We start from the raw sequence: 57671 nt of genomic DNA, 5'->3' as shown, positions 1-57671 counted from the left end.
AGACATTTAATGAGGAATAAAAAGATTATCAAGGTGAATTTAACCTGGTCTTTTAACTTTCGAAATATTCAGATACCTTAATATTATATAATAACGCAGTTTAAAAAAAAGTTTAAAGTCAAGATTAAAATACCTGTTATTCATTCTTAATATTTTGCTGGCATGGCTTAACGGAAGATTTAAGGACGAAAGCAATTTTATAAAATGTTTAAAGGTGGCTTTTTCTGAATATATTACTTGCTCACGGGTTAAGTTTTCGTGATTTACAGGAAGCACCTTGTTCCATTTTTCATGAAGCTTAATAGTATCCAGCATCCAGTTTTTATCAAATTTACCTTCAGAAAAATGTTCAATTAAAACTTCATAGGTAACAGCCACTTTATATTTTTGCCCAATAGATAATGACAGGTCAAGGTCATAAACATGAAACCCGGTAAAGTTTATCTCATCAAACATAAACTCGCTTGCTATTTTTTTGGTGGTGCATAGCCAAACCCCATCAACACAGGCTACCTGCGCAAGTTTTTCATTATTAGGATTTCTGAAAATATGCTCAGTTGGCTTGTTTGAGTGTTTATTATGTTGTATCAGATTGCTGTAATAAGTGTTTGGTCCTAAACCTCCCCATCCCGAAGGGGTCATGGGTTTATATGAACTTCCAATAACGCCTAATAAACCCAGGCTGGGATCTTTAAAGATATTTAAGATAACCTTGCCCCAGTTATTAGTTTTAATGAGCACATCTTCATGCATAAAGCATAGGGTATCATACTGGGCTTTTAAGATCCCCTTATTGTAAACAGAACAAATACCCTGCTCGCCTGAACTGTTGTCGGTAGCAATTATTTCGTAAGGTACACCAATTGTTGCCGCGATGTTTTCGCTTACCTGGTTTAGCAGGGTTTTATTCGCAGAACATATAATTACTGAGATCATTTATAGGGGTAAATGTAAAGTATATTAAATAAATTAACAGTTAAAAAGGTAACGTTTAAAAAGCATTTTTGTTACGCTAAACAGCTATATACGCAAAATGCTGTAGGGTTGCTACAGCATTTTGTTAATTTACTTTCGAAATATATTTTTACTGAAACTTAAATCCCAACCCAATTYGCCAAACCTGGTTACGGAAATCGGGCAGATCAGCTTCGTTTGAACTATTTCTGGAAAGGTCAATGTTGTAACGCCCCCTGATCTCTACATTCCGGTTAATATCAAAACTAACACCTACTACACCTGCAACATAGCTTTGATCGCCTTCGTGCCCATCATAACGGGTTTCAGCGTTGGTGCCAAAATCACGGTAAGTGTCTTTTTGCGAAGTTAAAAAGGTAAGTTGAGGGCCAATTAAAAAATTAAACCCAGGCACAATCTTAAATTTTGCCAGCAAGGGAATGTCAATATAATTGGTACGTTCTGTAAAATGGGCATTTTCAAGGTCGGCACTAAAGCCTTTTTGCGAAAATAATACTTCAGGCGCGAACGAAAAAGAATAAGTAACAGGAACATCCAATGTAAGCCCGACATTGAAGGCTGCAATACTGCTTGAGCTAAAACGGGAATCATAAGCATCGAGCGAATTCGCGACGTTCAGGCCGGCGGTAAAACCCACTTTAACTTGATTGTCATTATACGGTCTGCGATGTTCATGTCTTACATAACGGCGTGGCGGCCTCTGACCAGGGCCATCATAATACCTTTGTGCACTTGCTGTACCAACTGTAAATAAGCATATCGCTAAAAAGATAAATTTTTTCATTTTTTTAATTGTTTTTTAATGGTAGCGAAACTATCATGAGCGTTTTGTTTTACAGCCTGCTCATTCGGTTTCCTGATTTAGTTTGTTTTATTATATCCATAGAGTAAAAATTAAAGCAAAGGTTTATTAACAGTTTAATTTTTATAATATTTGAATGTCTGGCCCCTGAGTAAAACATACATTTGTACCATGTCAAAACTGAATAACGGTTTTTACCGCATACTAATTATTGCATTAAATTTTATTGCTGTTAATGCTTTTGCACAAAAGGAAAGCTACATACAAAGCTTAAATACAAAAAATCACTGGGTCGATTCTGTTTATAAAAGCTTAAGCCGCAGGCATAAAGTGGCACAATTGTTTTTTATAAGGGCTCACACCAATAAAGGCAAGATGTATGAAGACTCTGTTGCCAGAGTGATAAAAGACCAGCAAGTTGGTGGCCTGGTATTTTTTCAGGGCGGACCCGGCAGGCAGGCAAACCTGGTTAATAAATATCAAAAACTGGCCGAAGTGCCCTTACTAATATCCATGGATGGCGAGTGGGGCCTGGGTATGCGCCTTGACTCAACTATATCATACCCATATCAGATGACACTGGGCGCCATACAGGATAATAACCTGATATACAAAATGGGGCAACAGGTTGCTTATGATTTTAAAAGGCTGGGCATCCAGATAAACTTTGGGCCCGATATGGATGTAAATAATAACCCCAATAATCCGGTGATCAACTATCGCTCCTTTGGCGATAATATGTATAATGTGGCTAAAAAAGGCATAGCTTATTTTAAGGGAATGCAGGATGCCGGTTTGTTAACCACTGCCAAACATTTTCCGGGTCATGGCGATACCAATGTTGATTCGCATCTCGATCTGCCTCTGTTGCCCTACAGCCGCGCCAGGTTGGATTCGCTCGAAGAGTATCCTTTCCGCGAAGCCATCAATGAGGGCATCAGCGGGGTAATGATAGCACATATGAATATCCCCGCATTGGATAGCACCAAACATTTGCCATCTACGCTGTCGCGTCCTATTGTAACGGGTATTTTAAAAGATTCTCTGAGGTTTAAGGGCCTGGTAGTATCTGATGCTATGGAAATGAAAGGGGTTACAAAATATTTCCCCAATGGCGAAGCCGACCTAAAAGCCTTTTTGGCAGGTAACGATATTATTGAACTGTCAGAAAACTCTGACCGTGCTATCAAGCTTATTCGCAGGGCGCTGCGTAAAAATCTTATCAGCCCCGAAGAATTTCAGACCAAAGTAAAAAAAGTGCTGGCCGCCAAATACTGGGCCGGACTTAACAGCCGTCAAAACATTTCGCCCGTAAATTTAAATGCAGATTTAAACAGGCCGGCAGCAAAAGAACTGGTACAGCAATTAAGCGATGCCTCGGTAACGCTGTTGAAGGGTAATTCGGCAGCGTTAAAACTTAATCCATTTTTAAAAACCGCCATAGTAAGTATTGGCGTAGATGCACCCACGGTTTTTCAGCAGGAACTGGCTAAAAGTTTTCCCAACTGCAGATTATTTCTGATTAATAAGAACACGCCGGCTATTGAAATTAGAAATATATTGACCTGGTTAAAACAGTACAACCAGGTAATTGTGGGCGTGCATGACACGCGCCTTCGCCCGCAAAGCAAACTGGACTACAGCAGCGATGTTCGGTTAATGATAGCCGACCTGGCTTCGCGTAAAAATACCGTAATGAGTGTTTTTGCAAATGCCTACACTATTGCTGGCTTGCCAGGCATCGAAAAAAGCAGTGCTTTATTGGTATGCTACCAAATGAGTCCTGAATTGCAAAAATCAGCGGCAAAAGTGATCACAGGTAGCTTAAAGCCAACCGGCAAATTACCGGTGAGTGTTAACGTGTTTTTCCCTACGGGTACGGGGATGCAGTAGATATGTTTGTCGCAGAGTAAACTCACACTAGGCTTTGCTGCGCTCGCCATCCCTCTCTACGCCTTTGGCGTAAAGAGGGATAAAACAGATTTGTCATGCTGAACGGAGTGAAGCATCTATTATACTGCATCCTTAGTTCAAAAAGATTTTTCGCTGTCGCTCAACATGGCAAAATTATATTGAATAACCCTCTTTCCGGTGCAGCCGAAGAAAGGGTCGACAAGCGGAGCGTCGTCGGGGTGAGTCTTCGCCAATAAGCAGTTGACTTCCCACTGGCTTTTCGTAATTTTACTAAACAATTATGCAATCTAACCTCAATAAATATAACGAGAAATTTCAAGCGGCTTTAGCCGGGTTAAATCCCGAACAACTGGCCGCTGTTAATAAAATGGATGGCCCCGTTTTGGTGGTGGCTGGTCCGGGTACAGGGAAAACACAGATACTGGCTGCCCGTATAGGCAAAATATTGACCGATACCGATGCCCTGCCGAGCGAAATTTTGTGCCTTACCTATACCGATGCCGGGGCGGTGGCCATGCGCAAACGCCTGTTTGAATTTATTGGCCCTGATGCTTACCGCATTAACATTTATACCTTCCACGCTTTTTGTAATGAGATCATCCAGGAAAACCTGGAGTATTTTGGCAAGCTGAATTTGGAATCATTGTCTGACCTGGAATCGGCAATGCTGTTTCGTGAACTGGTTGATGATTTTGACAATGAGCATTTATTGAAGCGCTTTACAGGAGATATTTATTACGATACTAAACGCCTGAAAGACCTCTTTTCGACCATGAAACGGGAGAACTGGGATGCGGATATGATTGAGCGGGCGGTTCAGGAATATCTTGATGATATCCCCAACCGCGAGGAATTTGTGTACAAAAGGGCAAATGCCAAAACGGGTATAAAAATAGGCGATCCCAAACAGAAGGATATAGATGCTGCTCATGAAACCATGAGTAAGTTGTTGGCAGCTGTAGGTGAATACAAAAACTATGATACCAAGATGAAGGCCCGCGGCCGTTATGATTATGACGACATGATCATTTGGGTGCTCCGGGCTTTTAGTAATAATGAAGAGATATTGCGCAAATACCAGGAACGCTACCAATACATTTTGGTGGATGAGTTTCAGGATACCAGCGGTTCGCAAAATGAGCTGCTACGCTTTTTGTTGAATTATTGGGATGTGCCTAACGTGTTTGTGGTGGGCGATGATGACCAGTCTATCTTCAAGTTTCAGGGTGCCAACATGAAAAACATCCTTGATTTTGCTACTGATTATGTTGATACGCTGCATACGGTAGTGTTGAAACATAATTACCGGTCCAATCAGCATATCCTTGATATTTCAAAAGCGCTTATCAATAATAATTTCGAGCGTTTAACCAGTCAGCTTAAGCTGGATAAGGACCTGCGCGCATCACACCCTCGCTTTGCCGAAATGCCGGTTGAACCAGTAATCCGTGAGTATGAAAACCCCGATCAGGAATTGGTTGATGTATCGGCACAAATAAAACAACTGATTGATAATGGCACGCCGCCAGGCGAGATCGCGGTGATATACCGTAACCACAGCCAGGTTGAGGAAATGATAAAATACCTCGATATTCAAAAGATAGCCGTGAACACCAAACGCAAAATTGATATCCTGACCCAACCATTTGGCGAAAAGATCATCAATATTATGCGCTACCTCGCCATGGAGATCGATTCGCCGTATAGTGGTGATGAGCTGCTGTTCGAGATCATGCATTACGATTTCTTTAACATAGCTCCAATTGAAATTGCTAAAGCAAGCATCGCGGTAGCAAAAGAAAATTACGGCACTATCAACAACTATAAACCTAAAACATCTCTGCGCCGTTATATTCATGAAATGCGCTTGCCTACTCAAGCAGATCTGTTTGATCCGGGAAAAAATGCAGAGATGAAATATCTCCTCAACAATATTGATGAACTGCTTAAATCGGCTTTAAGTACTACGCTGCAGGCATTTTTTCAGGATGTGATAGCCAAAATGGGTATCCTGCGCTATATTATGCAGCAAACGGATAAGGGCGGGCACATGCAGATGCTCACCAGTTTTTTTGATTTTTTAAAGGACGAAAGTCGCAAGGATCCCGAAATTAAACTGGCCGACCTGATTGCAACCATCGATTTGATGAAAAAGAACGGCATCAGGCTGGATCTTAACCAGGTAATATTTTCAGACAACGGCGTAAACTTTTTAACCGCGCACGGTTCCAAAGGGCTGGAGTTTGAGCATGTATTTTTTATAGGCTGTGATAAACGCACCTGGGACAGCAAAGGCCGCAACTCTGGTTTTAGCTACCCCGATACTTTAACACAAACCACATCAGATGATATTGCCCAAAAAGAAGAGGCACGCCGTTTGTTTTATGTAGCTATTACCCGCGCTAAGCAGCACCTTTCTATATCATACGCCAATAAGGATAAAAAAGCAAAGGATCAGGAAGCGAGTCAGTTTGTAGGAGAGATATTGGCCAGTACTGATTTGCAGGTGCAATATCCAAAGGTAACGGAAACGGCCATGCTTGGTTTTTATATGACCCAGTTTAGCGAGGCCGATAAACCAAAAGTTGAATTGCTGGATAAAAACTACATTAACCAGCTGCTGCAAAGTTATACCCTGTCGGTAACGCATTTAAGTAATTATCTCGATTGCCCGCTGCGGTTTTATTTTCAATGTTTAATCAGGGTGCCGTCGGGTAAAAGTCCGTCGGCTACGTTTGGACAGGCAGTGCATTGGGCGCTTAACAAAACTTACAGGCTGCTGAAAGACAATGACAATGAGTTTCTTTCAACTGAGCAGTTTATGAATGAGTTTCGCTGGTACATGGCCCGTAACAGGGATTCATTTACGAAGGAAGAATTTAAACTGCGTGTGGCCTACGGCGAAAAGATACTGCCGCTGTACTATGAGCAGAATGTGAACAACTGGAATAAAGTAGCCATTACCGAGCGCACCATAAAAAACATTGAAATAGGTGGTGTACCTATAAAAGGTAACCTCGACAAAATGGAGTTTGACGGTAAGCATGTAACCGTGGTAGACTATAAAACCGGTAAGTTAAGGAATGCCAAAGACAAACTATTGCGCCCAACCAATGAGAATCCTAACGGAGGCGATTACTGGCGCCAGGGGGTATTTTATAAAATACTGGTTGACCATGACCGCACTAACGATTGGGAAGTGGTAAGTACCGTATTTGATTTTGTAGAACCGGTAAGTGAGGGCGAATATCACCGCGAAAAATTTGTGATAACCCCCGGGGACATAGAAACGGTAACCGAGCAGATCACCACTACCTATCAAAAAATAATGGCACACGATTTTAACACCGGATGCGGCAAAAAAGAATGCGACTGGTGCCATTTTGTTAAAAGCAATTTTAAACAAGCCGATGAGATTTTGGGGATTGTTAGTGAAGAGGAAGAGGATGTATAGAATCATTATTAAACAGAAAATGTCATTTCGATACGAGGTATGAGTGAGAAATCTTGTACACCGTGCAAAGTTCGCATGAAAAGTTGTCGAAGATTTTTCGCTATCGCTCAAGAGATAGTTTCTCTCTATCGTTCGAAATGACATTTGTTATTCAACATGCATATAAAAGTCCTCTCCTTTGGAGAGGATTTAGGTGAGGCAAAAATTTATTAGTTTTGTACCATGTATTTCTTCAGAAAAAAAGATCCTAATAGGCCAACAAACATCAATCTGCGGATCATGCATTTCATTAATGCATTAGCTATCCTCATGTTTTTGGCGGGGATCATTTATAAACTGATACAAGTGTTCATATTTAAAAAATGATGACAATAATAAACACCAATAACGCACCAGCCCCTATAGGGCCTTACAGCCAGGCCACCATAGCCGGAAACTTTGTATTCGTATCTGGTCAGATACCGCTTAACCCGGTTACCGGCGAGCTCATAACCACAGGTATAACAGATGAAGCTGTAATGGTGATGGAAAACATCAAAGCCATTTTAACCGAGGCCGGTATCGGTTTTGAGAATATTGTAAAAACCAGTATATTTTTAACCGATCTGGGCAATTTTGGTCAGGTAAACGATGTGTACGGAAAATATTTCACAGCCAATTTTCCTGCACGCGAAACGGTACAGGTATCGGCATTGCCAAAGGGTGTTAATGTGGAAATATCGGTTATCGCGATAAAATAAGAGCCTCACCCAACCCTCTCCTTCAGGAGAGGGCTTTGAATAAAAGTTCTAAAATTTAACAACATGCTTATAAAAGTCTCCCCTTTAGGGGAGATTTAGAGGGGCTTACCTATGGATCCTTTTCAAACGCCACTTGTATATTTAAAAGGTGTAGGCCAATCCCGGGCCGAGGTGTTGAAAAAGGAACTGGCTTTAGCAAATTTCGAAGATCTTTTACGGCATTTCCCTTTCAGGTATATTGACCGCACCCGTTTCTACAAAGTAAAAGATATTCAGGCCGATTTGCCTTATGTGCAGGTGCTGACCCGCATCATCAGTAAACAAATAGTTGGCGAAAAGCATACCAAACGCCTGGTAGTTCAAAGCCGCGATGATACAGGTGTGCTTGAATTGGTGTGGTTTAAAGGCATCAACTGGATCGAAAAAACCATTATTCCCGGCAGTGTTTATATTGTATTTGGCAAGCCCGGCTTTTTTAACGGACAAGCCCAAATGGCACATCCCGAAATGGAGCCATATTCGCCGGCAAACATGCAGCGGCAGGGCAATGCCACGCTACAACCGGTATACAACTCAACCGAAAAACTAAAGCAATTTCAGCTGGACAGTAAGGGTATTCAAAAGCTCACCTCGGGTTTACTTGATCAGCATGCCAAAGATATCCGCGAGAATTTGCCGCTGTATATCATCAATCAGTTTAAACTGATTGGCCGGGCCAGCGCTTACCGCAATATCCATTTTCCTGCTGATGCCAATTTGCTGAATGAGGCCATCCTGAGGCTAAAGTTTGAAGAACTGTTTTTATTGCAGCTCAAATTATTACGCAATAAATTACTGCATACCCAAAAGTTTAAAGGCAATATTTTTAATACCGTTGGGCATTACTTTAATGATTTTTATCACCATAAACTTCCCTTTACCTTAACTACTCCGCAAAAACGGGTTTTAAAAGAGATACGCCAGGATACCCAGCGTGGCATACAAATGAACCGTTTGTTGCAGGGTGATGTGGGCAGCGGTAAAACTGTGGTGGCCCTCATGAGTATGCTCATAGCTGTTGATAATGGTTTCCAGACTTGTATTATGGCGCCTACAGAAATATTGGCCAGTCAGCATTATCAAACCATATCAAGTTTGGTAGGTGATGATTTTATTGAGGTGGCCCTGTTAACAGGTTCTACGCCTCAAAAAGTCAGAAAGGTATTGCACCAAAAGCTGGAAAGTGGCGAACTTAAAATACTGATAGGTACCCATGCTCTTATTGAGGATAAGGTGCAGTTTAAAAACCTGGGCTTTGTGGTGATTGATGAACAACACCGTTTTGGCGTAGAACAAAGGGCAAAGCTGTGGCGTAAAAATGCCATACCACCTCATATCCTGGTTATGACGGCCACGCCCATACCCCGCACACTGGCCATGACGCTGTATGGTGATCTTGATGTTTCTGTAATTGATGAATTACCAGCCGGTCGTAAACCTATCCAAACGCTCCATTTTTATGAAAACCAGCGCCTGCGGGTATTTGGCTTTATGAAAAAGGAAATTGCCCTGGGCAGGCAGATCTATGTGGTATATCCGCTGATAAAGGAAAGCGAAAAGCTCGATTTGAAAAATTTGGAGGATGGCATCGCAGTGATGTCCCGCGAGTTTCCTTTGCCCGACTACAGGATCAGCATTGTGCATGGTAAACTAAAACCCGCCGAAAAAGAATTTGAAATGCAGCGTTTTATCAAAGGCCAAACGCAAATTATGGTGGCCACTACCGTAATTGAGGTAGGTGTAAATGTGCCCAATGCATCAGTAATGATCATTGAAAATGCCGAGCGTTTCGGGCTGTCGCAATTGCACCAGCTGCGTGGTCGGGTAGGGCGCGGTGCCGAGCAATCTTACTGTATTTTGATGAGCAGCCATAAGTTAAGCCATGATGGTAAAATAAGGCTGGATACCATGGTTAAAACCAATAACGGCTTTGAAATATCAGAGATCGACCTGCAACTGCGTGGTCCAGGTAATTTGGAGGGTACGCAGCAAAGCGGTGTACTCGATTTAAAGGTGGCTAATCTGGCAACCGATCAGGAACTGCTGATCAAAGTGCGTAAATGTGTTGAACATATTTTTGAAAAGGACCCGCAACTGGCCCTGCCCGAAAATCAGGTGCTGCACCATGCCTTTGAAACAAAAAATGCTGGTTTAAGCTGGGATAAGATCTCCTGATATATCCTTTTTTCTGCCAAAATATTACATTTGTTAAAACTGATCTTACTTATATACTCATGAAGAAAATTACCTTATTACTGGCTGTGCTCTTTACGGCCACCCTGCTCCATGCGCAGGATTCATTGACCATCCGTAAAATTTATGATGAAGCCCTGGTAAACGGCAAGGCTTATGAAAACCTGCATTACCTGTGCAAAAATATTGGGCAGCGGTTAAGCGGCTCTGCAAATGCGCAAAAGGCGGTGGAATGGAGTAAAAAATTAATGGAAAGTTATGGCTTTGATAAAGTGTACCTGCAGGAGGTAATGGTACCGCATTGGGTTAGGGGTGCAAAGGAAACGGCTTTCATTATTGATGGCAAAACCCGCATCCCGGTTCCTATCGCGGCTTTGGGTATGTCGATAGCTACACCGGCGACAGGCATTACTGCAAATGTAGTGGAAGTACGCAGCCTGAAAGAGCTGGAAACGCTGGGCGAGGCCGTGATAAAAGGGAAAATAGTTTTCTTTAACCGCCCGTTCGATCCGCGTTTTATTGAGACCGGCCATGCCTACGGCGCCGCAGGCGACCAGCGTTTTATGGGACCCGCTGCAGCAGCCAAATATGGTGCTGTTGGCGTTATTGTACGTTCGTTAACCGAAAGTCTTGATGATTATCCGCACACTGGTGCAACACTTGCCGGCGAGGGTGTGAAAATTATACCGGCAGCAGCTATATCAACCAAAGCAGCCAATAAGTTAAGCAATATGCTGCGCTTACGTAAACTGCCACTTGTTAAATTTTACTTTAAACAAAGCTGCCAGTTACTGCCCGATGTATTATCATACAATGTAATTGGCGAGCTGACCGGCACTGAAAATCCGAATAAATTTATCAGCGTAGGTGGTCACCTGGATTCATGGGATTTGGCCGAAGGCGCGCATGACGATGGTACCGGTGTAATGCAATCGGCCGAGGTGCTGCGTATATTTAAAGCAATAGGTTATCGCCCTAAAAACTCCGTACGTGCCGTGTTTTTCATGAACGAGGAGAATGGCCATAAAGGCGGATTAAAATATGCCGAACTGGCTGCACAAAACAAAGAAGAGCACATTGCCGCTATTGAAACTGATGAAGGTGGGTTTACCCCGCGTGGTTTTAGCTTTGATGGCGTATCAAAAGATTTTATTAAAAATGTTAATGATAAGTATAAAGCCCTGTTGGAGCCTTATGAAGTTGACCAATTGGTAGCAGGTGGCAGCGGTACCGATATTGAGCCGTTGAAGGAAAAACTTCCGGGTATTATCCTGATCGGTTTCCGCCCTGATTCGCAGCGTTATTTTGACATTCACCATACCCCAAATGATGTTTTTGAGAACGTAAACAAACGCGAACTGCAATTAGGTGCAGCCGGTATGGCCGCGTTTATATACCTGATAGATCAGCATGGGTTGTAGGTTTGTCTGAACTTTGATTTTCAGGATTAAGGGATTACCACGATTTTTGTAGAGACGCATCACATGCGTCTCTTTTTAATTAAATAGGGGTGAGGTATGTGCGATTCCCCTCTTGAGAGGGGTGGAGGGGTGTGTTTCTTCAGATATAATGCACACACACACCTGCCAGCCCACAAATCCTCGCGCCCCCTCAAGAGGGGATCTCATAGCAGGGGCGGATTTAACCGGCACATCAAAAAAACCTATAAAAACCTTAAATCGTGCTACTAAATCCCAAAACCGTATTGTAAATTTGCAGCACATCTAAATCAACATAGTGACCGAAGAAGGTAGTAGTACTCCCAAAATTGATTCCTTTGCAGCATTGCGATATAAAGATTTCAGGTCTTACGTCGGGATGCGCTTTTGTTTCACCTTTGCATATCAAATGCAGGCTGTTGTTATCGGCTTTTATATTTACCAGATCACTAAAAGTGTTTTCGCGCTTGGCCTGGTGGGTTTGTTCGAGGCTATACCGGCAATAGGCATCGCGCTATACGGCGGCTATATTGCTGATAAGTCTGAAAAACGGAAGATGCTGCTCATCATATTCGCTATGGTTATCATCACCTCGTCGGTGATGTTTACTGTTACGCTTAAAAGCATGAGCGGTATTATTCATACCAGTTGGATAGTGCCCATCATTTACTCCATGATATTTTGTAATGGTGTTGCCCGGGCATTTTATGGCCCTGCTACTTTTACCGTTTACGCACATAGCATCCCTAAAGAAGTTTACCCCAATGGCAGTACCTGGAGCAGTTCGAGTTGGCAGATAGCATCCATTGTTGGGCCGGCAACCGGGGGGCTTATTTATGGTTATGCCGATAAAATTATACCAGGATTAACTGGTATCACCGCAACATTTGCCGTTATCATCCTGTTCATGATCATATCATTGGTGCTGGTTTTTATGCTGCGTAAATATCCGCCGGTATTCATCCCAAAAGAGAGTATCTGGAAAAGCCTGTCAGAAGGGATACACTTTGTGTTCCATAATAAAATGATGATCGGGGCTATGAGTCTTGACCTTTTCTCGGTGTTTTTTGGTGGTGCGGTAGCGCTTTTACCAGTATTTGCCAACGAAATATTAAAAGTAGGCGCCGAAGGTCTGGGTATTATGCGTGCAACATCATCATTGGGAGCTGTTTTAACCATGCTGGCTATGGCGCGTTTCTCGCCTATGGGTAAGCCCTGGCGTAACTTACTTATCGCGGTTACAGGTTTTGGTCTGTCCATCATTTGCTTTGGTTTATCGCGCAGCTTTTACCTTTCGCTGCTGTTTTTATTTACCGAGGGAGCTTTTGATAGCATCAGCGTAATCATTCGAGGTACTATTATGCAGCTTTTAACACCTGATCATATGCGAGGCCGTGTATCAGCTGTAAACCAAATGTTCATCGGCTCATCAAACGAAATTGGCGCTTTTGAGTCAGGAACCGCCGCCCGTTTACTGGGAACGGTACCGGCTGTAATATTTGGCGGCAGCATGACCATGCTCATAGTGGGTGTCACCTACCTTAAAACCAAAAAACTCATCCCCCTCTCGTTAAATCAGATACAACCACCAGCGGTTGAAGTAAAATCTGTTGTATAACAGATATATCAACAGCGTCTTAGTAATATCAATTCATCTTTATATCTTAGGCTTTTAGGTTTTTTACGTCTATTAATTTTAAAAGAATTAGTTTATGAGAATTACAAAATGGACTTTAGCGGTTATTCCTGCTATTATTTGGGTATCATGTAACCAGAAAAATCAGGAATCATCGACAGACGATGTTTCTAAGCGGACCGTGTTTTTTGATAAAACCGGCATGGACACTACCGTAAAACCAGGTGACAACTTTTATTTGTACGCCAGCGGTAATTGGTTAAAGAAAACAGAAATACCGCCATCGCAAAGAGGCTGGGGCTCATTTTATACCTTATATGATGACAATCAGAGAAATCTGCATAAAATACTGGAAGAAGCAATTAAACAGAATAACGCGGCTGGAAGTAAAGAGCAAAAGGTAGCCGATCTTTATATCAGTGGTATGGATACGCTTGGTATTGAGAAGCTTGGCTATGAACCTGTTAAGCCATTGTTAGCAAAAATTAATGCAGTAACCAATTACAAACAATTGGTAAGTGTTGCTGCCGATGGCTACAAAAATGGCGACGGCTTTTTGTTCGGATTTTCTGTATCGCCCGATGACAGGATAAGTACCCATAATATTGCCCATTTTGATCAGGCTGGTTTAGGTTTGCCCAACAGGGATTATTATTTTAATACCGACTCGGCTACAGTTAAAATACGCGCGGCGTACCTTAGATATATAGCTAAGTTGTTTACATTAACAGGCATCGATGGAGCAAGTGCTATTAAAAGGGCCGATGGTATTTTAAAACTCGAAACGGCTATTGCCAAATCGCACCTGACACCAACCGAACTGCGCGATCCGGTTAAAAATTATAACAAATTTGCCGTGGCCGACCTCCAAAAGCAAATTCCTGATATTGATTTGAAAGATGCTTTTAAGCGTATGGAACTAAACGCCGACACCGTTTTGGTTGGTCAGCCTCAATATCTCAAAGCATTGGACGATTTGCTAAAAACGCAGCCAATTGATATTTGGAAAGATAAAGCTGCTTTTACCGCTTTGGATAACGCATCAACCAGCCTGGGTAAAAGTTTTAGGGATGCCAACTTTGAATTTAATGGTAAAACATTGAGCGGACAAAAACAACAGCAGGAACGCTGGAAAACCGTTATTGAATCGATTGATGGTGGTCTTGGCGAACTGCTGGGGCAATTATACGTTGAAAAATATTTTACTCCTGATGCCAAGCAGCGTATGCTGACCCTGGTGAATAACCTGCAGACTGTATATAAATCGCGTATTGAAAAGCTGGATTGGATGAGCCCTGAGACAAAAGAAAAAGCGCTTGCCAAATTAGCAGCCTTTACCAAAAAAATAGGTTATCCTGATAAATGGAAGAACTATGATGATGTAGAGATTAGCAAGGATACCTATTATAAGAATCAGGAATCAATGGCCCGCCACAGATATAACGAGATGATTAAAAAGGTAGGTAAACCGGTTGACAAAACCGAATGGGGAATGACACCGCCAACGGTTAACGCTTACTACAACCCAACCTTTAACGAGATCGTGTTCCCGGCGGGTATATTGCAGTTCCCTTTCTTTGATAAGGATGCGGATGATGCCATTAACTATGGTGCTATTGGTGCTGTAATTGGCCATGAAATGACCCATGGTTTTGATGATCAGGGCCGCCAGTATGATAAAGATGGTAACCTGAAAGATTGGTGGACCAAACAGGATGCCGACAAATTTAAAAGCCGGGTGCAAATAATGATTGAGCAATACAACAAATTTACCGTGTTGAACAACCTGCATGTAAATGGCAGCCTTACCCAGGGCGAAAACCTGGCTGATATTGGTGGGGTGGCCATAGCTTACGAAGCATTTAAAAACACTGCCCAGGGCAAGAGTGATAAAAAGATAGATGGTTTTACACCCGATCAGCGTTTCTTCCTGTCGTTTGGTCAGGTATGGCGTATAAAAACCCGCGACGAAACGATGCGTATGCGGATCAGCGTTGACCCGCACTCACCCGAAATGTACAGGGTAAATGGTCCGCTATCAAACACCCCGGCATTTTACAAAGCGTTTGACATAAAACCAGGCGATAAACTTTACCGTGCAGAAAATGAACAGGTAAAAGTTTGGTAAGCAATTATTGCCTGTGGAGACACCGGCAATGGAAAAAAATAAAAAATGCCACTTGTTTTGCAGGTGGCATTTTTGTTATCAAATATCGTCATGCCGAATTTGTTTCGGCACCCCACATGTAAAGTGTACAACATGCAAGATACTCATTCTATAAGATCCTGAAACAAGTTCAGGATCTCATAGAATGAATGGATGTTTAAAGTCTCCCCTTCAGGGGAGATTTAGAGGGGCTTTTACCCCAGTACGTTATCTACCCAGGCTTTGCCCCAGTTTTCTACTTCCTCATCGGTCCATAAAGATGGGTAAAATATGCGTTTCTGGAAACGCGGTGGCAGGTATTTTTGCCAGTTGGTACCACCTGTGGCTTTGATCTCCTCGGGCTCGCGGTTCAGGTAGCGCACGGCCGATTTATAATGCGATAATGGCCAGTTCACATTTACGTTGACATCCAGTCGTTTTAATTCTGTTTGCAGCTCAGGGTATAATTGCCCGGCTGATTTAAACTGCAGGGCAAGTGCATTAAAATTATGGTTAACATTGGCTTTGCCCAATTCAATAAAAGTCTTTGAATATTTTTTTTCGAACTGTTTAAGGGTGAGTGTTTTTTTACCGGTCGATAGCTCGGTGGCACCAAATTTCCAGTACAGGTATTCAAACTGATCTTCGATGGGGGCATTGCTTAGTTCTTCGCGCTTATCCTTGGCTACCAGGTTTATAAAATCGGTAGCGTATATCTCGATCATGCGGTATTGGCCCGACTGAAATCCACTGGCAGGGAGTAATGACATCCGGAATTTCAAGAACTGTTCCTTCTCCATTCCATCAACCATGATCTCGAACGATTGGGTAAGCGCTTCAAAATACCGGTTAATTCGTTTTAACCTTGCGGTAAAAAACTCGGCGGTTAAGGGTTGGGCCTCTGCAATTTGGCGGCACTCATGTAAGGCCAGCTTAAAATACAGTTCGGTGATCTGGTGGTATATGATAAATATCTCTTCGTCAGGGAACGGCGTTTTAGGGTTTTGCAGGCTAAGCAGGGTATCCAGATGGATATAATCCCAATAGGTTAAAAAATCGGCATGTAGCAAACCGTCAAGGTAGGAGTTCATATCCTGCCCCATAGCTTCATATTTTTCTTGCAAGCGTGCCAGGCGATCTTCAATTTCAGGATGGAAATGCATGATCAAAGGTAATAAAATTGGGTTATCTGTAATGTTGTGGGCGGTGTTTGCTGTAATCTGGTAAGTATCTGCAAAAAATATAAACTTTTTAGAGGAGTAAATGTCTTTATAGCAAATGTGCTCAGAAAATTTTGGTGCAGAAAAATTAAAGCTTAAACCCTATGAAGATCAGTAAAGTAATTATTGGTATTGACGATAGCGCTTATGCGCACAATGCAGCAGCATATGGCTTTGATGTAGCCCGCAGTTATAAGGCGGCGGTAGGTTTGGTTCATATTATTGAACCTACTATTATACCTCCCACTCCCGGAGATAATTTAACCGGGATACCAATGGATAGTACCCTGGGCATACAGGAAGCCGAATTAACAGACATACAAACTACTCAATCTGAAATACTCATTGAACGTATTATAAAGGAGTTTGGAGACGGGTTGGAGATAACAACCTATATGCAATACGGTTCAAGAGCCGACGGAATAATTGATTGCAGCAAAGAGTTTAAAGCTGACCTCATAGTTGTAGGAACCCATAAGCGCTCTGGTTTTGAAAGGCTATTATCAGGCAGTGTAGCCGAAGAGGTGGTACGCCACTCTAAAGTGCCCGTATTGGTAGTGCCGTTTGAGGATTAGTGTAGTTGTGGTTCGGGTTTCGTGTTGCGTGGTTCGAGGGGATTTGTAAAACATGAAAAACATCTTTACCAAGGTTCAAACCCGACCCTGGCAACCCGACCCCCGCAACAGATTATCTAATACAGCAACCTAAACTTTATAGTATGTTCAATGGCTTTTAGCTCGTTAAGTACCTGGGCATCATAGCCGGTATTTACATCGGTAATTACGTAACCTATCTGCGCATTGGTAACCAAAAACTCACCCACAATATTAATGTTGTGGCGGGCAAATACATCGTTTATTTTGGCCAGTATGCCAGGTATGTTTTTGTGGATATGTATTAAACGGTGGGCATTGTTTATACGCGGCGGTTGCAGATCCGGAAAGTTGCAACTGGTATGTGTTTTACCCTCGTTCATGAAAGCCATTACCCGGCGGGGGATAAAATCATTATTGTGCGGGTTATGCTTGGGGTCGTCAAATATAATGATGCCGCAATCGGTGGCAGTATCGGCAAGTTTGCGGTTACTTTTGCCAAAAATACCTATTACTTTAAGCCGGCCGGCATTCTGGATCTGCTCCGGGTTGGGCTGATTGGCTTCATCACAAAATAAAACGCCTGCTTCTTCCAGGTATTTTTCTTCAATGCTTTCGCGGTGGCGTAGGTTATAACCTTCTTTCTTCATCTGGGCCAGGGCGTCTTCGTCTACATCACCTACTATCAGGCATTTGATGCGATTTTTGGGGTATGATATGGCCCGCGGCAGTTTGTTAAGGTACAGAAACTCATCAAAACTGGGTGTAATATGGTCAGCCTTTTCGGCTACTGATTTACGTTCGATATTTTCGGTAAAGGCAAAGAATTTTTTGATCATGCCCGATTCCTTTAGCTGGAAATCAGAATAGCCATCGCCAATGCCATAAATATCACCGGGCAATTGCAGCTCTTTCAGTAATTTTACCTTGCCACCTTCCTGCGAAAGCGGGTTTTCCCTGTCATACCCAATGATGTTGCCATCATCGTCAAATACAAAAGTGTTGGCGTAAATATTTTCTTTTTTTATGTGATATTCGGTAACTACCGGGGTAATAAATTCCTTGAAACCACCCGATACGATCAATACTTCATCCTGGTGATTTTTAAAGAATATGGTATTGCGCGAAAACGAGGTGGATACCTTTTTCTTAAGATGGGTGATGAGTTGCTTTAAATGATCGCGGTTGGCCTGCAACAGTTTTACCCTTGCCTCTAAACTTTGTGTAAAGGATAGTTTACCCTCCATTGAGGCATTGGTCAAATCTTCAATCTGTTTATAAATATCCTCGCGGTCGGGATGATTTTTGAGAGAAATGCGGGCCAGTTCGTCAAGGGCCTCAACCTGTGTAAACGTGCTGTCGAAATCAATAATAAAGTACTGCTCCATCTTGGGTGCAAATGTGCGAAATTTTTTGCTGATGAGCGGGAAGGAGTTTAATATATTGACGTTATGAGGATAATGGAATGTGAGTGATGGATCAAAGCAAATGTCATCCCGAACGAGGAATGAGGAGGGATCTTATACGCAGGGCATTTCAAGTGCATAAGATTTCTCCCTACGGTCGAAATGACATTGGGTGTATATAAAGAACGAAAGATTGTTTATTGAATAGCTATATTTATATGTAGTTTATAATTAACCCGATACCTAAAATGATGGCCCCAATTCCTGTAAAAAACATTTTAATATCGTAGCCTTGATCTTGAAATTCTCCTTTTAAAAATTTTCTCCCATGAGTAAAAACTATATATACCCCTATTCCGAGGCTAACTATTCCACCTACAACATATAAACCTTTCATTTACCTTTATTCCCCAGCGCCTTACAAACCTCCGCTATCGTTTCACTCACCGGTTTAAATTTAAAATTAATAGCTTCCTTAATTTTGGAATTATCAAACTTGCGGATCTGTGAAGCAGCCCGGGCCGATGTTTTATCAATGGCAGGATCTTTACCAGTTAACGCCGCGATAATGGCCGCGCCGCGCCAGGCCAGGCCCATCATCCAGGGTTTGGCTAATTTTGCCGGTGGTTTTATGCTGAAGCCGCTGGCGATTTCGGTGGTCATTGCTTTATAAGTATAGTTTTCGGCACTGATGATGTAGCGTTCGGCAGTGATGTCGCTGTTCATGAGAGCTACCATACACTTGGCTACATCTTCCACATCAACAAAACCTCCGCTGCCGCCGGTGTAAAATTTGAGGCCCTTACGTACGGTCTCGAACAAAGCTCCGGTACCAGTTGTGCCGGCGCTGACGCCTAAAATAAGGGAGGGGTTTACAATTACCGCATCCAAACCTTCGGCAATGCCGCGCCAAATCTCCATTTCGCTTTCCAGTTTTGATATGGCATAACCATCATTATCGGCCGACTGCTCCAGGTGATGGTTCTCCGTGATCAGTTCGCCGGGTTTAGCTACGCCAATTGCCGCTATGGAACTTACATGAACTATGCGTATGCCCCGTTCTGCGCACAAATTAACCAAATTGGCTGTTCCGGTAACGTTGGTGTTGATCATCGGCTTTTTATCAGCCTCTTTTAACGATACCCATGCCGCGCAATGGTAAACCTGGGTAATGCCTTCCAGGGCGTCAGCAAGCGCAAATACATCCATCATGTCGGCATCAACCCATGTTATAAGGTCATGAAAAGGGTTCAGCAAAGCAGGTATTTTGGAACTACTCCTTTTGGTGCAGCGAATCCGTGCCCCTGAACTAACCAGCAGTTTTGCCAGTTCGGCCCCTAAAAAACCCGTAGCGCCAGTAACTAAAATCATATTGCAAATGTGATTATAAATGTTTGAAATTTATATTTGCAAATTTCAAAACTTGCAGACGAGTAAATGACTCTGATAATTCATTAAATTCTTTAATTCAGGTTCAGACAAAAAATCTGCACATTTGCACATCTGGAATCTGCACATTTGAAACATTATGTCCTTAGCTGATTTTTTTACACCTATTGATCTTAAAAAGATCGCTCCTAAAAAGGGGTATTATACCAGCCAGCTTGGCGATAAAATTGTGCATTATTCTGTTGATTTTCCTGATCTGGAGGAGAAAACAGACCTGGCCATTATCGGCGTTATGGACGACCGGAATGCCATAGATAATCCTGGTTGTGCGCTTGGGCCTGATTACATTCGCGAAAAACTTTACCTGCTTCATGAGGGCGGCTACAGCGTAAAAATTGCCGACCTGGGTAATATACGCGCCGGGGCCACGGTTACTGATACCTACTTCGCGCTTAAAACCGTAGTAGGCGAACTGATAAAAAAAGACATTATTCCCATTATACTGGGTGGCGGGCAGGACCTCACCTACGCGCAATACCTGGGTTATGAAGACCTGGAACAAAAGGTTGACCTGGTAGTGATCGATTCGCATTTTGACCTGGACGAGGATGAAACCCAGGACACTATGGAAACTACCTCGCAATCATATCTCAATAAAATATTTTTACACGAGCCCAATTATTTGTTCAATTACAGCAATCTGGGTTATCAAACTTATTTTGCCAGCCAGGAAAGCCTGCGGGTAATGGATAAGCTTTATTTTGATGTACACCGCCTTGGCGAACTGAGCGGAAAGGTGGCCATTACAGAACCCGCCATCCGTAATGCCAGTATGATCAGTTTTGATGTGGGTGCTATCCGCTCCTCAGATGCTATGGGCAATGCAAACGCCACGCCCAATGGGTTTTACGGTGAAGAAGCCTGCCAGCTGTGCCGTTATGCAGGTTTTAATGACAAGCTAAGCTCCATAGGCTTTTATGAGTTTAATCCGGCTTATGACAGCAACGGACAAACCGCGACACTGCTGGCACAAATGATATGGTATTTTGTAGAAGGGGTATATAACCGCAAACGCGATTTTCCGCTTAATCCCAAAAATCAATACCTTATTTATAAAACAAGTTTAAAACATGAAGATCAGGAGGTGGTATTTGTGAAAAGCAAAAAATCAGACCGCTGGTGGATGCAGGTACCATATCCATCAGGAGGTTCACGTAATGAGCGTTTTCACCTGGTTCCCTGCAGTTATGATGATTATAAAATGGCCGCATCAGGTGAACTGCCTGATCTGTGGTGGCGCACTTATCAAAAATTAAACTAATAATATTATATTAATAATTATAATTCACACAGCTTTTTAACGTTAACAAAGCTTATAGTTTTTATACTCTGATGAAGAAATTGTTTTTTTGCATAGCAGCCATGTTGCCAGCAATGGCATTTGCCCAAACCTCCGATACTTTTACTGTTAATGGTAAGCTGGGTACCATCGGTGCTCCGGCTAAAGTGTATTTGATATATCAGTTAGGCGCCAATAACGTGGTGGATTCGGCAAATGTTGCCAATGGTGCTTTTAGCTTTACCGGTAGTTTATTAAATCCGGTGAATGCAACTTTGGCGCTTGATTACAAAGGTATTGGTCTTGCCAAATATGTACAGCTGAATTATGCTGATGGCGGACCATCAAAAACAGCTGATGATCTGAATCTTTTTCTTGAAAAAGGAACAATAACTATCAACAGTAAAGATTCGATATCAAAAGCACAAATTACAGGGTCGCCTTTAAATGACGATAACAGAAAGCTTACCTCACAACTGACCGTTATTAATAAAAAGGCACAGGCATTAATGACCGAAGCAAAAGCAGCCACGCCCGAGCAGCAAAAAGCGCCTGATTTTCAAAGCAGGATGCAAGCCCGGTATAAGAATATCCAGGCCGAGCAAAAAGCCGCGCTTAAAAACTTTATTACCAATAACCCCAATAGCTATTTGAGCCTGCTGGCCATTAACTCGGTAGGTGGCCCTGCGCCTGATCCAAATGAAATTGAGCCGTTGTTTAATGGCCTGTCACAAAGTTTAAAGGATACCGAAGCAGGTAAAAACCTAAAACATGGTATTGATGGTTTAAAAGTAACCGCAATTGGTGCTGTAGCTCCCGATTTTATACAAAACGATGTAAATGGTGCGCCGGTTAAACTATCATCATTCAGAGGTAAGTATGTGCTGCTTGATTTTTGGGCATCATGGTGCGGCCCCTGCAGACAGGAAAACCCTAACGTGGTACGCAACTATAACAAATACAAAGTAAAAAACTTTACTGTAGTTGGTGTATCGCTTGATAAGCCTGAAGGTAAATCGGCATGGCTTGATGCTATTAAGAACGACGGCCTGGCCTGGACACAGGTATCTGACCTTAAATTCTGGAACAACGCGGCCGCCGCGCTTTACCAGGTAAGCTCTATCCCGCAAAATTACCTGATTGATCCTAACGGAAAGATCATTGCTAAAAACCTGCGCGGCGAAGACCTTGACGCCAAACTGCAGGAATTGTTTGGGAAAATATAGTATCCAACTGTATACATACGGGCGAATTTTATTTGCAATATTTTAATTAATAAGTATTTAGATAATTGAAATAATACTAATTTGCGTTATGAACATTAGCGCAATAAAAAAAATAATCTTAATGGCAATAGCAGGCCTGCCTGCTATTGTTTTTGCACAGAATGCCAAATATACCGTACAAGGTAAAATAGGCGAAAATAATGCCCCGGCCAAAGTATATCTCGAATATCGTGTTAAGGGCAAAACGGTGATTGATTCTGCTACCCTAAAAGATGGTAAATTTCAGTTTACAGGTGTAGCCGGCAGTAACCCCAATTATGCTGATATCGCTTTTAATGCTAAAGGCACCGGGGTACACGATGCTGTGGATTATCGCTCCATTTATCTGGAACCGGGTATTATTACCGTAACTACAACCGATTTATTGGCTAATGCAAAGATTGAAGGGACCAAAACCAACCTGGAAAACGAGAAATACCAACTGGTGCAAAAGCCAATAAATGATGCTTACAAAGCACTGGATGATAAACAAAAAGCAGCCACACCCGAGCAGCAAAATTCGCCGGAGTTTATTAAGCAGACGAAAGCCGATGAAAAAGCGATAGACCAGCAGAGTGCCGCTACAGATAAAAAATTCATCCAGGAAAACCCTGATTCATTTATCAGCTTAAATGCACTGGAATCATTTGCCTACAGTGCCGATTATGTGGATATTGAGCCATTGTTCAATGCCTTATCTCCGGCTTTGAAACAAAGCGAAGCCGGTAAAAAGTTTGCCGAGCGAATGCCTAAGTTAAAGGCTGTGGCATTAGGCGCAACCSCACCTGAATTTGCTGAGGCCGATACCAGCGGTAAGGTCATCAAGCTGTCGTCTTTCAGGGGTAAATATGTTTTGATTGACTTTTGGGCCTCATGGTGTGGTCCGTGCCGCAGGGAGAATCCTAATGTAGTACAAGCTTACAATCATTATAAAAATCAGAAATTTACTATTTTGGGTGTATCGCTTGACAGGCCAAACGCTAAAGAAAAATGGTTAGCAGCTATACATAAAGATGGCTTAACCTGGAATCAGGTATCTGACCTTAAGTTTTGGGATAGCAAGGCCGCCGCTTTGTATGCAGTACGCGGTATTCCTCAAAATTTTCTACTCGATCCTAATGGAAAGATCATCGCTAAAAATCTGAGAGGTGATGACCTGGAAGCTAAACTGGCCGAAATATTCGGGAAGATTTAATTGGTTCATTAGTTCACTTTTTCATTAGTAACCACTTCATAAAAAAAGCCAGATCAATTCAATATGATCTGGCTTTTTTATATGTGTATATTAAACTTGTCATTTCGACGAACGGAGGGTGGTTTTGAGCGTTTGCGTACGGAGAAATCTTATACGCTGTGTTTTTTATGTAGCATAAGATTTTTCGCTATCGCTCAAGAGGTAGTTTCTCCTCGTACCTCGTCGAAATGACATTGTTAGAAATTAAAAGTTTAATGAACCAATAAACCAATGAACTACAATAAGTCAAACCCAATATCGCGCCTGAAATACATGCCATCATAATAAATACGGCTGGTATCGGCAGTGGCTTGCTGCAGGGCGGCGAACATATTATCCTGCAGAGTGGTTATAGCTAAAACCCGGCCGCCTGTGGTTATCACATTTTCACCATCGATACTTGTACCGGCATGAAAAACTATCGAATCACGTACATTCTCTGTTCCGGTTATTACTTTGTTCTTCATGTACTCACCGGGATAGCCGCCTGCAACCATCACTACGGTGGCCGCGGTTTTATCGCTTATAATTAATTCTTTTTCATTCAGATTACCTTCGGCAACGCCCAACAGCAGATCAACAAAGTCCGACTCAATGCGCGGCATAACACTTTCTGTTTCAGGATCGCCCATGCGGCAGTTATATTCAATTACCCATGGCTCACCATCGCTGTTCATAAGGCCAATGAAGATAAAGCCCTTGTAAGGAATATTTTCCTTTTTTAAACCCTCAACAGTTGGAATGATCACCCTTTCCTCTACCTTTTGCATAAAGGCGGCATCAGCAAACGGCACCGGCGAAACGGAACCCATGCCACCTGTATTCAGGCCGGTATCGCCCTCGCCAATACGTTTGTAATCTTTGGCTTCGGGGAGTATTTTATAATGTGTACCATCGGTCATTACAAAAACCGAAAGCTCAATGCCTTGTAAAAATTGTTCAACCACAACCCTTGAACTGGCTTCGCCAAACTTAGCTTCGGCAAGCATTTCGGTTAGTTCAAGCCGGGCTTCTTCCAGCGTGGTGCATATCAAAACACCCTTACCAGCTGCCAGGCCGTCGGCTTTTAATACAACCGGTAAACCAGCCGTAGCCAGGTAAGTAAGACCTTCCTGCAGGGTATCTTTGGTGAAAGTTTTGTAGGCCGCGGTTGGTATGTTATGCTTTTGCATAAACTGTTTTGAAAAATCCTTACTGCCTTCCAACTGAGCGGCCTCTTGCTGTGGTCCAATAACCGGGATGCTTTTCAGCTGATCATCTGCCAGAAAAAAATCGTGAACACCTTTTACCAGCGGCTCCTCGGGGCCAACCAATACCAGGTTAATGCCATTGCTTAAAACAAAAGCTTTAATACCCGCAAAGTCGGTAACCTTAAGGTTAACATTTGTGCCATATTGTTGTGTACCGGCATTACCGGGTGCAATAAACAGTTTTTGGCATTTAGGGCTTTGCGATATTTTCCAGGCGAAGGCACTTTCTCTTCCGCCTGAACCGAGGATCAGGATATTCATGGCGGCAAAGATAGTTATTTGCCTGTAAGTTTCGACCGATGGCCTTATACGTAAAATTCTCTTGGTGATTAAACCAAGAGAATTTTTACGGGGGAAATTGAAATTGATTTAAACTTCCAGTACAGGGGCATCCTTTATTTTTTCAAGCACCGATGCAGGCAGATATGGTCTGCCGCCGGTTGCAGGTACGCAGGTGCCGGTAAATACGGCTTTGGTCATTACCTTGTTGTTTAAGATAATAGACTGTTTAAAATGTAATTTAGGCGCACCCGCCTTGTCGGCGAATAGGTCACAGGTAACCTTAAACTCATCGCCCTTTTTTAATGACCTTAAAAAGCTGATGCTATAGTTCGATAAAACCATATATACGCCATTTTTTGCTTCGGTGTCAAAATCAAAGCCCAGCACCTCGCGGACGTAATCGTGCCTGCAATACTCCATATAAAACGGATAATAGAGGCCGTCCATAATTTCCTGAACATCTATGTGCTCATCCTTTGCCACGTAGTTTTTTGAATATTCCATTTGTGTATATTTTATAGGTAGGCGGCAAATATATTAAAACAAAAAATCCCGGCTATAAGCAGCCGGGATTTTTATTAGCTGTGTTTGCCTGGGTTTATTTGGCAAGCGCGTTTTTAATTTCAGTACCAGCCTGAACCACAACAGCCTGAGTGCCGGGAACATGAGCTATAGGGTTAAGCAATCCCCAGTCGTGGATCATGCCATTGTAGCGCATTGATTTTACTTTAACACCAGCTTCGTCCAACTTGCGGGCGTAAGCTTCACCTTCATCGCGCAGCACATCGTTTTCGGCTACTGCTACTACTGCAGGAGGCAAGCCTTTTAATTGTTCAAGGGTTGCTTGTAATGGCGATGCATATATTTCTTTACGTTTTTCAGGATCGGTAGTGTAATTATCCCAGAACCATTTCATAACACTTTTAGTCAGGAAACGATCTGTAGCATATTTGTTGTATGACTCTGTTTCAAAATCGGCATTGGTTACGGGCCATAAGAGTACCTGCAATTTAATTTCGGGTCCCTTTTTTTCTTTTGCCATGAGGGCAACCACGGCGGCCATGTTACCACCAACACTGTTACCTGCTACTGCTAAGTTTTTACCGTCAACGTTGATCTCGCTGCCGTTTTCAGCAACCCATTTTGTAGCGGCATAGGCCTGATTAATAGCTGTAGGATATTGAGCTTCGGGCGATGGGGTGTAATTTACAAACACTGCTGCCGCGCCTGATGCTACCACAATATCGCGAACGAGGCGCTGATGGGTAGGGAAATCGCCAAGCACCCAGCCACCACCATGGAAAAACATGAACACCGGCAACACACCTGTTGCATTAGCGGGCTTAACAATATGTAATTTGATGGGCTCGCCGCCATCGGCGGTAATTGTTTTTTCGGTAATGGTGATATCGGAGTAATCAAACTTTACTGATTCCTGAGCACCTGTCAGCACGGCACGTGCATCTTTTGGCGAAAGCTCTTCAAGTGGTTTGCCGTTACCTGAATTAAGCACTTTCAAAAATGCCTTAATATTACTTTCAATGTTTGGATCTTGCTGCGGATCAATAGGTTGAACATTTGTTTGGCCTGTGCTAAGTGTTAAAATAACTGAAGCAGGTTTGTTGGGGGTGTTTTGAGTTTTCATGCTGTATATGTTTTTAATAGTTGATTATTCGTTTGAACATAACAAAGATACATTGCCAATTAAAGCAACTCAATGCACAATTTTAGACATATATAGCACATTTTTCCCCTGGAGGCCCTCTACCCCCTGAAGGGGGAACTTTTTGATTTGCTTGCAAACTACTCACCCTGGCTTTGCTTCGCTCGCCATCCCTCTCTTCGCCTTCGGCGCAAAGAGGGGGCTTTGAAAATTGATGAAGGATAGTTAGACAAAAGATCAAAGAAAAAAATCTCCTCAACCCTCCTCCGGCGAAGGCGAAGAGTCGACAAGCGCAGCGATGTCGGGGTGAGTCTACTCAAAACCAGGCAAAACTGCCTTTTCTCGGTTTATTATTCAAAAAGCTCCCCCTTCAGGGGGTTGGGGAGCCTGGTATTTTATTCTGAAACTCTGCGGTGAAGCATCTGCCTGTTTGCTAAACAGGCGGATAAAATAGGAGGGATCATCATAACCTAATTTATAACCTATCTCCTTTACGCTTAAAGTAGTGTGCACCAGCAATCTTTTGGCCTCCATGATGATGCGGTTTTTGATAATGTCATTTGGGGAAGTATTGCTGTAACGGGTTATACGTTTATTCAGCGCCTTCGGACTTATGTTGAGCAGATCGGCATAGTCGGCTACGGTATGGTGTTTGGTATAATGCCACTCCACCAGTTGGCTAAAGGTTCTTGAAAACTCAGCTTCTGCATGGGCATCTTCAGTAATTACCTGGTGTTTCCGTTTCCATAACCGGGTAGCTTTAATAATAAGCTGTTTTAGTAAAATACGCAGCATTTCTTCCATGGAGCTATCATTACGCTCAATTTCTACTTTCATTTCTCCAATGATCTGCTGCATATTAAGCGATTCCTGGGCACTCATTAACACAACGGGGATCTCGTATACATTATGAAAGAGGATACCATCGCAGGCCACTTCTTTATCATGTATTTCTACACAATAAAAATCGCGGTTGTAATAGATCATCGTACCTGAACAGTGTTCGCCAAATTGATAGTATTGCCCCACGTTGATAAAAAATAGAGCATCCTCCTCCAGCTGATAGTCGGTAAAGTCAATAATTACCTGGCCACCGGCTTTTACAAAAACTATTTTAATAAAACCGCTATAATCGCCTGATTTCAACTGGTTGAGGATATCTTGTTGGAAATCAAAAAAGCCAAATTTTTTAAAAGTAAATTCTCTGAAACGGGCCATGAAAATATATAAAGTGTGAGTCTGTTTTTAAGCGGGTAAAAATTTTTCTGTTTGATCGGCTGTCCTGATATTCTTTTTGAACTGGGCAGGCGATTCCCCCCTGTATTTCTTAAATGTTTTGGTCAGGTGGCTTTCATCGGTAAAGCCAAGTTCAGAGGCAATTTCATTCAGCCGCATATTGCTGTGGCGCAACCTGGTTTCGGCTAATGACAATTTATAATTGATGATAAACTGCTGCAGATTTTCGCCGGTTTGCTTTTTAAAGTATTCGCTGATGTAGTTGGTGGAGATATTAAAAAGATCGGCAATGTTTTCGGCCTTCAGTTTTTCGGGGTCATAAATATTCAGGTGTATATAGTTAATGATCTGCAGGGCAACAGTATCGCCACCTGTTTTCGCATCACACTTAATGGTAATATTCCTGGCTACAATAGTAATTAACGTATTGATGAGTTGCTGTACCACATCTTTCATCATGTCTTGCCCCAGTTCATATTCAGCAACAATAGCATCTATAATGGCAGCTGTTAACGGTTTATCTCTTTCGTTTTTAATAATAGCGCCCTGATCCTGTTTGCTCTGAAAAATATATTCCAGCTTTTGCAGCCAGTTTCCGGAGTTATGCTGTTCATCCTTAGTAAATACTCCTTTTATATAGATGTTATTAAAGCATACAAACACAAAGGACGTAAGCTGCTCCACGGTAAAATGATGAACCATCATCGGACTAAGCAAATACAGGCTGCCCGGCCCGTATTTTAAAGCGTTACCATTGATGTTATGTATGCCCTCGCCCTCAATAATATAAACCAGCTCAAAAAAAGTATGCTGATGTACCTTCATCGGGCATTCGTTCGATCTCAGCAAGTGGATATCAAAAGGCTGAAAGAGATGTCGGGTTTGCATATCCTTTAAAACTACGTTTTTATCCCAAAATTGTACCGGAATTGGCCCGTGGCTTTGTCCGACATTTGGGTATACAAAATAAAGATAACATGAAAGCTATAATATTAACAGAAAACGGTGGTACCGATAAGCTAATTTTAAAGGAAATTGACAAACCGGTTATTAAGGCCGATGAAGTTTTGATAAAAACCCGGTCTATAGGCATTAATCCGGTTGATGGTTTTGTAAGGAAAAACGAGGCGTACGTGAAAAGAAAATTGCTAATAGAGCCCGGCGAACAAATGATACTGGGATGGGATGTTTCTGGTACGGTTGTGGAAGTTGGTGACGAAGTAACCGATCTGAAAATTGGCGACGATGTATTTGGAATGGTAAAATTCCCCGGCCATGCCAAAGCTTACGCCGAGTATGTAGCAGCCCCTGTAAGCCACCTGGCTATAAAACCAGCCAGCATATCACATAACGAAGCCGCGGCTGCCTCACTTGCCGCATTAACCGCGTGGCAGGCACTGGTTACCTATGCCAAAGTAAAACCGGGCGACAAAGTGCTGATCCATTCGGCCGCAGGTGGCGTGGGGCATTATGCCGTCCAGATAGCCAAACATTTTGGCGCCTATGTAATAGGTACAGGATCGGCAACGAGCAAAGATTTTATATTAGCACTGGGTGCTGACGAATTTATTGATTACAGTAAGGAAAAATTTGAGGAAACGGTACAGGACGCTGATGCGGTACTTGATGGCATTCCTGGTGATCATATATTGAGGTCATTAGATGCTGTTAAACATGGGGGCCGTGTAGTAAGTCTGCTTGCCTTTTTTGAAGGCGAAAATGCGGAAAAAGCCAAATCAAAAGAAGTACAGGCCTACAGGCTGGCAGTGGAATCAAACGGTGAAGACATGAAGCAAATAGCCAAACTATTGGAAAATGGCAGCCTGAGATCGCACATATCCGATATATTTAGTTTTGAAGATATCCCTGCCGCGCATGAAAAGGTAGAGGGCGGTAAAACCAGGGGCAAGATAGTGGTAGAATTATAATGGCTTTAACAATCAAGGTATTTAAAACAAAAGCCGGCTTAACGCCGGCTTTTTGCAAGTATTATTTAATTAATTTAAGGAGAGCAGTTGCGGGCCAAACTCTTCAAAATAGATGTGTTGTTTATTTACCCCGGCCCCAACCAGGTCATGATATTGCTTTTGAATAAACGCGGAAGGGCCGCAAATAAAATAATGCGCATTGGGCTGGAGGTTTAGCGAGGGTACTTTGCTAATATCCAGGTAACCTTCTAAAACGCCTGCTGCCCTGTTTTCGTCAGTTACCTGGTTATAAAAAACGTGTTGCTTTACGTTGTTCTTTGTTTTCACAATATCATTGAGCTGGTTCCTGAAAGCATGTACCGACTGATCACGGCAGCCATGAAGCCAGGTGATGGGATGGGCGTAGTCATTTTCAACCAGGCTATGTAGCATGCTCAATAATGGCGTAATACCAACGCCACCGCTAATGAGGGTAACCGGTGCATCAATATTAGCGGCCAGTGTAAAATTACCTGCCGGTGCGGTAAGGTCAACAATATCGTTTTTATTAATAAAGTCATGAAGCTGATTGCTGATCATGCCGTTGGTATCCAGGTTGACTCCTTTTTCCCGCTTTACAGAGATGCGATAGTATTCATGGCCTGGGGTGCTTGATACGCTGTATTGCCTGGCTTGTTTCAGGTTAAGCTGTGGCAAAAACAAGCGTATACTGATAAACTGCCCCGGTTGGTGTGGCGCTACCTTGCCTCCATCGGCAGGATAAAGGTAAAACGAGGTGATCTCGGCAGATTCTGTTACTTTTTTACCTACTTTAAAAGGGCGCCAGCCTGTCCAGCCATTAGTCCGGTTGGTTTGCTGTTCATATAAATTAGCCTCATGGCCCGACATAAGCTTAGCCAGCTGATTATAAGCGGCTGTCCAGGCATCTACAATTTCGGGGGTAGCGGCATCGCCCAAAACTTCCTGTATAGAGGCTATCAGGTGMCTGCCCACTATAATATAATGTTCGGGACGAATATCCAGACTAATGTGTTTTTGGCCAATACGGTCGACTACAGGGAGCAGTATCGTTGGATCGGCTATATGTTCGGCATAGGCCAGTACGGCCATGGCTAAAGCAGTTTGCTGTTTTCCGCTCTGCTGGTTCCCCATATTAAACATATTCTTGAGTTCGGGGTGATGGGTGAACATCCGGTTGTAGAAATATTTGGTTAGCAGTACGCCGTTTTCCTTCAGTATTGGTACGGTTGCGGTAATGAGTGTTTTTTGTTCGGTTGTCATAATGAATATATTAATACCTTTTTGTCTTTTATTATTGTGCAATGATCCGCGCGTTTTGATGATTGACAGGACAAAACTATGCATAAAAAAAATAAAAGACAAAAATATCTTTTATTAATTTTTTTGTTAATTTTGTACTATCAAATTATGGCGATTTTTTCAAAAACATGTGAGTATGCTATCCGGGCTGTTTTTTTTATAGCCCATAAAACTGCATCAGGTAGTAGGGTAGGCATAAAGGATATTGCCGCCGGTATTGACTCGCCTGAGCATTTTTTGGCCAAAATACTGCAGGACCTGAGCCGCAAGGGGCTTATCAGTTCTTTTAAAGGACCGCATGGCGGCTTTTATATGGATGCCCCGGCACTCACCCGCCCGCTGAGTGAAATTGTGGAGGCTGTTGATGGCGACAGCTTGTTTCACGGATGCGGACTGGGATTAAAACAATGTTCTGAGGTTAATCCATGCCCTTTACATAATGAGTTTAAAGATATCCGGAACCGGATATACCTGATGCTTAATACTACCACTATCGGCAACTTTAATGAGGAACTGATGAACGGATTACTCTCTCTCAAAAAATAAGGATATTATTTTCTTAGTTTTTAATGCCTTATCTCCGGGTGTAAATTAACGGTTACATTAATTTCGTTAAACAATAATAAATAATAAAATGCGATATTTGGCTAAGCATCTGTCAGAGCATGAATACATATATTGCTCAAAAACGGATAAAATAATAACTTATATTAAAGTATTTTGTAAAAAATACTGATAGCCATAAACTAAGATAAGTTTGTTATTGCGGGGTAAGGATGAATGGCAGAGAAGCTTTTTTGATCACTAAACATTTTACCTCTTATGAAAAAAATCACACTACTGTTAGTATTATCATGTGTTGGCCTGTTGGGCTATGCGCAGGATGCACCGAAAGCCGACACCACAAAAAGATGGACCATTCACGGCGAAAACACTTTCCTGATCAATCAAAGTTCTTATTCAAACTGGTCGGCAGGTGGCGTAAATGCCTTTGCCGGTAACTTACTTTTTAATTACGATTTTAATTACAAAAAGGATAAATGGAGCTGGGACAATAAAGTGATCCTGGGCTATGGTTTGAGTAAACAGCAGGATGCTGGCTGGCGCAAAAACGATGACAAGATAGTTTTGAACAGCTTGCTCGGTAGGCAGGCATCAAAATACTGGCTGTACACCTTTTATATGAACTTCCAATCCCAGTTTACTAAAGGTTACGATTATACTACAGAACCCAAAACATTTATCTCCAATTTCCTGGCTCCGGCATACCTTACCTTTGGACCTGGTTTTGCTTATAAGCGCTCTGATAATTTTAGGATCAATATTTCGCCGGCTGCAGCACGTATCATTATGGTGAATGATGACACGCTTTCGCACAGGGGCGCCTTTGGTGTTACTCCCGACCATAAAAGCCTGTTCCAGTTTGGTGCTTCGTTAGATGCTTATTACAAGATCAATCTGGTAGAGAACATCAGCCTGGAAAATATTTTGAAACTATACTCAGATTACCTGCACAAACCCGGCGATATTTATACAGACTATACCGCCAACCTTTTTATGAAAGTAAACAAGTTTGTAACGGTTAATGCGGGCTTGCAATTGATTTATGATGGTAAAACCCGAATACCAAATGAAGATGGCAGTACGAAAATTGCCTTACAGGTAAAGCAAATTTTTGGCGCAGGTTTAACGTATAAATTTTAATTTTCCAACGGAATCTTAAAAGTGCTCCGGTGTTCGCTTTTTTGTGTGCATGAAAAACCCGAACACGACAAACTAAAAGCTCTTAGTGATAAACTAAGGGCTTTTAGTTTATGGCCTGAAATTTTATTTAAGGTGGGTTTTGAGGTAAATATTACCACCTGTTTAAACCGAAAAGATTAATAAACAAAACTTTACTGATAATAATGAGTTAACCTTTATTGATATACATTTAATTTAAATAAAAAGTAAAATATATGAAGATCCCCAAGTTAATATTACCGCTGCTTATTATAGCAATGGTAGCTCCAAGCTGCGTCAGCACCAAAAAATATAAAGAGCTGAACGCCAACTACACGCAGTTGCAAAACAGCACCCGCGACCTGAGCGTAAAATACCAAACCAGTGAGCAGCAACTTGCTGTGGCAAACGGCAGGGTAAAAAGCCTGGAAGATCAGTTAGCATCTGAAAGAGCAAATGTAAAGGTTTTGCAGGATGCCCTTAATAAATGTTTAAACTCCACCAACCAGGGAAGTGTGAACATTTCAAAACTGGTTGATGAGATCAACAGCTCTAACAAATACATTCAGCAATTGGTGAATGCCAAATCCAAAAGTGATTCTCTTAACATGGTGTTAACCAATAACCTTACCCGCTCATTAAGTCAGCAGGAACTGAGCGATGTTGATGTAAAGGTATTAAAAGGCGTAGTTTATATATCGCTTGCCGATAATATGCTGTACAAATCAGGTAGTTATGAAATATCAGACAAAGCCGGTGCAACGCTGAGCAAAATTGCCAAGATCATTAAAGATTATAACACTTATGATGTGCTGATTGAAGGTAACACTGATAATGTGCCCATCACACAGAAAAACATCCGTAACAACTGGGATTTGAGTGCTTTAAGGGCATCATCAGTAGTGCAATCCCTGCAAACCACTTACGGTGTTGAACCCAAACGTTTAACAGCCGGTGGTCGTGGCGAATACAACCCGATTGCCGACAATAACACGCCAGACGGTAAATCAAAAAACAGGCGTACGCAAATTATCATTACCCCAAAACTTGATCAGTTTATGGACCTGATAGGCAAAGCACCTGATGCACAGTCAACAACACCTCCTCCGGTAACACCGCCAAAACAATAAGGCTGTAATTTATTTTATGTTGAAAGGCTGCCCCGAAGGGGCGGCCTTTTTTGGTTTAAGGAAATACCGATGATTGGACTCACCCGGTCGTTGCTTCGCCCGACCACCCTCTCTTCGCTACGCGGAAAGAGGGCTGGGAAACCTATTATTTATCCTGCCCCTCTTTCCACCGCAGGTGAAGAGAGGGGAGCCCAGCGTAGCGTAGGCTGGGTGAGTCGATTGGCAAACTGTACAACCGCCGTCATCGCCTATTCAAGCGTCTGCGCTTGAATAATTGTTGAGGTAAGCGTCCACGCTTACCTTTTTTAATAATTATTTGTGTAAGCGTGGACGCTTACATTGGTATAAGTTCAAGCGAAGGACGCTTGAACTTGCGGGGGACTAGAAGCGACACGCGTGCGCCAGCAATCTAGTTTTTTTCTTCTTTGAGTACTTAAGATAATCAAAAAATATCTAACTTACATTTAATGAATTTGTTAAGCCCCAAAAAAATTTTTACTAAAAGAGGTGGCCCTTTTCAGGCAGCATTTGAAATATCTAAAACAGAAAACTATACATTTGTCGAACAGGGAATAGAAATATCAAAATCTATTGTAACTTTTTACAAATCTATACCAGTAACCAAATTTGAGGCACGCATTCCAGAGGTAATTCCACTAACCTCTAAAATAATAGAGGAGTATCATAATTTCCAAGGGCTTATAAATCACTGTATCAACAATGCTGAAAAAATAAACAGCCAGCTAAGAGATTTATTACTTAACATCCCGGAAATAAAGACTACCAAAGAAGAGTTGCTAGCAATGGAATTTATGAGTTTAAGGGATGTGTTTAGTAATTTTCTAAATAGTAATAAATTAGTCAAGCAAGAAATTAATTTTGACTCTAGGGATAGGAGGAAAAATATAACATCCACTTTTTACGAATATATCTCCGATAGAAACGTATACACACATGGAGTTTTAAAACTTAGACGACCTGACGAGATATTTGTAATCGAATATATTGCAAATAGAAAACTGAAAGTTTATGCAGAGTTGAGCGTTGACATGCTTAAATCCAATCTTGAAGTTTCTGATCAATTAAGGAGAATTTTATCAGAAATAGCTGTATTATTCAACAAAAACAAACCAGTTTAATCAATCTTAAGTTGTCCTAACGGCCCTCGCTACTGCATACGCCCCGCTTGTGAGTTTGACGATAGTTAATGCCTACATCCCCGCCCTTCGTAGTAGCTTTTTTGGATAAAGGCTGACTTGCATTTTTTCCAAAGCTGGCGTACGCGTGTCGCATGCGAATCCCCAGCAAGTATGTCGGGCTGGTAAACGAGTAAAAGCTACTTGTGCCCTAATAAATTGAAAGTGGTGACAGAGATTTGTCAGTACGGGTTAAATATTAAATGATTTATTATCAGTTGTTTATTACTGTTCATGAGCGTTCACAGGTGTACATATGAACACTTACAGGTAGCATAAAACAAAGAAGCTCTCACTGTCTAAAGAGTTCAGCGCTATTCCACAACTGACGGGGTTAGAAACCCCTTCGGGGTACCGTGTTTATAGAATAATAACATCATGTTTTGAGCTCCATGGGAGCTTCCTGTTGGAGCGATAACATTTTTAGGAAGCTCCCATGGAGCTCAAAATTTATACAATAATTGCTATAAACACGGTGCCCCGATGGGGCTTGGCTTCATTACCGAAGTTCCAACCTCGAACCTTATGCTCGTGTCAAAAACACAATTAAGAAACATTATTGTTACAAAGACACTTAAAAAACAATGTCGCTTTTTATCTAATTTCTTCGATATTTGATTAAGTCGGTTGCAAAAACCGGCGTTTAACCAATTACCTATTCTTCATGGAAAAATCTCGCCGTACTTTTATCAGGCAGGCCGCTTTGGCGGGTGCCGGTGTAATGCTTACCAAAACCAGTTGGAGCGCCCAAAGTTATAAACGCATCATTGGCGCTAACGACCGCGTGCGGGTTGGCGTTGTAGGCTTTTCAGACAGGCACAAAAGCTCACACATCCCCAGTTTTATGAACCACTACAAGGAACTCAATTTTGATGTGGTTGGTGTATCAGATATCTGGAGCAGACGCCGGGAAGAAGGCGCTGCCATTTGGAAAGGGAAGATGCAGCACGATGTAAAAGCGTATCGCAATAACGAGGAACTATATGACAGCAAATCGGTAGATGCCGTTTTCATTAGCACCGCCGATTTTCAACATGCCCGCCATGCCATTGAAGCGGTAAAAGCCGGTTGCGACGCCTATGTAGAAAAACCCTTTGCCGAAACCATGGAAGATAACCGCGCCGCCCTGAAAGCGGTGAAGGAATCGGGAAAAATTGTACAGATAGGTTCGCAACGCAGAAGCGGGGCTAATTACCATGCTGCTAATGATTTTATCCGTTCGGGCAAGTTTGGCCCTATTACCATGGTAGAGCTTACCTGGAACGTGAACCAGCCGGGCCGCTGGCGCCGGCCGGAGCTACTGAATGTATTGAAAGAAGAAGATACCGATTGGAAACGCTTCATCATGAACCGCCCTTATGAAGCTTTCGATCCGCGCAAATATTTGGAATACCGCTTGTTCTGGCCATATTCATCAGGTTTGGCCGGTCAGTGGATGAGTCACCAGATTGATACCGTACATTGGTTTTCTGGTCTTAAACATCCGCGCAGTGTAGTGGCCAATGGTGGTATTTATAAGTGGAAAGATGGCCGCCGCAACTGGGATACCATTTTAGCCGCCTTTGATTATGGTCCGCTTGATGATCCGTCTACAGGTTTCCAGGTTACCTTTGGTTCACGTATGCATAATGGCGATGAACACCCGGCCGAGATCTATTACTCCAACGGCGGCGAACTAAACCTGAACACCAATAAGGTTTCGCCCGAGGGCGGCCTGACACAAAAAATGGCTGATGCCATGAAGATGCAGGCTAACCTGTTGCCCGAGCTCAGCCTGGAAAATACCGAACAAGTGGTGGCTTCGGCCAATACCGGTGGCGATAAACTGACATCAAACCACGTGCGTAACTGGATGGAATGTGTACGCAGTCGCAAACAGCCTAATGCACCGGTTGAGGCAGGGTACAGCCACTCTATTGCCAATATCATGACCAATGCCGCCGTACACACAGGCTTCAAAGCCACGTTTGACGAAAGCACCCAGGAGGTAATGGCGAATGGTAAAGTGTTTAAATATTAGATGAAAAAGTGAAAAGAAAGCAAGGATAGTGCGATTCCTTCCCTGGGGAAGGGGAGGTAGGGGTTAGTAAACAGGGTAAGCTTGTACTGCATGTATAAACCCCTCCCTGCCATTGCACCATCCGGCGCACCCCTCCCGTGGAGAGGGAATAAAAACACCCATTCATCAACCTTATCGATAAAAAAAATATGATCAGATTTAAAACTTTAGGTTTTGCTATAGCGATGACTACTTTATCTTCTGTAACACTGGCTCAAAAAAACGAGCCGGTAAAAGTGGTAAAGTCCGCAAAGGAAAACAAGGTGGATATTTTTATTGGCGGCAAGCCGTTCACCAGCTTTCTGTACCCTGATACGCTGGAGAAGCCGGTATTATACCCCCTGCACGCTGCCAACGGTACATTGATAACCCGTGGTTTTCCGATTGCCCCAAGAGCCGGCGACCCAACCGATCATCCGCACCATATTGGTATTTGGTTTAATTTTGAAAACCTGAACGGGCTCGATTTCTGGAACAATTCCTACGCTATCCCGGCCAGCAAAAAAAGCTCCTATGGGTGGATCCGTACCGACCGTATCCTGGAAGCAAAAGGCGGAGCAACAGGTGTTTTAGCTTATCATGCCAACTGGACCAACCAGCAAAAAGAGGTGATCCTGGAAGAAACCACCCGCTTTGAATTTAGTGGTGATGGTAACCAGCGTATTATTGACCGTGTTACTACCTTAAAGGCCGATATGACCGCTGTTTTTAAAGATGCTAAAGACGGCATGCTGGGTCTGCGTCTGGCTCATGAATTGCAAATTCCCGATGCGGCAGATCAAAAGTTTACGGATGATAAAGGCAACGTAACCGTGGTAAAAGGCGGTACAGATAAGTTAGCCAACGGAACTTACCTCACCAGCGCCGGTAAAACCGGGAACGACGCCTGGAGTACCCGCGGTGTATGGTGCAAGGTTTACGCCAAAATGGGAGCCGATTCAGTAAGTATAGCCATTATTGATCATCCTAAAAACGTTAACTATCCTACGTTTTGGCATGCCCGCGGCTATGGTCTGTTTGCAGCCAACCCACTTGGAGAGAAAATTTTCACCAACGGTAAATCAGAAAAGAACCTGACCCTTCAAAAAGGAGAGTCGGTAACTTTCCGGTATCGTGTAGTGATCACCAACGGCAGTGAAACCATTAGCGCGGCTAAACTTAATGAGCTGGCTGAGGTTTTTGGAAAGAAATAGATTTTACGCTTTAATGCTCATGATTTTACCCGCAGGTTTATATCTGCGGGTATTTTTTTTGAATTTAAATTCAGTATTAAAAGAAGTTTCTGGTGATTTCATAAGTCAAAATCCCTTTGAAATAATTATTTAATTTTGTTTTTATTTGATAATTCGAAATTTAATTTTGTATTTTCGAATAAAGAAAAATATAAAATTGAAATTATGAAAACCTTAAGCCTGTCACTGACTTTTACATTTCTGCTATTTATACAGTTAACTGCCTGCGCTCAAAGCGATAAAGACAAGATTCAGCAAGTTGAAAAAGGGCTGATTGGTGCCGTACAGATTAACGGCGAAACACCCTGGACCATACAGGAGCGCATGGCCTACTTTAAGATACCCGGACTAAGCATAGCAGTGATAAAAAATTATCATATTGTTTGGGCTAAGGGTTATGGCTTTGCTAACGACAGTTTAAAAACGCCTGTAACTGCACAAACACTTTTTCAGGCTGCATCCATCAGTAAATCACTGAACGCGGTTGGTGTGCTTAAACTGGTACAGGATAAAAAGCTCGATCTGTATACTGATATCAACAACTATCTTACCAGCTGGAAATTTCCTTATGACAGTTTGAGTAAAGGTAAAAAGATCACGATGGCTAACTTATTAAGCCATACGGCAGGTTTAAATATGCCAGGCTTTCCGGGTTATCAGCAAGGTAAATCCCTGCCTACTATAGTGCAGATACTTGACGGTCAGAAACCAGCAAACACCCCGGCCATCCGTTCAAAGTATGCACCTGGCATAAGATCAGAATATTCAGGCGGGGGGATCATCATTTCGCAATTGATCGTGATGGATGTAACCCATCAGGCTTATGCAGATTATATGAAAAAAGCAGTGCTTGACCCGCTGGGAATGAAAAGTAGCACTTTTATACAGCCGCCCACAGACATCAAACCAGATCTGCTGGCTACTGGTTATGGCTTAAATAACAAACCAATACCCGGTAAATACCGTATTTTTTCCGAACTGGCAGCCGCTGGCTTGTGGACCAATCCTACTGATCTTGCCAAATACATCGTCGAAACACAACTGGCTTATGAAGGCCGGTCGGCTAAAATATTAAACCAGGCAACAACCAAACTCCGGTTAACGCCTTATCTGGATAAGCGCACGGCTTTAGGTATTTATATTGATGACATGGAGGGTACCAAATATTTTGAGCATGCCGGGGCAACTTTGGGTTTTCGCAGCTGGTATTATGGTAGTATGGAGGGCGGCAATGGTGTGGTGGTGATGATCAATTCAGATCATGATGAAATAATTAAAGAGGTAGTTAACAGCGTGGCTAAGGTTTATGGATTTAAGGGACTTTATCATTCTATCAAAACCATCGCGGTAGCTGATACGGTTTTGCAAGCCTATACTGGTGTATATCAAGTTACGCCCCAATTCAGTTTAACAGTATCAAAAGAAGACAAGCAGCTATATGTCCAACCACCCGGCCGTGTAAAAAGCGCCATTTTTCCTAAAACACCAACAAGTTTTGTATTAAAAGAAGCACAGGTTGAATTGGAATTTGTAAAGGATGCCGCGGGTAAGGTATATGCCGTAATGTTAAAAGAAGGCGGGCAAAATACAGAAGCTAAAAAGATAAAATAATGGTTAATTTACATCCGCTTCGGTTCTGCAGGTAAACCCACTTGGTTTCTTAAACGCGCCATGGCCCAACACCACCAGGCGCATTGCTCGCCATTACCGGCATCCTTGGTTTTCCATACGACGTTGGTCATGGCGGCCAGATCCTGGTCGCTGAGTTTGTCAGACTGGTGATGCCCGCTGTCTTCCAGCCAGCCGCCTTCCATGTAAACTGGTTTGGGCGCGTTAACTATTTTAATAAGATCGAGGATCTGTTTGATGCGGTTGTAATCTTTTTCTGATCGGGCAAAATCCATTTCCCATGCCTGCCCTTTGCCAATGATCTCGTTGGATACTGTGCCATCGGGGTAACTGTCTGTAGGCATCCAGGCTAAGCCGTCGGTTGTTTTGAGCATGGTACGGCGCATGGCTTTTACGGTATTGCGCATCACCTCATGGTTTGGCCCTTCCCAGCCGGCGGCGATGGGTGAGAGCGTAACCCAGCCCATACCCAGGAATGGTACGCCACCGTTAGAGTCGGGCAGTCGCATTTCAAGGTAAGTAGTATCGGCATCCCTTACGGTGGTCAGATTTTTACGGATGCCTTCGGTAAGGATACCCAGATCTTTATGCCAGCTGTCGGCCAGTTTGGTTTCGCCCCTTCTTGCTGCTACGGTTGCCATATCATTTAATGCCGCACCAACAAAGCTTTGGGTGAGCAGGTCCCAAGTATCCCAACGGCGGCCCTCGCGCGAATGTTCAAAGGATATATTGCGTACCAACCCAGTTTCAACCGACCAGCGTCCACGCTGAAAAAAAGTGCGGTCGCAGGTGCGTTTCATGATGGCCCTTACCAGTGGCCAGGTATCATCTTCAAATTTGGTGTGTCCGCGTTTAAGTGCCAGCCTTGCCCAGGCCATCAGTACATGTGCCTGTCCGTCTATCTGGTGCTCATCGCTGATGATGGTATACTTGTTATCTTTTATGCCTACCACATGCGGTATGCGCTCCATATCATATTGTGTAGTTGCATTTAAAACGCATTGAATGTTAAGCTCCGCTTCTTCTAAACGGCCGGTTTCTAAAAACAGCGACACCAGCGCGCCCGTAGTGCGGCAATACATGCCTTCATAAGCTCCGGTTAAGGATTCGGGTAAAAAGCCATCTTTCCCCATCCTGTCCAGCAAGCTATAATAGGTATTGGCATACAGTTTTTCAAAGTAAGGTGATTGAAGGATAGTCTTGATGCTGTTTGCATTGGTTTGGGCGCGTATTGATGAACACAACAAAAGGCAGGCAGTAAGAAAGGGCAGGGCAAATTTTTTCATCAGCATAAGTAGTAGGGGTTTTAACAAATATATAAATGTAATCCAGACCGGCATCAATCATAAATAAATGCGAAATTTTTTTGCATTTTGATGATGCCAATAGTTTGGAACTTCAGTCTAAATAAAAATACAACATACTTAAAGGTTAAGTATATTGTAACACTTTAACCATATCTGGCGATCTATGAAACTGACCTCATGCTTACTCACTTCCGTTTTATTGCTTGGCACCTATTCGCTGTCGGCACAAAACAACCTTCAAAAAATAACCAATTTCCGCAAAGCCAATGAACAGGAGATCATCGGAGAATACCTTAAATTGGTTGCCATACCCGATGAAACTAATGATTCTGTAAACATTCGCGTAAACGCGTCGTACATAAAGGATATGCTGATTAAGCGAGGTGTTAAAGCCGAATTATGGAGCACTGCCGAAAGCAACCCGGTTGTTTTTGGTGAGGTTAATGTTCCGGGAGCCACTAAAACAATTATTTTTTATGCCCATTATGACGGGCAACCCGTAAATCCACAGCAATGGGCACCTGGTTTAAAGCCTTTTGAGCCGGTTTTTATTACGGCTCCTGTTGAACAGGGCGGGCATATTATTAATTATAAGCCTGGTGATCATATAGACCCCGATTGGCGGTTAAGCGGACGTGCCAGCGCGGACGATAAAGCGGGCGTAATGTGCATCATTAACGCTTATGACGCGCTTATTAAAAGCAAACTAAAGCCGGGCTGTAACATTAAGTTCTTTTTTGAGGGAGAGGAAGAAAAAGGATCGCCCAGGCTGGCCGAAATATTCAGAAAGTACAAAAGCAGACTAAATTCTGACCTGTGGATTATTTGCGATGGGCCGCGGCATGCATCCGGTAAAAAATCAATCATGTTTGGTGTAAGGGGCGATGTGAATTTATGGCTTACCGTTTATGGCCCTAAACGCCCTTTGCATAGTGGTAACTACGGTAATTGGGCCCCTAACCCTGGCCTGATGCTGGCACAACTGCTTGCCGGTATGAAAGATGATAAAGGACATGTAAATGTTAAAGGTTTTTATGATGATGTATTGCCCCTTAGCAATAGTGAAAAAGAGGCTCTTAGCAAAGTGCCGTCCATTGAACCAGAACTAAAAAAAGAATTGGGCATAGCCGAACCCGAAGGCGGGTCGCGCCCATTGGTTGAGGCTTTTATGTTGCCAACCCTAAATATAAATGGTATGGCCAGCGGTAATGTTGGCGCCCACGCTGCTAATGTGATACCCACAAAGGCCGAAGCCGTGCTTGACCTGCGCCTGGTACTGGGTAATGATATGGACCGCCAGATTGAGAAAGTAACAGCGCATATAAAAGCGCAGGGGTACTTTGTTACCAACAAAGAACCGACTGACGAAGAAAGGGCGAGATATGATAAGATAATAAAAATTACACATGATGCCGGTTACAATGCACAGCGTACACCTATGGACCTGCCCATAGCACAATCGGCAATAAAAGCGATACAATCAACGGTTAACTATCCTGTAGTGCTTGTACCCAGCGGCGGCGGCAGCTTGCCCTTATTTATTTTTGAAAAAGAACTGGGTGCCAAAGTAATTACTGTACCATTGGTAAACTATGATAATAACCAACATGCCGAAAATGAAAATGTAAAGATCAGTTTTTTGTGGGAAGGGATTGAAACAATAGCTGCCGTAATGCAGATGAAATGAGAGTATTAAAGCTAACAGTATGCTGCTGCAACAAAAAGCCCTTAGCTTTACGCTAAAGGCTTTTGCTTAAAAAAAACATAATAAAAGTTTACTGCCCAACAGTAAAAGATTCCCAGCCCGAAGCAGTGGTGCGGGTACAGGTCATGGCCTGTGTGCCATTCTCGCTGCTGATGAATTTGCCGTTATTACCACGCAGGGTTACTTTGCCATCGGGGGTGGTTATCCAGTCAAATTTTTCCCAGTCGCCGGCTGTTGCGCGGTTGCAGGTAATAGCCATAGTACCGTTTTCGGACGAAACGAATTTGGCCTTACTGCGTAATGATATTTTGCCCCCGCCGGCATCAATTACGGTAAAATGTTCTGTATCGCCTGCCGTAGTGCGGGTACAGGTCATGGCCTGGGTACCGTTTTCGCCGCTTACGAACGCGTTATTAAAGCCTTTAAGGGATATTACTGTACCTATTGGAGGATTGCTGCCACCCGGAGGAGGGGTAGTGCTGCCGCCAACATTAAAGTGTGTATAGCTGGTAAAGCCTAAAAATGTGTTGTCATTAGGTACGCCAAGCGGATCCTGCATATTTCTTAAAGATAACATGTTGGCGGTTCCGTAATGTTTGTATGCCACCTCAACACCCGGAAATATAGGGCTTGATGTGGAGCAGTAATTACAACCCGTGCTTTGATTATAAGCGCTGCGCTCAAAATCATACCCGGCGCTTATGCGGCTTGAAAGTGCTGTATAAAGCGAACCATCACCCTGCATGTCGGCAATTTCGGCGGCATAAGTTAAGCCGGTTAGTGAATATTGATAGTGTACACAATCCTGACGGTCGCAAAGTTCGGGCATGGTGCCATTGCTTTGTATCACCTGCGGCATTACGGCATTAATCATATCCTCGCCGCTTTGAAATACACTGGCGCTGTTCAGGAAAACGCCGATAGCCATTTTAGCATAACCTGCAGATACATTCCAGTTATTGTTATAGGCAGGTACGTTGTTAATGTAGTTGTTTTTTACGTTGTTCAGATAATCATTAAACTTGTTGATATCAGTGGTCGACCAGTTGGCTGATACACCGTTGGGATGATAATACCTGATGATCTCGGCAGCTGCAACAAAGCTTGGGGTGGTCCATGATGCTTCTAAAGCAGGCTGGTTAGGGTTATCAGTAGCATCTATAGGAGCATAATTCTGGAAGGTGTATGACCAGCCGTTTAAAATGGCTATACATTGATTTGCATAAGTAATATCCGCGGTTTTTGCAAAGCGCAGGGCAAGCGCGTACGCCAATTCGGCATCCTTCCTGATCTGGCTTTTAGATGGACTGGTGTGTCCGTTTGACCCTACGAAAACAGTAGTGTAGAATTGGGTTGGTAAAGCATTGTTGCTGATAAAATCAAGCACTTTTTGGTAGGCGGCTGTGCGGGTGGCATCCCCGCTGTTTACCTGCGAAGTGATGAGGTCAAGGTTAGCCGTTGTATTTAATACGCCCGGATGCACAAAAGTAGTTACCGCCCGCGGTACAGTTTGCCCGGTAGCATCGGTTGTTTTGCCAGCTACATTAGATTTTTTGCATTGGCATAAAAATGCGCTCAGGGTAAACAGGCAGGCAAAGGCCAGCCAGTAAGAGATTTTCTTTCTCATAATTAAAAGTTTAGGTTTATGTAATAAAAATTGGTTTGCATAAGGCATAAAAAATACCCAACAAAACTGTTGTACAGCCGTTGTGATAAGTTCAGGTTTATGGTATTGGTTAATTATTGGTTAATCCAAATCTATTTATAACGTTTATATAATTAGCTTATCATCAGGTATTTATTTACGAAAACGTTTTCGTTTTAATATCCGTAACATTGACATATTATCCTTAAAGTTACAAGTGGTGTTTGGTTAACACGTTCTAAAAAATCAGCGGGGTTAAAGGTTGTGAACTAATAAGGGGGCCTGTTTTGGGCAGATGTTTATTTACCATAAATTATAAACTATAGTGGTATTATATTGTTGTAAATACTCACGATATTCACCAAACTAACCTCAAATATCATGGGTAATACCTGGCCAGAATTAAAATTTCCAGATTTAAAGGAAACGCTTACCACCGTTCAATTATGGGCACAAATAATTGGGAAGATCAGGCTGGTAAAAACGCCATGGTTAAACCACTCCTGGCATGTTACCTTATATGTATCGCCAAGAGGGTTAACAACCGGGAGCATACCGTATGAACAAGGTATATTTCAAATAGATTTTGATTTTATTTCCCATCAGTTAGTGATCATATCAAGTACAGGTAAGCAGCAGCATATGGATCTTTTTCCGCGCACTGTGGCCAGTTTTTATAAAGAACTTTTTGAAAAGCTGGCATTTATGGAGATCGATGCTGAAATTTATGCAAAACCTAACGAAATGGAAGCTGCCATCCCATTTGAAAAAGATGACGTACACTTTCAATATGATAAGGAACAGATAAATTTATATTGGCAGGCGCTGGTCAAAATTGAAGCTGTTTTTACAAGGTTCCGGGCAAAATTTAGGGGCAAATGCAGCCCTGTCCATTTATTTTGGGGCGCATTTGATTTGGCGGTTTCCCGTTTTTCGGGCAGGGAAGCACCAAAGCATCAAGGCGGCGTTCCAAATATTCCGTTGGATGTAATGCAGGAAGCTTATTCGCACGAAGTAAGCAGTAGTGGTTTTTGGGGAGGTAATGATAGTTTTCCCGATCCGATTTTTTATGCTTATTGTTATCCAACCCCCGAAACTTATAAAGCGCAAAAAGTTAAACCTGAACAAGCATTTTATAGCAATGATTTGGGCGAGTTTATGCTCCGTTACGAGGACGTTAGGAATGCTGCTGATCCTGAAAACGCTCTTTTGGAGTTTTTACAGTCTACTTACGTGGCTGCCGCAAATACCGGCAACTGGGACAGGAAATCGCTTGAATGTGATCTGACTAATTTTGAAGCGTAGAGAAGGGTGTTATTAAAAACCACTTATTCACGGCATAATTTATTAAACAGGTGAGTATAGGAAGGATACTGTTTTGATAATTCATCTTTTTTAGCCATTTCAAATTCATTAAAATCAAACCCCGGAGCAACGGCACAGCTTACTAAAGTAAAGCCGCTTTTGGCTGGTATTTCTGCAGCAAACCATAAACCTGCAGGGATAACCACAGATAAATTACCGTTTCCGGTACTGGAAAGTTCGTGTTGGGTATACCCACCTTGACTGTCAATGGCGTGTATGTATAATGGTTCGCCCTGGTGAAAATACCATATTTCATCAGAAGCCAGCCGGTGAAAACCTGAATAATCATTTGCTTCCAACAAGTAATATATGGATGTGCAAGCTTGTTTAAAACCGGCCCCTGACTTTCTTACTACTTCCTGATTTGAGCGGAAAACCTCTTTATAATAACCACCTTCGGGATGAGGTAGTAAGTTTAAGCGTTTTATCCAATAAGCTGCATCCTGTATTTCCATTTGGCCAAATTAAACAATGATGAGTATACATCCCAAGTACTCATCAGTCACTTCAGGTTTTGAGCAACACATTTTGGTAAAATTTTATCATTGTAATTAAAAAATTTAACAAAATTAATGTTAAACATTTGGTTATTAGGCTTTAATGTTTTACATTTAACATGGGGAATAAGCCGAAAAAACCGGTTAAAAGAAGTAGGCATTAACTAATCACTAACTCACTATGGCTGCGTTTGATAAAAATACCTCAATGGGCAAAAGAACCAATCTGCAGGATGATTCCAATGTTCTTGCATCATTACAACAAATTATCCACCCTTCGGCAGTTGACAATGAAAATTCACCAACTGATGAGCAGGATTCAAGTGAAGAAACGGGTGAGGAATAAGCCAGTGTTTTTCGCCGTATAACTACTACCCTGTTATGGGGTGTTTATAATAATATATGCGCCTAAGCTCAATAAATGGGTTAATTGCTATATGCTTTTTAGTGTGTATAGTTACAGTTGTGCGCGCCCGGCAACAAAGTTCATCTTTCCTAAAACAACATGACACGGCCGCAAGTGACACCGCTGCTGTTGAATTATTGAGGCAGAAGAGCTTAAAGGTACAGTCGTACAAACCAGATAGTGCTTTAATATACGCACAACAAGGGCTTGACTTGGCGAGGAAGACCAATTACAAAAAAGGAGAGGGTAATTGCCTGAACAGGGTAGGTGTTGTATTGTGGAAGAACGGGAAATATGATCGTGCATTATTTTATATACTCAGTTCATTAAAAATAAGAGAAGAAATAAATGACCAGCTGGGGGTATTAAAAAGTTTGAATGATATTGGGATCATTTATTCAGATCAGGGAGATAATAAAAAAGCATTAACCTACCATTTTAAAGCTAAAGCCGCTGCCGAATCGCTTCACGATAAAAAGCGGATAAGTATTGTGTTGTCGAACATTGGCAATTGCTATTTAAAACTAAATAAAATTGATTCGGCGTTATATTTTGAACTGCAGGCTTATGGCATACAACATGCCATAAATGATAAAGGGACGATGCCCAATACGCTGTCAATTTTAGGTGATATCAATTATAAAATGGGTAATATTCCTATGGCGCTTGAGTATTACCGGTTAAGTATACCTTACGCGGTTGAAAATAATGATCAGAGCGCAATTGCCGATACCTATAATAGCATAGCCCGGTTATATGTCAAATCCGGACGTTCAGATTCAAGCCTTTTTTATGCGTCAAAAGCACTCGAAGCAGCAAAAGTTGCTTTGTATCCCGAAGGTATTTACAATGCAAGCAGTTTGCTTGCTCAAATTTACCAGGGTAAAAATGAACATCTTGAATTAATGTATTATAAAACATCAGTTGCCGCTAAAGACAGTATGTTTAATGCCGAGAAAGTGAGGGAGATTCAAAACCTCAGTTTTAATGAAGCTGCCCGCCAGCAAGAAATAGCCGATGATAAACGCCGGGAAGCCGATGAGAGAATAATTAATCTTCAGCTTATTGCAATAGCAATATTTATTCCTTTTTTCTTTTTGGTGCTGTTGCTATTAAGCAAAAGTCGTACCCACCGCAAGGTGATCGAGTTTATGAGCGTGCTTTCTCTATTGTTGGTTTTTGAATTCATTACATTGCTTATCCATCCCTTCGTAGCGCGTATAAGTAATCATTTACCCGTAATTGAACTATTAATACTTGTTATTCTTGCTGCTATATTAGTTCCGTTGCACCATACCCTTACCCATTGGCTGCGCGAAAAACTGGCACATGTGGCGCATGATCCAACGGTGCATAATCCAACAAAAACACCAGGTACGGTTGGTTTAAAGAAGAGAGAAATAAAAAAGGTTTCTTCATAAGCGCTTTCCTTTTTCAGGGAGCTTTTGCAATGCAGCCCTTACCGGGCAATTTTCGAATAACGTGTAATTTTTAATTTAAACATATGAAACGTAACTCATTTCTCAGAATTTTCATAACAGCAAGTACATTTCTAACCGTTCCACTTTACAGTAGTGCTAAACGTTTATTTAAAACCAGAGATAATAAGGGCTTTAAAGTTGATTCAGGAAATGACCGTTTCGGCAAATCAATTTCTTTATTTGAAGGGGATACCTTTTTTACCAAAGTATCTACAAAAGATTCAGATGGCGATATGTACGCTTTTGAGTCGACGCGGGTAAAAAAGGGTGGCCCGACACTACATTATCATTATGATCAGGATGAATGGTGGTATATTCTGGAAGGTGAATTTTTATTTAAGGTTGGAGACAAAATGTTCAATACAAAGGCCGGCGACAGTGTATTTGGTCCAAGAGGGGTACCTCATACTTTTGCCAAAACAAATGATGGCGACGCAAAAATGCTGATCATCTTTCAGCCGGCAGGTAAGATGGAGGCATGTTTTCAAGCAATTAGTGAGGGCAAACTATCAAAAATGACCCAGGAACAGCAAGATGATTTCCGCAAAATGCATGGCTTTGAGCGGGTAGGCGGCCCACTTACCTATTTTAAGAATTTTTAATAATTAGCTAATTTTAATGGTGCGGTGATAACACCGAAAATAGGCTTAATAATTAGCTTCCCAACGTATTTAGGCTTAACAGAAAAGCTTATACTGTTCATATGTGCACCTATGAACACCGTGAACACTAATGAATGCTTGATAATCAAGTGTTTGCATTTACATCATTAATTAACGACTGATAATCAGGTATTTACATTTGTGATATTGATGAACGATTGATAGTCAAGTATTTAAAATATTAAAACAAACACTTTACACGGGGTGGTCATTACAGATCGTATAAGATTTTTCGCAAGGATAGATCACACGATAGGTTTGGCTAAAGCCCTAAAATTTCACTTGCAATCCGTCGGCTAAAGCCAACGGCAATGATAAATATAACGAATTTATTGAACGATATTTAATTCATTTGCCGTCCCATTTATGGGACGGATGGAGCAACCAGATATGGGCTTTAGCCAAACCTATATTCTTCCAGACGCTTCTGGTGATAGCACTGACTATGGGCTAAATGTCAAATACTCCTATTGCCAACTCCTACTAATTTCATCAATTAAACGACTGCCTAAACGCCAAAGGCGAAACTTTAGTTTTTGTCTTGAATAACTTGCTGAACGACTGCGGATGTTCGAAACCTAATTCGTAGGCAATTTCACTTATCGATAAACCGGTGGTGGATAATTTTTCTTTTGCCTTTTCTATCAGCTTATCGTGGATGTGCTGCTGGGTGCTTTGCCCTGTGAGCACTTTTAATAAACCACTTAAATAATTGGGCGAAACGTTTAACGCATCGGCGATGTATTGAACGGTTGGTAATCCTTTTTGGGTTAAAGCATCACTATTAAAATATGCTGCAAGGATCTCTTCCAACCGGTCCAGGATCTGGTGATTCGCAATTTTACGGGTGATGAACTGGCGTTGGTAAAACCTTTCAGAGTACGTGAGCAATAACTCAATCTGGGCAATAATGATGTTCTGGCTAAACTTGTCGATATTTGAATGATATTCCTGCTGAATGTTTTGCATAATACCTCCAATTATTGATTCTTCCTTCTCCGACAAAAACAGGGCTTCCTTTACCGAATAATCAAAATACTCGTATTGCCTGATGGTTTTGGCTAAAGGTGTATTCCATAAAAAATCGGGATGAAACAGTAACATCAATCCCGATTGCTTTAATGTTGTATCCTGCTCAACCTCAATCCTGAAAACCTGGCCAGGCGCCATAAAGAACATGATCCCGTCATCAAAATCATAATCATGCTGCCCGTATTTCATCCTTACATTGAAATTCCTTTTCAAGGCAATGGAATAAAAATCCTTTACTAAGCTTATTTCATGACCGGGCACCTGCGCAATTGTTTCTAAATTTATCACGCTTATTAACGGGTGCTCAGGCTTAGGCAATCCCCTAAACTTGTGAAATTCGCTTATCGTTTTAAACCGGTGAGGTTGGATGGTTGCCATATTTCAATGTACTTATTTTTATTTAAAGGCGGCAGCAAATTCTTTGGCAAAATCAGCCAGTTTTACTTTACCCATAACAGGTTTATGCAGATCATAATCCTGGCGCAATGCACCGTTGTGTGTGGCAGCGCCCAATTCTACCAGGGTGGCGGCAATTGGTGCCGATACGCCGTTCTTTTCCATAGTGGCTTGTGTTTGCTTGTCGGTAAAGGTTAACCATTTTAAATCGGGCTTACCAATAGCTTTTCCTAAAACGCAGGCTATCTCATTACAGGTATGCTCGTCACTGGCCACATATCTTATCTTGTTTTCAGTTGTTTGTAACACTATCTCTTCCGCGACGACGGCGGCAATATCTGTTGGTGATACCAATACCAGCTTGTCATCACCTCCAAAGTTGGTGCCCATAATACCAGCCCCTTTTATCATATCTGTAAAGTGGTACAAATTGTAATAAAAGTAACCCGGTCGCAAGTGCGTGATAGCTACGTTTACCAGTTTATTCAAAATGTTTTCTACCCGGTGCGAACCGACAATGAACCCCGTGCCTTTATCTAAATGTGCACCGTAGCTGCTCAGATGAACCACGCGTTTTATACCCGATTGCCCGATGGCTTGCGCATAGTTGCTACCGACCTGGCTATAATACGCTATCTGGTCGGGTTCGGCAAAATTTGGTGGAACCATACAGAACACCGCGTCAGCATTTATAAATGTTGATGCTAAAAAATCAACATCATCTACCGAGCCAATGGCAGCGGTGGCATCCAATGCTTCAATGGCTGCCTGTTTTTCCGGGTTGCTGCTGATTACTGTAACCGCATGTCCTTTTTGTACTAACTCTTGTGTCAGTGGTTTGCTGATGTGTCCTAACGAACCTGTTACTATAATTTTCACCTTTCTGTTTTTTGTTGGTTCAAAGTTCCGCAGAAGCAAGGACGCAGGTGTAGCCGAATCTACTGTTGTTGTAGTCAAAAAAATGAGGATTGCTTTGGTTGGCAGGATAGGAAACCCGGAATAAATCAGCTCAGGAATCCTGTTCCTAACCAAACAATTCAGGAAGAAAATTTATTCACCAATAATAAACTTCAATAAGTTAAAATTGTAAAAGGTTTTAAAAAAGAATCAACATGGATATTAAACGCAGCGGCTCACAACCTTCGGGCAAAGGACCCGCAGAATATTTTACCGGATCAGTACGAATTGATCCGCTTATTAACCCACCAGAACCGGCCCGTGTCTCGATGGCATTGGTAACCTTTGAACCCGGGGCCCGTACGGCCTGGCATACACATCCGTTGGGCCAAACTTTAATTATCACAGCAGGCTCGGGCTGGGTACAACGCGAAGGGGATGCACGGGAAGAAATTCATCAGGGAGATGTAGTATATTTCGCACCAGGTGAAAAGCATTGGCACGGGGCTACTGCTACCACAGCCGTGAGCCATATAGCCATTCAGGAAAAGCTAAACGGTTCGCCGGTTGACTGGATGGAACAGGTAACAGACGAACAATATAGTAAGTAATTAAACAGAAACTTGTGCCGCATATACAAGTAAAGCCGGTTCTTATGCAAGAACCGGCTTTAACTTTTTTATAAGATTAACTATCAGGCGCCAGGTATTCCGGCATCTAATTTTGTTTCTAAAGCCGTCCTGACATTGGCAGGAAGGCTTGATAACAAGGTATAACCGGTAGCCGTTTCAATATCCTTTACGGTTACAATATATTTTGTCCAGTCGCTGTCAGTGGTATTAATATTAGGTGTATTAACTGCAATAACCCGTGTACTGGCTGTTACCCTATTAATATCGCCATTGCCGGCGGGTATAATAACCACAACTTTCCAAACATTGCTCGGAACATTAATATGACCATTATTGATGGTATTGGCTGCCCCTTTTGAACCGGTACCGCCTGTGCCATAACTACCCATAATAATGTATACTTCATTCCCCTCTACCACCTGCTCTCTCAAATAATTTTCCAGATTTGCCCAGGTATGTTCATTATTGTAAGGAGCCTGTGGTATTATATTGGTCATTAAAAATGTAGCCGCGTTGGCACCTGCAGAACTTGTACGATCGGCCGAAGGACAATTATGCCCCCTGTCGAACCCACTGTTTGTATAATTCGAGGTAACAACCATATACCAGTTTGCAGGCAAGGCAGACCAGCCTGCAAAATCATCCAGGCGTGGTGATGCATTAGTGGTATTAGTAGCATCCAAATGCCAGCTCACCCAGTTGGGCTCGCCTTTGGTGGCGTTGTATGATTCGGTATAATATTTTTGATCAACCAAATAATTATCCATGGATGTTGTGGTACTTTGCGCGTTTGATGGATTGCCAAACAATAAATTACTGTTATCGCCGCTGGCAGGTGGAGCATCCGCACCGGCAGTTACATCTCTTGGTGCCGAATCGGATCCGGTAGAACCGCCATTGTCACCATCGCCGCCGCCGTCATCAGGCGTACCTACAACAATGCCGGGATCGCCTTTCCCTTTAAAGGTAATATCATCAATATTTATACGATCGGTAGTGGTACCTACTTTTTTAATCTCAAAACGAACCTTGCCCGTAGTACTTACTTTAAAAGAGTCGGTAACAAGGGTGGTGTTGGTTTCGTTAATATCGCTGCCTACCTGGGTATAGGTTTTACCTCCATCTGCAGATATTAATAACTGCCAGGCCGATGGCTTATCGGCACCAACATACTTACCATGTTTAATATACAAGGTGGTAAGGCCGTTAATATCAAAGTTCATGGCAATATCGCCGGCACGTAAACGTACCGACTTAAGGCCATCTTTTAAATCGGCAGCAAGGTTCCCTATTACCGCGTCATTAAAATTCCAGCTGCCAGTGCTTAAGATTACATCGGCTGCCGCGTAAGCCGTTTTTGTTCCCTGCTCAAAATCTTCAGTAATGCTATAAGGAGTAGGCGCAGGAGGTTTAGCTACCGTATCGGCAGGAGGGGTAACCGGAGGCACATTAGCATCCTTTTTTGAACAGCCGGCAATGGTTAAAATTAAGCCAATACCAAGCAATAGGTTTTGAATTTTCATGGTAATTTTTTTAAAATAAAGTGAATAACAAAGCATAGCAACAGCATATACACTGTGCAAAAAGCTTAATCAGGATAGATTTAGGGTAGAATAATACAAGGGCATGTTTAAACCATACCCTTGTATTAACTGTAAGTTTTTATTATTTAGGAACTACGAAAGCAGTACCATCATAAACAAATGTTTTGGAAGTATTAGAAGTAACTCCAAAGCTATAAACGGTATAAGTAACTATATACTTTTGATTTAAGGTAGCTGTGCCTTTAAACTTATTCACCAACACTGCAATTAAAGCGGCATTAAGATCGGCATCACTCCAAAAGGTAGCATCAGTAGCTGCACTGATATTAAAATCAGGGTATTGTGCAACATTTGCTCTTGCAGCATCACTACCGGCCGTAGTTTTTGTACCGATATAAGTATAATCTTCCTTAATAAGCGTATAGCTTATATCGCTGTTAACCACCCATTTACCATCAGTCCTGGAGAATGATAATGATTCAGGTGTTGATTTGGTGATCCAGTTTGTTCCATCAAATGCAAGTGCTATAACTCTTTGATTGGTACCTTTACTGCTATTATAATAGTTAAAGCTCACATACCTAATATCCCCTATTTTAGCGGTAGCGGTAACCGTCAGATCGGCCTTCAATATGGCATTTAAATACGCAGTTAAACTGGCATCATCAGCCGAAGTGAACTGATTATAGCTTGAACGGGCAACTGCCGCGTATTGGGCAGGGGTAAGCATATATATTTGTTGCCAGGCGCCATTTAAATACAAGTAAGAAAACGTTTGTACTGTTGTTGTACCAGCGTAGTAATTAAAAGTCAATACTGCCAGTTGGTTGGCTACTGGAGCGCTGGTTTTAGGCCCGTAAGGTAACCATGAAAGTATTTGCGTCGCGCTAAAATCGGTATATTTATTACCGGGTAACAGCAAATAATCGGCATTGGTAAGCGTATAAGCTACATCTTTATAAACGCTATCAGGCAGTTTAATGGTAGGTGTTCCTACCGCAAAAGTTACTGCTGCTGCTGATTTATCATCCAATCGCGGATATTTGGCAGCTAAAATTAGCGGAATGTTCAATTTTGCATCAGCATCTGACAGGAAGGCGCTTGATTTATACGCGTAAGTTGATGTATCCAGCATTTGATAATCTGCCTGAGCTAATGTAAGCGTTAATGACGGAGTATGTGCTAAATTAGGGTTTGGTACTATGGGCTGCTTTTGGCAGGCCGTAAAAGCCAGTGCAAAAAAGGCTAATAAATAATATATCTTTTTCATTTTAATTAATAAAATATTTGATTAAAATTTAATTTTTATGCTCGTCGTAAAGGTTCTGCCTAAGCCATAATAAACCAAAGCTTTAGAAGCATCTCCGGACAGGTTGCCGTCATAAGAATCTGCTATGTATTTGGTATTCAGTAAATTATTAACATTGCCAATAAGTGACGCGTCAAGACCAGCGATCTTAAATCTGAACACACCATTAACGTTCCAAACAGAATAATTTGGCAATTTATATGGGCTTAAGCCGGCACTGCCTGCATTGGCGAAATTAAAATCAGAATAGTAATTGCCGTAATAGTAATAGTTGGTGCCCAGTTTTAAATCAGGCAAAACATTTACATCAAGACCAAACGCGGCGGTAGTTTGCGCGGCATCACCAATTTTAATGTCTTTCAGGTATACTTTACTAACTGTTTTAACCAGTTGTTGCTGCGCATTATATACCGATGAAGGGCCTGCGTCTGAACTGTAGTACCAGTCGCCGTAGGAGAACATGCCACTTAAAGTTACGTCCTTAATAGGTCTTAATTTTAATTCAAGTTCTGCTCCCTGGTGCATTTCATTTACCCCGGCAACATTCACCGTATAAAGCTGGTTAGAAGCCTGGTCAAGGTACGAAGTAGCAAAAGACTCATCCATGTATGATGATCTGTAAAGGTTTAATTTAGCGCTGAAGTTTGACACCTTAAAACCGTAGCCTAACTCATAGCTTAATAATTTTTCAGATACTGAACTGGGGTTGATATTATTGGTGAATTTCTGAAATACGTTATCAAAATAAGGCGGCTTAGTGATGTAACCTATATTAGCAAATACGTTCATCTCATCATTAATATTATAATTTGCACCACCCTTAGCCTGGTAGTTAAAGAAGTAAACGTACCTGCTTGATTGATTTGGATCGCTGTTCAGGTAATTATAATAGTCGTTTCTTTGATCGCCAGTACCTGATCCGTTGACAGTTACAAATGCCGAAAAGTTATTCTTTACATATTCTGCCTGGGCAAATGCTCCGCCCGATTGAACATAATCCTTATTATAATAGTCTATCTTATCACCAACTACCGCACGATGTTCAGGATTATTGATATCACCTGATCTGCTTCCTACTACCTCGGTAGCTGTATATGGGTCATAAACATAGTCGGCACCTAACAAATCAGTAACCGTTTCATAGTGGGTACCTTTATAGTACCTAACGTCAAGGCCTGCAGAAAGATTGATATATTTCCCTAATTCGGTTCTGTATGTACTTCTGGCGCCATACCATGCATGGTCATTATGTGACGAATAAAAGTAGGTGCTTGCAGAACCATCAGGATTGGTGGCATTCATTTTTTCGGCCGCTGTATAATCAAACGGTGAGTAATAATTACTAACCCGTGGAGCAACAACGTCTCCGCCTATGCCGCCGCCACCGCCTGTACCATAAGTGGCGTATAAAACTGTTGAAAGGCTTGATTTATCATTAATTGTCCAATCGTGGTTTAATGAAAATACCGGCTTACTGAAAGTGTTGTTATACGGGTTTATCTGCTTGCCATCCTTAACCCCCAGTTCATAATTCCAACGGGTGCCCTGTGGGGCGTTTTGCCAGTCTGAAATAAGTTCATCAGGTCTTTGTCCGTGGGTTTGTGTTGCGCCCATTACAGAAAATGACAATGTTTGGCTTGGAGATATTACTTTTGAAAGATTAAAGAAGTAATTGTATCCTAAAAAATTAAGTCCGTCGGCAAAGCCATTACCTTTAGTTCTGCTGCCTTGAAAGGTTGCAGCCCAGCCATTTTCGTTTAGGCCGGTTGATACCAGCACGGCTGTTTTTTCATAACCATCGCTACCAATGGCTTGTGAGATATAACCGCCTTTTTGGGTATCGGTACTGCGGGTAGTAATATTAATAGTACCACCAAATGAAGGCACGATAACTTTAGATACGCCCAAGCCGCGTTGTACCTGTATGGAAGTTGTAACATCGGTAAGACCTGACCAGTTTGACCAGAAAATTGACCCGTTTTCCATATCATTAACCGGGATACCATTAATAGTTAATGCCACGTTCCCTTTTTTGGAACCGCTGTAAAAACCGCGGATATTGATACGTGAATCACCATAACCACCGTCGCCCTGGGTTGACATAACACCTGGGGAGCCGCTTAAAAGCTGCGGGATATCCTGGTTTCCAACTTTTTCTTCAATAAATTGCTGGCTGATTGTTGTAACCGCGATAGGTGTTTTTCTGTCTACAGCTACGTCGCCGGTTACCACTACTTCGCTCATGGCATTCGCGCTTGATTTCAGTTCTATTACACCCAGGTCATTCACACCCGAAAGCGGAATCTCTTTGGTTACATAACCTATATAAGAGATCACCAATACTGTAGCATCTGATGAACCA

At 42.3% G+C, this 57671-nt stretch carries 47 protein-coding genes (1 of these 47 running past the window's edge); 27 read left to right on the top strand and 20 right to left on the bottom strand.

What is annotated here, in order from left to right:
• Nucleotides 1-20 carry the final stretch of an ABC transporter ATP-binding protein gene (locus AC1DRQ_RS12700; RefSeq protein WP_429400293.1) on the top strand. 1843 nt of this gene lie to the left of the window's left edge, so 20 of the gene's 1863 nt are visible here — the last part of the coding sequence; its start codon lies beyond the left edge, outside the window; it ends in the stop codon at nt 18-20.
• Between the two features lie 19 nt (nt 21-39).
• Here the strand turns inward: AC1DRQ_RS12700 and AC1DRQ_RS12695 are convergent, their stop codons facing one another.
• Nucleotides 40-936, bottom strand: a complete 897-nt coding sequence (locus tag AC1DRQ_RS12695; protein WP_477424859.1) for a glycosyltransferase — start codon at nt 934-936, stop codon at nt 40-42.
• 148 nt (nt 937-1084) lie between these two features.
• Nucleotides 1085-1759 carry a porin family protein gene (locus AC1DRQ_RS12690; RefSeq protein ID WP_477424857.1) on the bottom strand — a complete coding sequence of 225 codons (675 nt, stop codon included), beginning with the start codon at nt 1757-1759 and terminating at the stop codon, nt 1085-1087.
• Nucleotides 1760-1948: 189 nt separating this feature from the next.
• Between AC1DRQ_RS12690 and AC1DRQ_RS12685 the strand changes: the two genes are divergently transcribed.
• The 8 genes from AC1DRQ_RS12685 (at nt 1949) to AC1DRQ_RS12650 (ending at nt 15320) form a co-directional block, all read left to right on the top strand.
• A complete protein-coding gene (locus AC1DRQ_RS12685) occupies nt 1949-3670 on the top strand; it encodes a glycoside hydrolase family 3 protein (RefSeq protein ID WP_477424855.1) in 1722 nt (573 codons plus the stop codon).
• Between the two features lie 301 nt (nt 3671-3971).
• A complete protein-coding gene (locus AC1DRQ_RS12680; RefSeq protein WP_477424853.1) occupies nt 3972-7145 on the top strand; it encodes an ATP-dependent helicase in 3174 nt (1057 codons plus the stop codon).
• A gap of 222 nt (nt 7146-7367) precedes the next feature.
• Nucleotides 7368-7511, top strand: a complete 144-nt coding sequence (locus AC1DRQ_RS12675) for a DUF6728 family protein (protein ID WP_321562784.1) — start codon at nt 7368-7370, stop codon at nt 7509-7511.
• The gene (locus AC1DRQ_RS12670) at nt 7508-7885 is read left to right on the top strand and encodes a RidA family protein (RefSeq protein WP_477424850.1); all 378 of its coding nucleotides are present in this window, start codon (nt 7508-7510) and stop codon (nt 7883-7885) included. The genes AC1DRQ_RS12675 and AC1DRQ_RS12670 overlap by 4 nt, the downstream gene beginning before the upstream one ends.
• A 111-nt stretch (nt 7886-7996) precedes the next feature.
• Nucleotides 7997-10099: an ATP-dependent DNA helicase RecG gene (recG, locus tag AC1DRQ_RS12665; RefSeq protein WP_477424848.1), complete on the top strand. Its 2103-nt coding sequence runs from the start codon at nt 7997-7999 to the stop codon at nt 10097-10099.
• 59 nt (nt 10100-10158) lie between these two features.
• On the top strand, nt 10159-11538 hold the full coding sequence (locus tag AC1DRQ_RS12660) for a M20/M25/M40 family metallo-hydrolase (protein ID WP_477424846.1): 1380 nt from the start codon (nt 10159-10161) through the stop codon (nt 11536-11538).
• Between the two features lie 316 nt (nt 11539-11854).
• Entirely contained in the window at nt 11855-13174 is a 1320-nt protein-coding gene (locus AC1DRQ_RS12655; RefSeq protein WP_477424844.1) for an MFS transporter, read from the top strand.
• A 94-nt stretch (nt 13175-13268) separates the two neighbouring features.
• Nucleotides 13269-15320: a M13 family metallopeptidase gene (locus AC1DRQ_RS12650; RefSeq protein ID WP_477424842.1), complete on the top strand. Its 2052-nt coding sequence runs from the start codon at nt 13269-13271 to the stop codon at nt 15318-15320.
• Between the two features lie 233 nt (nt 15321-15553).
• Here the strand turns inward: AC1DRQ_RS12650 and AC1DRQ_RS12645 are convergent, their stop codons facing one another.
• Nucleotides 15554-16501 (bottom strand): tryptophan 2,3-dioxygenase family protein, encoded by a 948-nt coding sequence (locus AC1DRQ_RS12645; protein WP_477424840.1) that lies wholly within the window; start codon nt 16499-16501, stop codon nt 15554-15556.
• A gap of 161 nt (nt 16502-16662) precedes the next feature.
• Here AC1DRQ_RS12645 and AC1DRQ_RS12640 point away from each other — a divergent pair, with 161 nt between their 5' ends.
• Complete coding sequence (locus AC1DRQ_RS12640) at nt 16663-17133, top strand: universal stress protein (protein ID WP_429400282.1); 471 nt, start codon at nt 16663-16665, stop codon at nt 17131-17133.
• A 116-nt stretch (nt 17134-17249) separates the two neighbouring features.
• Here the strand turns inward: AC1DRQ_RS12640 and AC1DRQ_RS12635 are convergent, their stop codons facing one another.
• The 3 genes from AC1DRQ_RS12635 to AC1DRQ_RS12625 form a co-directional block, all read right to left on the bottom strand.
• A complete protein-coding gene (locus AC1DRQ_RS12635) occupies nt 17250-18539 on the bottom strand; it encodes an HAD-IB family phosphatase (protein ID WP_429400321.1) in 1290 nt (429 codons plus the stop codon).
• A gap of 232 nt (nt 18540-18771) precedes the next feature.
• Nucleotides 18772-18954, bottom strand: a complete 183-nt coding sequence (locus tag AC1DRQ_RS12630; RefSeq protein ID WP_477424837.1) for a hypothetical protein — start codon at nt 18952-18954, stop codon at nt 18772-18774.
• Nucleotides 18951-19928, bottom strand: coding sequence for an SDR family NAD(P)-dependent oxidoreductase (locus AC1DRQ_RS12625; RefSeq protein ID WP_477424835.1), 978 nt, complete (start codon nt 19926-19928; stop codon nt 18951-18953). Before AC1DRQ_RS12625 ends, AC1DRQ_RS12630 begins: the two co-directional genes overlap by 4 nt.
• A 157-nt stretch (nt 19929-20085) precedes the next feature.
• Between AC1DRQ_RS12625 and AC1DRQ_RS12620 the strand changes: the two genes are divergently transcribed.
• From AC1DRQ_RS12620 to AC1DRQ_RS12610, 3 genes are all read left to right on the top strand, one after another.
• Nucleotides 20086-21267 (top strand): formimidoylglutamase, encoded by a 1182-nt coding sequence (locus tag AC1DRQ_RS12620; protein WP_477424833.1) that lies wholly within the window; start codon nt 20086-20088, stop codon nt 21265-21267.
• A 71-nt stretch (nt 21268-21338) separates the two neighbouring features.
• Entirely contained in the window at nt 21339-22511 is a 1173-nt protein-coding gene (locus tag AC1DRQ_RS12615; protein ID WP_477424831.1) for a redoxin domain-containing protein, read from the top strand.
• Nucleotides 22512-22632: 121 nt separating this feature from the next.
• Nucleotides 22633-23745: a redoxin domain-containing protein gene (locus AC1DRQ_RS12610; RefSeq protein ID WP_477424829.1), complete on the top strand. Its 1113-nt coding sequence runs from the start codon at nt 22633-22635 to the stop codon at nt 23743-23745.
• Between the two features lie 275 nt (nt 23746-24020).
• On the opposite strand, the gene purD is transcribed toward AC1DRQ_RS12610, so the two are convergent.
• From purD to AC1DRQ_RS12585, 5 genes are all read right to left on the bottom strand, one after another.
• A complete protein-coding gene (purD, locus tag AC1DRQ_RS12605; RefSeq protein ID WP_477424826.1) occupies nt 24021-25295 on the bottom strand; it encodes a phosphoribosylamine--glycine ligase in 1275 nt (424 codons plus the stop codon).
• 108 nt (nt 25296-25403) lie between these two features.
• Nucleotides 25404-25820: an acyl-CoA thioesterase gene (locus AC1DRQ_RS12600; RefSeq protein ID WP_477424824.1), complete on the bottom strand. Its 417-nt coding sequence runs from the start codon at nt 25818-25820 to the stop codon at nt 25404-25406.
• Between the two features lie 94 nt (nt 25821-25914).
• Entirely contained in the window at nt 25915-26961 is a 1047-nt protein-coding gene (locus tag AC1DRQ_RS12595) for an alpha/beta hydrolase (RefSeq protein ID WP_477424822.1), read from the bottom strand.
• A gap of 372 nt (nt 26962-27333) precedes the next feature.
• Complete coding sequence (locus AC1DRQ_RS12590; protein ID WP_477424820.1) at nt 27334-28197, bottom strand: helix-turn-helix domain-containing protein; 864 nt, start codon at nt 28195-28197, stop codon at nt 27334-27336.
• A 27-nt stretch (nt 28198-28224) separates the two neighbouring features.
• A complete protein-coding gene (locus AC1DRQ_RS12585) occupies nt 28225-29103 on the bottom strand; it encodes an AraC family transcriptional regulator (protein ID WP_477424818.1) in 879 nt (292 codons plus the stop codon).
• An 89-nt stretch (nt 29104-29192) separates the two neighbouring features.
• On the opposite strand from AC1DRQ_RS12585, the gene AC1DRQ_RS12580 reads away from it, so the two are divergent.
• Nucleotides 29193-30143, top strand: coding sequence for an NADP-dependent oxidoreductase (locus tag AC1DRQ_RS12580; protein WP_477424816.1), 951 nt, complete (start codon nt 29193-29195; stop codon nt 30141-30143).
• Between the two features lie 69 nt (nt 30144-30212).
• Here the strand turns inward: AC1DRQ_RS12580 and hmpA are convergent, their stop codons facing one another.
• The gene (hmpA, locus tag AC1DRQ_RS12575) at nt 30213-31424 is read right to left on the bottom strand and encodes an NO-inducible flavohemoprotein (RefSeq protein ID WP_477424814.1); all 1212 of its coding nucleotides are present in this window, start codon (nt 31422-31424) and stop codon (nt 30213-30215) included.
• A gap of 147 nt (nt 31425-31571) precedes the next feature.
• Between hmpA and AC1DRQ_RS12570 the strand changes: the two genes are divergently transcribed.
• From AC1DRQ_RS12570 to AC1DRQ_RS12540, 7 genes are all read left to right on the top strand, one after another.
• Nucleotides 31572-32009, top strand: a complete 438-nt coding sequence (locus AC1DRQ_RS12570) for an RrF2 family transcriptional regulator (protein WP_477424813.1) — start codon at nt 31572-31574, stop codon at nt 32007-32009.
• Between the two features lie 276 nt (nt 32010-32285).
• On the top strand, nt 32286-33167 hold the full coding sequence (locus AC1DRQ_RS12565) for a DUF3078 domain-containing protein (protein WP_429400269.1): 882 nt from the start codon (nt 32286-32288) through the stop codon (nt 33165-33167).
• A gap of 254 nt (nt 33168-33421) precedes the next feature.
• Complete coding sequence (locus AC1DRQ_RS12560) at nt 33422-34315, top strand: OmpA/MotB family protein (RefSeq protein ID WP_477424812.1); 894 nt, start codon at nt 33422-33424, stop codon at nt 34313-34315.
• Between the two features lie 467 nt (nt 34316-34782).
• Nucleotides 34783-35454, top strand: coding sequence for a hypothetical protein (locus AC1DRQ_RS12555; RefSeq protein WP_477424810.1), 672 nt, complete (start codon nt 34783-34785; stop codon nt 35452-35454).
• A 721-nt stretch (nt 35455-36175) separates the two neighbouring features.
• Nucleotides 36176-37531 carry a Gfo/Idh/MocA family protein gene (locus AC1DRQ_RS12550; RefSeq protein ID WP_477424808.1) on the top strand — a complete coding sequence of 452 codons (1356 nt, stop codon included), beginning with the start codon at nt 36176-36178 and terminating at the stop codon, nt 37529-37531.
• A gap of 188 nt (nt 37532-37719) precedes the next feature.
• A complete protein-coding gene (locus AC1DRQ_RS12545; RefSeq protein WP_477424806.1) occupies nt 37720-38763 on the top strand; it encodes a DUF6807 domain-containing protein in 1044 nt (347 codons plus the stop codon).
• A gap of 204 nt (nt 38764-38967) precedes the next feature.
• Nucleotides 38968-40413 carry a serine hydrolase gene (locus AC1DRQ_RS12540; protein WP_477424804.1) on the top strand — a complete coding sequence of 482 codons (1446 nt, stop codon included), beginning with the start codon at nt 38968-38970 and terminating at the stop codon, nt 40411-40413.
• 8 nt (nt 40414-40421) lie between these two features.
• On the opposite strand, the gene AC1DRQ_RS12535 is transcribed toward AC1DRQ_RS12540, so the two are convergent.
• Nucleotides 40422-41717, bottom strand: coding sequence for a hypothetical protein (locus AC1DRQ_RS12535; protein ID WP_477424802.1), 1296 nt, complete (start codon nt 41715-41717; stop codon nt 40422-40424).
• A gap of 184 nt (nt 41718-41901) precedes the next feature.
• Here AC1DRQ_RS12535 and AC1DRQ_RS12530 point away from each other — a divergent pair, with 184 nt between their 5' ends.
• Complete coding sequence (locus tag AC1DRQ_RS12530) at nt 41902-43425, top strand: M20/M25/M40 family metallo-hydrolase (protein ID WP_477424800.1); 1524 nt, start codon at nt 41902-41904, stop codon at nt 43423-43425.
• Nucleotides 43426-43513: 88 nt separating this feature from the next.
• Here the strand turns inward: AC1DRQ_RS12530 and AC1DRQ_RS12525 are convergent, their stop codons facing one another.
• The gene (locus AC1DRQ_RS12525; RefSeq protein ID WP_477424798.1) at nt 43514-45070 is read right to left on the bottom strand and encodes an alginate lyase family protein; all 1557 of its coding nucleotides are present in this window, start codon (nt 45068-45070) and stop codon (nt 43514-43516) included.
• A 399-nt stretch (nt 45071-45469) separates the two neighbouring features.
• Here AC1DRQ_RS12525 and AC1DRQ_RS12520 point away from each other — a divergent pair, with 399 nt between their 5' ends.
• Complete coding sequence (locus AC1DRQ_RS12520) at nt 45470-46393, top strand: DUF5996 family protein (protein WP_477424796.1); 924 nt, start codon at nt 45470-45472, stop codon at nt 46391-46393.
• A gap of 23 nt (nt 46394-46416) precedes the next feature.
• On the opposite strand, the gene AC1DRQ_RS12515 is transcribed toward AC1DRQ_RS12520, so the two are convergent.
• Entirely contained in the window at nt 46417-46908 is a 492-nt protein-coding gene (locus AC1DRQ_RS12515) for a cupin domain-containing protein (RefSeq protein ID WP_477424794.1), read from the bottom strand.
• A 223-nt stretch (nt 46909-47131) separates the two neighbouring features.
• Between AC1DRQ_RS12515 and AC1DRQ_RS12510 the strand changes: the two genes are divergently transcribed.
• The 3 genes from AC1DRQ_RS12510 to AC1DRQ_RS12500 all read left to right on the top strand — a co-directional run bounded on the left by AC1DRQ_RS12510 (nt 47132) and on the right by AC1DRQ_RS12500 (nt 49439).
• A complete protein-coding gene (locus AC1DRQ_RS12510) occupies nt 47132-47296 on the top strand; it encodes a hypothetical protein (RefSeq protein WP_429400258.1) in 165 nt (54 codons plus the stop codon).
• A 56-nt stretch (nt 47297-47352) separates the two neighbouring features.
• Nucleotides 47353-48777 (top strand): tetratricopeptide repeat protein, encoded by a 1425-nt coding sequence (locus AC1DRQ_RS12505; protein ID WP_477424791.1) that lies wholly within the window; start codon nt 47353-47355, stop codon nt 48775-48777.
• Between the two features lie 83 nt (nt 48778-48860).
• On the top strand, nt 48861-49439 hold the full coding sequence (locus tag AC1DRQ_RS12500) for a cupin domain-containing protein (RefSeq protein ID WP_429400256.1): 579 nt from the start codon (nt 48861-48863) through the stop codon (nt 49437-49439).
• A 552-nt stretch (nt 49440-49991) separates the two neighbouring features.
• Here the strand turns inward: AC1DRQ_RS12500 and AC1DRQ_RS12495 are convergent.
• Entirely contained in the window at nt 49992-50909 is a 918-nt protein-coding gene (locus AC1DRQ_RS12495; protein WP_477424789.1) for a helix-turn-helix domain-containing protein, read from the bottom strand.
• Nucleotides 50910-50927: 18 nt separating this feature from the next.
• A complete protein-coding gene (locus tag AC1DRQ_RS12490; RefSeq protein ID WP_477424787.1) occupies nt 50928-51806 on the bottom strand; it encodes an NmrA family NAD(P)-binding protein in 879 nt (292 codons plus the stop codon).
• 233 nt (nt 51807-52039) lie between these two features.
• Here AC1DRQ_RS12490 and AC1DRQ_RS12485 point away from each other — a divergent pair, with 233 nt between their 5' ends.
• A complete protein-coding gene (locus AC1DRQ_RS12485; protein ID WP_477424786.1) occupies nt 52040-52435 on the top strand; it encodes a (R)-mandelonitrile lyase in 396 nt (131 codons plus the stop codon).
• A gap of 83 nt (nt 52436-52518) precedes the next feature.
• On the opposite strand, the gene AC1DRQ_RS12480 is transcribed toward AC1DRQ_RS12485, so the two are convergent.
• The 3 genes from AC1DRQ_RS12480 to AC1DRQ_RS12470 form a co-directional block, all read right to left on the bottom strand.
• Complete coding sequence (locus AC1DRQ_RS12480; RefSeq protein WP_477424785.1) at nt 52519-53979, bottom strand: DNA/RNA non-specific endonuclease; 1461 nt, start codon at nt 53977-53979, stop codon at nt 52519-52521.
• Nucleotides 53980-54121: 142 nt separating this feature from the next.
• The gene (locus tag AC1DRQ_RS12475) at nt 54122-55270 is read right to left on the bottom strand and encodes a hypothetical protein (RefSeq protein WP_477424783.1); all 1149 of its coding nucleotides are present in this window, start codon (nt 55268-55270) and stop codon (nt 54122-54124) included.
• Nucleotides 55271-55291: 21 nt separating this feature from the next.
• Nucleotides 55292-57671: TonB-dependent receptor (locus tag AC1DRQ_RS12470; protein WP_477424781.1), on the bottom strand; the 2380-nt coding region annotated here is incomplete at its 5' end.

The sequence above is a fragment of the Mucilaginibacter sp. P4_E8 genome (assembly GCF_056401495.1).
This window is presented reverse-complemented; position numbering and strand designations above follow the sequence as displayed.

What these genes read in the sequence shown, in the direction of transcription:
- AC1DRQ_RS12640 (WP_429400282.1), top strand. Translation starts at nt 16,663, where the DNA reads ATGAAGATCAGTAAAGTAATTATTGGTATTGACGATAGCGCTTATGCG.
- AC1DRQ_RS12620 (WP_477424833.1), top strand. Translation starts at nt 20,086, where the DNA reads ATGTCCTTAGCTGATTTTTTTACACCTATTGATCTTAAAAAGATCGCT.
- AC1DRQ_RS12530 (WP_477424800.1), top strand. Translation starts at nt 41,902, where the DNA reads ATGAAACTGACCTCATGCTTACTCACTTCCGTTTTATTGCTTGGCACC.
- AC1DRQ_RS12600 (WP_477424824.1), bottom strand. Translation starts at nt 25,820, where the DNA reads ATGGAATATTCAAAAAACTACGTGGCAAAGGATGAGCACATAGATGTT.
- AC1DRQ_RS12630 (WP_477424837.1), bottom strand. Translation starts at nt 18,954, where the DNA reads ATGAAAGGTTTATATGTTGTAGGTGGAATAGTTAGCCTCGGAATAGGG.
- AC1DRQ_RS12585 (WP_477424818.1), bottom strand. Translation starts at nt 29,103, where the DNA reads ATGCAAACCCGACATCTCTTTCAGCCTTTTGATATCCACTTGCTGAGA.
- AC1DRQ_RS12695 (WP_477424859.1), bottom strand. Translation starts at nt 936, where the DNA reads ATGATCTCAGTAATTATATGTTCTGCGAATAAAACCCTGCTAAACCAG.
- AC1DRQ_RS12615 (WP_477424831.1), top strand. Translation starts at nt 21,339, where the DNA reads ATGAAGAAATTGTTTTTTTGCATAGCAGCCATGTTGCCAGCAATGGCA.
- recG (WP_477424848.1), top strand. Translation starts at nt 7,997, where the DNA reads ATGGATCCTTTTCAAACGCCACTTGTATATTTAAAAGGTGTAGGCCAA.
- AC1DRQ_RS12680 (WP_477424853.1), top strand. Translation starts at nt 3,972, where the DNA reads ATGCAATCTAACCTCAATAAATATAACGAGAAATTTCAAGCGGCTTTA.
- AC1DRQ_RS12520 (WP_477424796.1), top strand. Translation starts at nt 45,470, where the DNA reads ATGGGTAATACCTGGCCAGAATTAAAATTTCCAGATTTAAAGGAAACG.
- AC1DRQ_RS12550 (WP_477424808.1), top strand. Translation starts at nt 36,176, where the DNA reads ATGGAAAAATCTCGCCGTACTTTTATCAGGCAGGCCGCTTTGGCGGGT.
- AC1DRQ_RS12675 (WP_321562784.1), top strand. Translation starts at nt 7,368, where the DNA reads ATGTATTTCTTCAGAAAAAAAGATCCTAATAGGCCAACAAACATCAAT.
- AC1DRQ_RS12650 (WP_477424842.1), top strand. Translation starts at nt 13,269, where the DNA reads ATGAGAATTACAAAATGGACTTTAGCGGTTATTCCTGCTATTATTTGG.
- AC1DRQ_RS12595 (WP_477424822.1), bottom strand. Translation starts at nt 26,961, where the DNA reads ATGAAAACTCAAAACACCCCCAACAAACCTGCTTCAGTTATTTTAACA.
- AC1DRQ_RS12590 (WP_477424820.1), bottom strand. Translation starts at nt 28,197, where the DNA reads ATGGCCCGTTTCAGAGAATTTACTTTTAAAAAATTTGGCTTTTTTGAT.
- AC1DRQ_RS12505 (WP_477424791.1), top strand. Translation starts at nt 47,353, where the DNA reads ATGCGCCTAAGCTCAATAAATGGGTTAATTGCTATATGCTTTTTAGTG.
- AC1DRQ_RS12525 (WP_477424798.1), bottom strand. Translation starts at nt 45,070, where the DNA reads ATGAGAAAGAAAATCTCTTACTGGCTGGCCTTTGCCTGCCTGTTTACC.
- AC1DRQ_RS12510 (WP_429400258.1), top strand. Translation starts at nt 47,132, where the DNA reads ATGGCTGCGTTTGATAAAAATACCTCAATGGGCAAAAGAACCAATCTG.
- AC1DRQ_RS12485 (WP_477424786.1), top strand. Translation starts at nt 52,040, where the DNA reads ATGGATATTAAACGCAGCGGCTCACAACCTTCGGGCAAAGGACCCGCA.
- AC1DRQ_RS12475 (WP_477424783.1), bottom strand. Translation starts at nt 55,270, where the DNA reads ATGAAAAAGATATATTATTTATTAGCCTTTTTTGCACTGGCTTTTACG.
- AC1DRQ_RS12570 (WP_477424813.1), top strand. Translation starts at nt 31,572, where the DNA reads ATGGCGATTTTTTCAAAAACATGTGAGTATGCTATCCGGGCTGTTTTT.
- AC1DRQ_RS12685 (WP_477424855.1), top strand. Translation starts at nt 1,949, where the DNA reads ATGTCAAAACTGAATAACGGTTTTTACCGCATACTAATTATTGCATTA.
- AC1DRQ_RS12545 (WP_477424806.1), top strand. Translation starts at nt 37,720, where the DNA reads ATGATCAGATTTAAAACTTTAGGTTTTGCTATAGCGATGACTACTTTA.
- AC1DRQ_RS12560 (WP_477424812.1), top strand. Translation starts at nt 33,422, where the DNA reads ATGAAGATCCCCAAGTTAATATTACCGCTGCTTATTATAGCAATGGTA.
- AC1DRQ_RS12565 (WP_429400269.1), top strand. Translation starts at nt 32,286, where the DNA reads ATGAAAAAAATCACACTACTGTTAGTATTATCATGTGTTGGCCTGTTG.
- AC1DRQ_RS12480 (WP_477424785.1), bottom strand. Translation starts at nt 53,979, where the DNA reads ATGAAAATTCAAAACCTATTGCTTGGTATTGGCTTAATTTTAACCATT.
- AC1DRQ_RS12625 (WP_477424835.1), bottom strand. Translation starts at nt 19,928, where the DNA reads ATGATTTTAGTTACTGGCGCTACGGGTTTTTTAGGGGCCGAACTGGCA.
- AC1DRQ_RS12555 (WP_477424810.1), top strand. Translation starts at nt 34,783, where the DNA reads ATGAATTTGTTAAGCCCCAAAAAAATTTTTACTAAAAGAGGTGGCCCT.
- AC1DRQ_RS12500 (WP_429400256.1), top strand. Translation starts at nt 48,861, where the DNA reads ATGAAACGTAACTCATTTCTCAGAATTTTCATAACAGCAAGTACATTT.
- purD (WP_477424826.1), bottom strand. Translation starts at nt 25,295, where the DNA reads ATGAATATCCTGATCCTCGGTTCAGGCGGAAGAGAAAGTGCCTTCGCC.
- AC1DRQ_RS12645 (WP_477424840.1), bottom strand. Translation starts at nt 16,501, where the DNA reads ATGCATTTCCATCCTGAAATTGAAGATCGCCTGGCACGCTTGCAAGAA.
- AC1DRQ_RS12580 (WP_477424816.1), top strand. Translation starts at nt 29,193, where the DNA reads ATGAAAGCTATAATATTAACAGAAAACGGTGGTACCGATAAGCTAATT.
- AC1DRQ_RS12635 (WP_429400321.1), bottom strand. Translation starts at nt 18,539, where the DNA reads ATGGAGCAGTACTTTATTATTGATTTCGACAGCACGTTTACACAGGTT.
- AC1DRQ_RS12660 (WP_477424846.1), top strand. Translation starts at nt 10,159, where the DNA reads ATGAAGAAAATTACCTTATTACTGGCTGTGCTCTTTACGGCCACCCTG.
- AC1DRQ_RS12495 (WP_477424789.1), bottom strand. Translation starts at nt 50,909, where the DNA reads ATGGCAACCATCCAACCTCACCGGTTTAAAACGATAAGCGAATTTCAC.
- AC1DRQ_RS12515 (WP_477424794.1), bottom strand. Translation starts at nt 46,908, where the DNA reads ATGGAAATACAGGATGCAGCTTATTGGATAAAACGCTTAAACTTACTA.
- AC1DRQ_RS12670 (WP_477424850.1), top strand. Translation starts at nt 7,508, where the DNA reads ATGATGACAATAATAAACACCAATAACGCACCAGCCCCTATAGGGCCT.
- AC1DRQ_RS12540 (WP_477424804.1), top strand. Translation starts at nt 38,968, where the DNA reads ATGAAAACCTTAAGCCTGTCACTGACTTTTACATTTCTGCTATTTATA.
- AC1DRQ_RS12535 (WP_477424802.1), bottom strand. Translation starts at nt 41,717, where the DNA reads ATGAAAAAATTTGCCCTGCCCTTTCTTACTGCCTGCCTTTTGTTGTGT.